Origin of the sequence: Pseudomonas sp. WS 5146 (assembly GCF_012985495.1) — a bacterium.
GTDB classification, from domain to species: Bacteria; Pseudomonadota; Gammaproteobacteria; order Pseudomonadales; family Pseudomonadaceae; genus Aquipseudomonas; species Aquipseudomonas edaphica.
The window spans coordinates 1-56292 of sequence record NZ_JAAQWL010000011.1 but is presented as its reverse complement, the minus strand read 5'-3'; the positions used below and the strand labels follow the sequence as shown (position 1 = coordinate 56292).

Sequence of the window (56292 nt, the reverse complement as noted above, 5' to 3'; positions counted from 1 at the left end):
AAAGAAAACACCCCAGGCTGCCGAGCGTTCAACGAGCGTGTCACCCAGTTGTTGAGCAAGGAACAGTTCAGTGATGTGGTGTTGGTAGCCCGCTGGAGCCTTTACGTTTATGGCCAGCGCTCCGGCGACACCGGCGCTTCCCTTCATGACCCGCAAACGGGCAAGTACGACCGCGCCGTCGCTGAACGGCTGTTTGCCGAGGGTGTGAGTGCGCTGGTGCAGCAACTGCGTGCCAGCGGGCACAGGGTGTGGCTGGTCAAGGAGGTACCGCTGCAGGCTTTCAACGTGCCTTACCGGCTCAGCCGCCTGGCGATGCTGGGACGCCCGACCGACCGCGAAGGCTTGCCCCTGGCCGAGCACGTCGAGCGCCAGGCCTATATCAGCAGCGTTTTTGAGCGCATCGCCGCGGCAGACCCCGGTGTGCAACTCATGGACCCCGCGCCCAAGCTGTGCGAGACGAATGGCTGGTGCCGGGTCGAGCGCGATGGCCAGTCGCTGTATACCGATGACAACCACCTCTCGGCCGTAGGCACGCGTTATGTGGAAGGGTTCCTTGAGCCCTTCTTCCACACCATGCGTAATGAGTCCGTTGAGTCGGGTGTGAGTCGCAATGACGTGCAATAAGCTGCCAGCGCTCTTAAGAGCAGGTAGGATGTACGCCTATTTTACGGGTGGCATGGTTAATGAAATTCAAGGATCTTCGGGATTTCGTGCAGCAACTTGAGCAGCGCGGAGAGTTGAAACGTATCCAGGTGCCGGTTTCCCCGGTGCTGGAAATGACTGAGATTTGCGACCGTACCTTGCGCAACAAGGGCCCGGCGCTGCTGTTCGAAAACCCGACCGGCTTTGATATTCCGGTGCTCGGCAACCTGTTCGGCACGCCCGACCGTGTTGCGTTTGGCATGGGCGCCGAGTCGGTCAGCGAGCTGCGCGAGATCGGCAAGTTGCTGGCCTTCCTCAAGGAGCCCGAGCCACCCAAGGGCCTCAAGGACGCCTGGTCGAAGCTGCCGATCTTTCGCAAGATCATTGCCATGGCGCCCAAAGTGGTCAAGGACGCGGTGTGCCAGGAAGTGGTCATCGAAGGCGATGACGTCGACCTGGCCATGCTGCCGGTGCAGACCTGCTGGCCGGGCGATGTCGGCCCGCTGATCACCTGGGGCCTGACCGTCACCAAAGGCCCGAACAAGGATCGCCAGAACCTGGGGATCTACCGTCAGCAAGTGATCGGCCGCAACAAGGTGATCATGCGCTGGCTGAGCCACCGTGGCGGCGCGCTGGACTTCCGTGAGTGGTGCGAAAAGCACCCAGGCAAGCCGTTCCCCGTGTCCGTGGCCCTGGGCGCCGACCCGGCGACCATCCTCGGCGCCGTGACGCCGGTGCCTGACAGCCTGTCCGAATATGCCTTCGCCGGCCTGCTGCGCGGCAACCGCACCGAGCTGGTGAAGTGCCGTGGCAATGACCTGCAAGTGCCGGCCACCGCCGAAATCATCCTCGAAGGCGTGATTCATCCGGGCGAAATGGCCGATGAAGGCCCTTACGGTGACCACACCGGTTACTACAACGAAGTCGACAGCTTCCCGGTGTTCACCGTCGAGCGCATCACCCACCGCATCAAACCGATCTACCACAGCACCTACACCGGCCGTCCGCCGGATGAGCCGGCCATCCTTGGTGTGGCGCTCAACGAAGTGTTCGTGCCGATCCTGCAAAAGCAGTTCCCGGAAATTACCGACTTCTACCTGCCGCCCGAGGGCTGCTCGTACCGCATGGCCATCGTGACCATGAAGAAGTCGTACCCAGGCCATGCCAAGCGGGTAATGCTCGGTGTGTGGTCGTTTTTGCGACAGTTCATGTACACCAAGTTCGTTATCGTCACTGACGACGACATCAATGCCCGGGACTGGAACGACGTGATCTGGGCCATCACCACGCGCATGGACCCCAAGCGCGACACGGTGATGATCGATAACACGCCGATCGACTACCTCGACTTTGCTTCGCCGGTATCGGGCCTGGGCTCGAAGATGGGCCTTGATGCCACCCACAAATGGCCGGGTGAGACCACCCGCGAGTGGGGTCGGGTGATCGTCAAGGATGACGCTGTGACCGCACGTGTTGATGCGATCTGGAAAGAATTGGGAATAGATTGATGCGTGTAACCCTGCAACCTTCCGGCGCCGTACTGGAGCTGGTCCCTGGTGAGCGAATCCTTGAAGGCGCGCGTCGCCTGGGCTACGAATGCCCACAGGCGTGTCGCAATGGCGTGTGCCATGTGTGCGCCGCGCTGCTGGTGGAAGGCCGGGTGCAGCAAGCCGGTGAGGTGCGCGACCATGGTGAGTTCTACACCTGCATCGCCGAGCCGTTGGAAGATTGCATTGTGTTGTGGGATGGCGTGCTGGCGCCGGGAGAGTTGCCGTTGCGCAAGTTGTCGTGCCAATTGAGTGAGTGCGTGGACGTCGGTGGCGATGTATGGCGCGTGCGCTTGCGTGCGCCGGCCGGGAAGGCGGTGCGTTACCACGCCGGGCAATACCTGATGATCGAGCGTGACAACGGCGATAAATCGGCGTTTTCCATGGCCTCGGCGCCCCATGCCGGGCGCGAGCTGGAACTGCATGTGTTGGTTCGCGAGGACAGTGCGCGCAATTTGATCGAGCAGTTGCAGCGTAACCAGATGGCCCGTGTTGAACTGCCGTTTGGTGATACTCACTTGGCCGAACTGCCGGACGGGCCGTTGGTGTTGATCGCTGCCGGCACCGGCATGGCGCAGATGCACAGCCTGATCGAACATTGCCGCGCCTCGGGCTTCAAGCACCCTGTGCACCTGTATTGGGGCGTGCGCCGCCCGGAAGACTTCTACGAAATCGAACACTGGGAGCAATGGCAGCAACTGCCCAACCTGTTCCTGCACAAAGTGGTCAGCGACCTGTGCGGTTGGGAAGGGCGCTGCGGGCTGCTGCATGAGGCCGTGTGTGAAGACATCAGCGACCTCAAGGCCGTGCACGTTTACGCCAGTGGTTCACCGGCGATGATCTACGGCACGCTGGACGCATTGGTCGACGCCGGCATGGATGCACACCAGATGCGCGCCGATGTGTTTGCCTACGCGCCACGCCCTTGAAGCCTTGAGCTGAACCAGTGTGGGAGCTGGCAAGCCAGCTCCCACATGGGTAGGCGGCGTTCCTAGAAACGCACGCCTGCCGTCAGCATCGCCGCATTGAACCCCAGTAACACCAACTCACTGGCCACCGGGCCGAAGTGAACCCCCACAGACGGAATGATCGCCGGTGCAACGCCATAACGGTTGAGCGGGATTTTGTCGCGGTACTTACCGCGATAGCCCTGTAGCGCGCCCGCGGTCACCTTCATATAAAACGGTGAGTCGCCAATATCGTAACGCTTGCCGGCGTAGACGTAATACGAGCGCTGGCTGAACGAGTTGCGAAACGTCGCCCCGCCATACACCAACCCCGACGCCTCGTTACGTTCCAGGTTGATCAAGTCCTGATTGTTGTTGTGCTTTGGGTCCGGCGAAAAATGCTTGGTGTAGACACTGGTCTGGGCGTACCAGAAACCTTTGTCGTCATTGGCGGCGGCCTCGGAAGCCAGAGCAGTGGTGGTTTGCAGCAAAAGCAGCAGACCGGAAAAAAGGTATTTCATGGTTCGACCTCGATAGTCGTTTGAAGAAGCGGCTAATGTGGGTCGCTAAACATCTGCAGTTTGGCGGCTTATGTTGGGCATGACCTGAACCAGCGCTGAAAACACGGCCGCCTATGCTTATGCAATTAAGGTATTTTAGATGTAGGAATAATCTCATTAAGCTATAAGGCAACGGACTACCGCCTTATCGTCAATAACCAGTAACTGACCGCTACCGCCCGCCAGCCGGACCGATCGTGTGAACTCAGAGCATTGAAGCTTTGATTTTTTGATTGCCGGGCTTGAATGGCAGGGGAGCGGTATGGGGAGTTACAAGAAACATGCGTACACAGCTATTTTGTCGGCCAATTTGCTGACTGCTGTGGGATTCAATCCGGTCTGGGCGGACGCAACAGCCGCCGATGCACCAAAACTCGACACCGTGATCGTCACCGGCACCCGTGCCCAAGAGCGCACCGCCAGTGCTTCGTTGTCGCCCATCGATGTCATTTCCGGTGACACATTGCGCAGCACCGGCTCCGATGAGCTGGGCGCGGTGTTGGCGCGTCTGATTCCTTCCATCAACTTCCCGCGCCCCAGTCTGGTGGACGGTGCCGAACTGGTACGCCCGGCGCAGTTGCGCGGTTTGTCGCCGGATCAGGTGTTAGTGCTGGTCAACGGTAAACGCCGCCACACCAGTGCTTTCGTCAACCTGGGCGGGGCCGTGGGGCGCGGTTCGGCGCCAGCGGATTTGAATGCGATCCCGCTGTCGGCGGTCGACCATATCGAAGTGCTGCGCGACGGCGCGTCGGCGCGCTATGGCTCGGACGCGATTGCCGGGGTGATCAACGTGATCCTCAAGCACGACGACCACGGCGGCTCTGTCTCGACCAAATTTGGCGAGTACAAGAAGGGTGACGGCATCCAGCGCAACGTCAGCGGCAACACCGGGTTTGCCTTGGGCGAAAACGGCTTTATCAACGTTTCGGGCGAAGGCACCGACAACGACTACACCAACCGCGCCGGTGACGATTTCCGCCCTGGCAGCGTGGGTTCCACCACCTATGGTCAGCGCGTGTTTCGTCAGGGCGAGCCGGCCACCAATGAAGGCAAATTCCAGTTCAACTCCGAATATTCCTTCAACGATGCAGCCGAGTTCTACACCTTCGGCGGTTACAGCAAGCGTCGTGGCGAAACGGCGGCGTTCTATCGGGCGAGCAACGCGTCCAACAACATCCCGGCGCTCAACCCCAATGGCTACCTGCCTTTGATCAAGGGCAATCTTGAAGACACGTCCTTGGTGGTCGGCCTGCGCGGCTTGCTGGCCTACGATTGGCATTACGACCTGTCGGCCAACTATGGCAAGAACCAGTACGAACTGGGCACCGAAACCATCAACACCTCACTCGGCCAGGCCACTCCGCGCAAATTTAACAACGGTACCTTGAGCAACGATCAGCGCCAGGTCAGCCTGGACCTGTCCCGTGAGTTCGACGTGGGCTTTTTGCCGTACCCGGTGTCGTTGGCTTTTGGCGGCGAATACCTGCGCCAGGGTTATCAAATTGAAGCGGGCGAGCCGGCGTCCTACTATCAGACCGGCAGTTCGGGCCTGGGTGGGTTCCGTGATGCCGACGCCGGTAGTACCTCGCGGCACAACTGGGCTCAGTACCTGGACCTGGAAACCAACTTCACCGAAAAACTCAGCGCCTCGGCCGCCGTGCGTCATGAGGACTACAGCGACTTCGGCTCCAACGTCAGCGGCTCGCTGTCGGCGCGTTATGACTTCACCCCGCACGTCGCCTTGCGTGGCAGCATTTCCAATGGTTTCCGTGCGCCATCCCTGGCCCAGCAGAACTTTGCCTACACCTCGTCACAGCTGATCGGCAACACCATCCAGGAAGCTGGCACCTTCCCGGCCAACAGCCAGGTCGCCCGCCTGTTGGGCGCCGAAGACCTGAAGGCCGAGAAGTCGCGCAATTACAGTCTTGGCCTGGTGCTGGAGCCGGCCGATGACCTGACGGTGACGCTCGATGTGTACCGCATCGACATCCGCGACCGCATCAGCTTGTCATCCAACCTCAATCTCAACCCGGCGACTATCGCCTACCTGCAAGCCAATGGCGTCGGCAACATCAACTACACCAGCGCCCGCTACTTCACCAACGCCACCGACACCAGCACCGACGGTGTCGACCTGGTGGCCAACTATCGTTACCCGTTCGATAACGGCATCCGCTGGAACAGCACCGTGGGCTACAACTACAACCACACCAAAGTCACCGACGTGAAGCCCAACCCGGCGATTCTGGACAGCCTGGGCGCCAACCTGGTGCGGGTAGACCGCCGTGAGCGCATTGGTTTGCTGGGCGATACCACGCCGCAGCACAAGCTCAGCCTGGGCAACGACTTCACCTACGGTCGTTGGGCGCTGCACAGCAACCTGGTGCGCTATGGGGAATTCACCAGCTACCAGGCCGACAAGGTCAACGACCAGACCTTCAAGGCCGCCTGGGTGCTGGACCTGTCGGCAGACTATAAGTTGAAGAACTGGACCTTCACGTTGGGCGGCGACAACATCACCGATAAATACCCGGAGAAGGTCAATGCCTACGCCAGCAGCGGCGGCAACCTCGCCTACAGCACTTTTTCGCCGTACGGTTACAGCGGCGCGTTTTATTACGGTAAAGTTGCTTACAACTGGTAACACGCAGGGGACCTAAGCGATCCGCCATGACCGTTATTGAAACCGATCTGTTGCAATTGGCTTACCCTCCGCGGCTCGATCTGGGGCCGCAATTGACTCACGAGCAATTAATGAGTTCGATGCAGGCCACCATGGCCAGGCATAAGGGCGGGCCGGTCTGGCTATTCGCTTATGGTTCGCTGATCTGGCGTCCCGAATGCTCGTCGACCCAGCGCATGCGCGCACGGGTTCACGGTTATCACCGGGGTTTGTACCTGTGGTCACATGAGCATCGAGGCACGCCGGAGTCGCCGGGGTTGGTGTTCGGCCTGGATCGCGGCGGTTCTTGCAGCGGGTTTGCCTACCGCTTGCCGGAAGACCAGCTTGAGGCCTCGCTTTATGCCTTGTGGCAGCGCGAGATGCCTTACCCGTCGTACCGACCGCACTGGCTCAGCTGCCGCCTGGAAGATGGCAGCCAAGTGCAGGCGCTGGGGTTTGTGTTGGAGCGGCACTTGCCCAGCTATGCTGGCAACCTGCCCGATATCGTGCTTAACCACGTGTTGGAAAGCGCTTGCGGGCGTTACGGCACCACTCGCGATTATGTCGAGCAGACCGTGAACGCCCTGCGTAGCCACGCCATGCCAGATAAAAACCTGGAGGCGCGGCTCAAGCGTTGTGCCAAAGACTGCGGCGGGAATTAACGCGCCGCGCTGACGCTGTTGGTGTGCCACAGCGTCGGGATCAGGAACGCGATCGCCAACAGGCATGCGCCCACCAGCAACACAAACCCACCGTCCCAGCCGAAATGGTCCACGGTGTAGCCCATGGCTGCACTCGCTGCCACCGAACCACCCAGGTAGCCGAACAAGCCCGTGAAACCAGCAGCGGTGCCCGCGGCTTTCTTCGGCGCCAGTTCCAGCGCCTGCAGGCCGATCAGCATCACCGGGCCGTAGATCAGGAAGCCGATGGAGAACAGCGCAATCATGTCGACCATTGGGTTGCCTGGCGGGTTGAGCCAGTAAACCAGGGTCGCCACGGTGACCAACGCCATGAACACGATGCCGGTCAGGCCACGGTTGCCACGGAAGATCTTGTCCGACATCCAGCCGCACAGCAGCGTGCCTGGAATGCCCGCCCACTCGTAGAAGAAGTACGCCCACGAGGTTTTATCCACGTCGAAGTGCTTGGCTTCTTTGAGGTAGGTCGGTGCCCAGTCCAGTACGCCGTAGCGCAGCAGGTAGACGAACACGTTGGCGAAGGCGATGTACCACAGCATTTTGTTGCGCAGCACGTACTTGACGAAGATTTCCTTGGCGCTGAACTCGTCTTCGTGGCTGGCGTTGTAGCCTTCCGGGTAGTCGTTCTTGTACTGCTCGATGGGCGGCAGGCCGACCGATTGCGGGGTGTCGCGCATGGTGATGAAGGCAAATGCCGCCACGGCCAATGCCACGGTCGCCGGCACATAGAACGCTGCGTGCCAGTCGTTGAACCACGCCATACCCAGCAGGAACAGCGGGCCGATCAGGCCGCCGCCGACGTTATGCGCCACGTTCCACACCGACACCACGCCGCCGCGTTCTTTCTGCGACCACCAGTGCACCATGGTGCGCCCACTCGGCGGCCAGCCCATGCCCTGGGCCCAGCCGTTGATGAACAGCAAAATGAACATCATGGTTACGCTGGACGTCGCCCAAGGTGCGAAACCGAAAATGAACATCACCCCGGCCGATATCAACAGGCCAAAGGGCAGGAAGTAGCGTGGGTTGGAGCGGTCGGACACCAGGCCCATCAAGAACTTGGACAAGCCGTAGGCAATCGCGATGGCTGACATTGCCAGGCCCAGCTCGCCACGGGTGTAACCCTCGTCGATCAGGTACGGCATGGCCAGCGAGAAGTTTTTGCGCAGCAGGTAGTAGCCCGCGTAACCGAAGAAAATACCGGCGAAGATCTGCCAGCGCAGCCGTCGATAGGTACTGTCTATTTTTTCTTCAGGCAGGGGCGCCTGGTGTGCGGCAGGACGAAAGAAAGCAAACATTCAAGAGCTCCAAATTTCTTGTTTTGACTGCGGATGCGAATGTTACAGTTTCGTTACCGAAAATAGCATCGCCTCTTATCTGCAAACACAGGAAATTGGAGCGATTGCATGTTCTCTTACGAACATGTCGCTAATAGATAAGTGTGGGTCGGTATCAGGTCTTAAGACCTAAAGAGATCAACTGTGGGAGCTGGCTTGCCTGCGATAGCGGTCTATCAATTGCAGCTGTGTGAGCTGACCCGCCGCCATCGCAGGCAAGCCAGCTCCCACATGAACCGCATTCAGCGGGTCTGGACGACAACCTTTCCCACAGCCCTGCGTTGCCCCAGGTCATTGATCGCCTGCGCAGCCTGCTCAAGCGGGTAAGTCTGCGACACCAACGGCTTCAACTTGCCCTCGCCATACCAGGTGAACAACTGCTGGAAGTTCGCCGCATTGTCCTGCGGCTGGCGCTGGGCGAACGAGCCCCAGAACACCCCGACTACCGACGCACCCTTGAGCAGCGCCAGGTTTACCGGCAGTTCGGGAATGCGCCCGCTGGCAAAGCCCACCACCAGCAGGCGTCCGTTCCAGGCAATGCCACGCACGGCCTGGTCAAACAGGTCGCCGCCGACGGGGTCGTAGATCACATCGACACCATTGCCGTCGGTCAGGCGCTTGATCTCGTCTTTGAGGCTGGCTTCGCTGTAGTTGATCAGCTCATCCGCACCGGCCGCCTTGGCCACGGCGAGTTTGTCGGCGCTGCTGGCGGCGGCAATCACCCGGGCGCCCATGGCTTTGCCGATTTCCACCGCCGCCAGGCCCACGCCGCCGGAAGCGCCGAGCACCAGCAGGGTTTCGCCAGGTTGCAGGTTGGCGCGTTGTTTCAGTGCATGCATCGAGGTGCCGTAGGTCATGCTGAAGGCGGCGGCAGTGGTGAAATCCATGCTCGGCGGGATCGGCAGCACGTTATAGCCCGGCACCGCGACCTGCTCGGCAAAGCTGCCCCAACCGGTCAGGGCCATGACCCGGTCGCCGACGTTGAGGTGGCTGACCTTTTCACCCACTTCGCTGACCACGCCGGCCGCTTCGCCACCCGGCGAGAACGGGAAGGGCGGCTTGAACTGGTACTTGCCCTCGATGATCAAGGTGTCCGGGAAATTCACCCCGGCCGCGTGCACGTCCAGCAGGATTTCGTTCTTCTTGATCGCGGGGCTGGCGATCTCTTCCAGCACCAGGGTTTCGGCGGGGCCGAAGGCTTTGCACAGCACAGCTTTCATCGGACTATTCCTTTTGGCGTCGTGGCCGATAAGTGTAGGAGGGTACGCCCGTGGGTCAACGAGCATGCCTGGCCCTGATAAGTCGCCATAAGCTTGTACTCAGCCTTGCTAGCGTTATGCTACCCGGCAACCGAATTCGAGGAATGAACTGTGAAAGCGTGGATCCTGTTGATGCTCGCCCTGACCTTGCCGTTGGCAGCCCAGGCCGAAGAAGCGAAAGAAGGCGAGGCGCCGAAGGTCAGCTATATCAGCCTGACCCCACCCTTTGTGGGCAATTACGGCCTGGATGGCACGGCAAAACTGCGGGTCTACAAGGCCGACATCGCCCTGCGCGTGACCGGGCCTGAAGCGGCTGCGGCTGTCAAAGCCAACGACCCGTTGATTCGTAACCAACTGGTGGCGCTGTTTACCCAGCAGACCAACGAAGCCATGAGCACGGTCGAAGGCAAAGAAAAGCTGCGCCAGGAAGCCCTGAAGCAAACCCAGCAAGTCATGAATGACGAGACCGGCAAGCCGGTGGTGGAAGACCTGTTGTTCAACAACTTGATCATCCAGTAAGTCGCTGCGCGACTATCGCGGGCAAGCCCGCTCCCACAGGTGAATGCATTCCAACGGTGGGAGCGGGCTTGCCCGCGATGGCGCCAGTACAGACGCTTCAGGAAGCCAGGCTTTTACGAAACCTGGCCAAGGCCACCGCAAAAAACACCAACCCAATCCCCACCAACGCCAGCAAATCCGGCCACACCACACCCACGCCCGCATCACGAAACAGTATGGCCGCACTCAAACTCACAAAGTGCGTCGACGGTGAGCCTTGCATCACCCATTGCAACCACTCGGGCATGCTGTCCAATGGCGTACTGCCGCCAGACAGAAGCAGCATCGGAATAATCACCGGAATCGCCAGCAAGCCAAACTGAGGCGTCGAACGCGCAAGGGTGGCGAGGAAGATCCCCAGTGCCGTACTCGCAAACAGGTACAGCGCCGTCACCAGCAAAAACAGGCTCAAAGACCCGGCCAGCGGCACACCGAGCAAGCCTTTGACTACCAGCTCCAGCGACAGCCACGTACACAGCACCACCACCAGCATATTGCTCCAGATTTTTGCCAGCATGATTTCCAGCGCGGTCAGCGGCAGCACCAGCAAATGGTCGAGCGTGCCGTGTTCACGCTCGCGCAGCAGCGCCGTGCCGGTGAGCACGATGGCCAGGATGGTGATGTTGTTGACGATCTGGATCACCGCCAAAAACCAGCCGCCTTCCAGGTTGGTGTTGAACAACGCCCGTGTGGTCAGCCGCGCAGGCGTCTTGCCAGCCGCGTCGGTTTGCCCGCTGTAGCTTTGCAACTCACGCTGGAAAATCCGGCCGATATAGCCTGCGCCCATAAATGCCTGGCTCATCGCTGTGGCATCGACGTTCACCTGCACACCCGGCTGGCGCCCGGCCAACAGGTCGGCCTGGAAGTTGGCTGGCACATTGATCACGAAGGTGTACTCGCCGCTGTCCATGACCTTGTCCAATTGGTCGTAGGCCAGTGGTGCAGGCGGTTGAAACTCGGGCGGCTGCAGCGCCTCGGCCATTTGCCGCGACAGCGCGCTGTGGTCCTCATCAACAAACGCCACGCTGGCGTTGTGCACACCAATGACCGAGCCAGCGGCGGGCATGTAGATCGCGACAGTGAAGGCGTAGAACAAAAACAGCAGCAATACGCTGTCGTGACGCAGGCTGGTCAATTCCTTGAAGCCCAGGCGCAGGATATGAGCGAGCTTGTGCATCAGGCCTCCTGCTTCTTGAGCATGATCAGGCTCAGCCCAGTGAACCCGACGAAAAACCCGAACAGCGCCAGGCATTGCGGCCACAACTGGCGCAGGTCCAGGGCCTTGGTGAAGGTGCCCACTGCGATATCCAGAAAGTGCCCGGCGGGGAATAACGTGCCCATCAGCGCGGCCGCGCCTTCCAGGGACGAGCGCGGTACGATAAGCCCGGAGAACTGGATGGTCGGCAGGCTGGTGATGATCATGGTGCCGAGGATCGCCGCGATCTGGGTACGGGTGAACGCGGAAATCAGCAGACCCATGCTCGTCGTTGCGAGTACATACAACAGGCCGCCTACCGCCAGCGCCACGCCGCTGCCCTTGAATGGCACGCCGAACAGCCAGCGGTTCATCGCCACCAGCAGTGCCAGGTTCACCAGGCTAACGGCCAGATACGGCGCCTGTTTGCCCAACAGGAACTCCAGGCGCGTCAGCGGCGTGGCGTAGAAGTTGGTGATCGACCCCAGCTCCTTTTCACGCACGATGCCCAACGCGGTGAGCATTGCCGGGATAAACGCCAGGATCAGCGCCATCACGCCAGGGCCGATGGCGTTCACGCTGACTACATCCTGGTTGTAGCGAAAGCGTGTTTCCAGCTTGGCGGCGGCTTGTGTGCTGCCGGGCAGGCTGCTCAGTTCGGCCAGTTGCTGGAGATTGCCTTGGTGCACCGCTTCGACGTAGTTACGGCTGGTTTCGGCGCGAAACGGCATGCCGCCATCGATCCACGCAGCCACGGTGGGTTGGCGGCCGGCGTACAGGTCGCGGCCAAAACCGGGTGGAATTTCCAGCGCCAGTTTGATTTCTGAACGTTGCAGGCGCCGGTGCAGTTCGTTGGCATCGCGGATGGGGGCTTGTTCGGCGAAGTAGCGCGAGCTGCGGAAGGCTTCCAGGTAGGCGCGACTTTGCGGAGTCTGGTCCTGGTCGTAGACGGCGAAGGCAAGGTTTTCCACGTCCAGGGAAATGCCGTAACCGAAGATCACCATCATGAACATCGCACCGAGCAGGGCGAAGGGCATGCGCACTTTGTCGCGCAACAGCTCTTTGCCTTCGCGACTGGCCACGGCCAGCAGGCGGGCGATGCTGAAGCCGCGTTTGCTGACGGTCGGCGTGCTGCTTTCGCTGACAGTTTTGTTCGGTGCGGCAGGTTCGGCTTCGCCTTGGGCCTGTTCCAGGCAGGTGACGAACGCAGCCTCCAATGTGTCGCCGTGGAATTGCTGCTGCAACGCGTCGGGGGTGTCGCAGGCCAGCACTTTGCCCGCGTGCATCAGCGAGATGCGGTCGCAGCGCTGGGCCTCGTTCATAAAGTGGGTGGACAGAAAGATCGTCACGCCTTGCTCGCGGGACAACTCAGCCAATAGCCGCCAGAAATCATCCCGCGCCGCGGGGTCGACGCCCGAGGTCGGCTCATCGAGAATCAGCACTTCCGGGCGATGCAGCACCGCCACCGCCAGTGACAAGCGCTGGCGCAGGCCCAGGGGCAACTCGCCGGAGGGTTGCTCGGCCACTTCACCGAGGTCGAAGCGCTGGATCAGCTCGTCGATACGCGGGCCGCTGTCGGCCTTGGGCAAGTCGAACAGTTGCGCATGCAGCACCAGGTTCTGGCGCACGCTGAGTTCGCCGTACAGCGAAAAGCTTTGCGACATAAAGCCCACGCGCTTGCGAGTGGCCAAATCCTTGGCATTCACCGGGTTACCCAGCAGCGTGGCGCTGCCTTCGGTGGCCGGCATCAGCCCGGTGAGAACTTTCATGGTGGTCGTCTTGCCGCAGCCGTTGGAGCCGAGGAAGCCAAATATCTCGCCGCGACCAATCGCAAAGCTGACCTTGTTCACCGCCGTAAAATCCCCAAAGCGCAGCGTCAGGTCGTGGGCTTCGATGGCGATGTCAGTGTTGCCACTTTCGCGCGGCGGGATCACCAGCGCCTGGTTGTCGTGGGCGCTGTCACCCTGGAAATGAGTAAAGGCTTCATCGAGTTTGCCGCTGGGTGTAACGGCTGCCAGCTCGCGGCTCAGGCCGTCGGCGATCAGCTTGCCGCGATCGAGCATCAGGCAATGTTCGAACTGCTCGGCCTCTTCCATGTAGGCGGTGGCTACCAGCAGCGTCAGCTGTGGGCGCTCGCTGCGCACGGTTTCGACCAGCTCCCAGAAACGCCGCCGCGACAGTGGGTCGACGCCCGTGGTGGGTTCGTCGAGGATCAACAAATCAGGGTCGTGGATCAGCGCGCAGCACAGGCCGAGCTTCTGCTTCATGCCGCCGGACAACTTCCCGGCCGGGCGCTCGGCGAAGCGTGCGAGGTCGGTGGCCAGCAGCAGGTTGTGCATGCGTTGCTCGCAATCGGCTTTGGACAAACCGAACAACGTGGCGAAGAAACGGATGTTCTCGCTGATGGACAACTCAGGGTAAAGGTTGCCGCCCAGGCCTTGGGGCATAAAGGCGATGCGCGGGTACAGGCTATTGCGATGGCGGCGATCTTCGATGGAGCCGCCGAGCACCTCAAGCTGGCCAGCCTGAAGTTTTTTGACCCCGGCGATCAGCCCCAGCAAACTTGACTTGCCCGCGCCATCCGGGCCGATCAACCCGCAACGGGTGCCCGCCGGCAGGCTGAAGGCAATGTCGATCAGCGCCTGTTGCTTGCCGTAACGGTGTTGGATGCCGGTGGCGTGCAGCGCCAGGTCGGTCATTGCAGGTTGGCCGGCCAGTCGATATCTGCCGTGCGCACATAACCCGCGCCAGGCATGCCCGGTTTGGCTTGTGGTACGGCGCTGGGTTGGGTCAGGCGCAGCTTGACGCGGAACACCAGTTTTTGGCGTTCGTCGCGGGTCTCAACCTCTTTTGGGGTGAATTGCGATTTGGCTGCAACAAAGCTGATTTTTGCCGGCAGCGGCTGCTGGGGCAGGGCGTCGAGCAGGATGCGTGCGTCGCTGCCAACGGTCAGGCGGCCGGTGACGGAGGCGGGCAGGTACAGGTTCATGTACTGATCATTCGGGTCAATCAGCAGTAACACTCTGCCGCCTGCGCCGAGCACTTCACCCGGTTCAGCCAGGCGCAATTGAATGATGCCGTCGATGGGCGCGCGCAGGCTGCTGTCGTCGATTTCGCTGGTGAGCTGGGCCACTTGGGCCTGCGCCGCGCCGATGGCCGCTTTCACTGCGTTGACTTGAGCCTGCGCTGCGATCACGGCCGCATTGCCGGTGTTCTGGCGTGCTTGCTGCTGGTCGATCAACTGGCTGCTGGCAAAGCCGCGCTTGTACAACTCCTGGGTGCGCTTGAGTTCCTGGTGGGCCAGCAATTGTTCGCTTTGGCGCAGTTGCACGTTGGCCTCGGCGGCGGCGAAGTTTTCCTTGGCGCGCAGCACTTCGGCTTCGGCCTGGGTGCGCTGGGCTTCAAGGGTGCGGGTGTCCATGCGTGCGAGCAATTGACCTTTGAGCACCTTGTCGCCTTCATCTACGCGCACTTCGGCCAGGCGCCCGGGGATCTTGGCGGCGATCTGCACTTCGGTGGATTCCAGGCGGCCATTGCCCATGCTCAGGCCTTCGGGCAGGCGGTCCTGAGTCGATCGCCAATAACCGAAGCCGCCGGCACCCAGCAACAAAGTGATGAGCGCAACGGCGAAAAGGCGCGACATAGTGTGATTCGTAGACATGACGGCATCCTGCGGCATTAGCATCCTAGTTTGACCGATACCGCCCGAAGGGTCTTGATACCGGTCAAATGAAGCGCAAGCCTAACCCGCTTGGCGTGCAGATGCATGCATCACAGGTGTGACCGCAGGGTTCTGCCTTTTCAGCGCAGGGCGAGTACCGCTGCCCATTGTTCGGCCGTCACCGGCATCACCGACAATCGACTGCCTTTTTGCACCAGCGGCAATTCGGCGAGGGCGGTTTGTTGTTTCAGGTAGCCAAGGCCCAGCACCTTTGCAAAGGTCTCGACGTGGGCCACGTTGAGTGCAGTCCACGGGTTTTTCTCAGGCGTGGCTTTGGCATCGAAGTAGTGGCTTTCGGGTTCCAGCGCAGTCGGGTCCGGATAGGCCGCCTCGACAATTTTGCCGATACCGGCAATGCCTGGCTCAGGGCAACTGGAGTGGTAGAAGAAAAACTCATCACCAACGGCCATGGCTCGCAAAAAGTTGCGTGCCTGATAGTTGCGCACCCCGTCCCAGCGCGTTTCACCGAGCTTTTCCAGGCCTTTGATGGAGAGTTCATCGGGCTCGGATTTCATCAGCCAGTAGGCCATTTTTGGGCTCCTGAAAAAGGCATTGGATAAGTTGTCAGGCAATTCCATGACAAACCGACAGTCGGTTGGCGTCAAGGTTTGCGTGTTGGGTCACGTTACCGCAGAATGCCCGCTTTTAAGCTTGACGCAGCTGCAACGGACTACTTTGGAACGTTGTTGTCATCGTGTACGAGGTGCCTGAAGGGGGGCAATCGATGCAACGTAAACCGGATTTACTATGGATTTTGGTTATTTTGTTTGGCCTGGGCGTCGTGACCACCGGATATGCCCAGAGCTTGTGGTCGAACAAGACCGATGCACCGGTTGAACTGGCTCAGCAGCAGCCACAACCGTTCAAGCGTTAACACTGCTTTTTAAGGCGTCGCTGGTTCCAGCGACGTTTCTGCGACATACCATTTTTTATCGGTGACCGTGCCAGCCAATGGCACATCCCAGCTTGCCTGTGCCAGGCGCTCGACCTTCTGACATTCATGGGCCAGGCCCAGCAGCGTGGGCTTGCGCCAGTTTTTGCGCCGAGCCAGGTAGGCCAGGCTGCGGTCATAAAACCCACCGCCCATGCCCAGTCGCCCACCCACATCATCGAAGCCCACCAGCGGCAACAGCACCAGGTCCAGCGCCCAAACTTGGCGCTGGCGGTTGGCATTTACGTGCGGCTCAAGGATGCGAAAGCGGTTGGGCAACAACTTATCTCCAGGCCGCACACGCTGGAACACCATCTTGGTGCGCGGCCAGGCACTGAGTACCGGCAGATAAGTGGCCTTGCCCCGGCGCTGCGCAGCGCGCAGCAGCAGACGCGGATCGATTTCACCGTCCGTGGGCAGATATAAAGAGATATGTTTGGCCCGGCGAAACAACGGGTGCTGTGCCAGTTGCCGATACAGGCCGTGAGCGGCCTTGCGCTGCTCGCTCGGCGTAAGCGCGCGGCGGGCTTTGCGCAACATGCGTCGAAGTTGCGGACGGGAAAGCGGCGCAGGTTCGGTCATGGATGTTCGGCTCATAAAACAATGCCAGTCCTGGGACTGGCATTGAGTTTGGGAATTCAGGCTCCCCGACAGAGCCGCTGTCGACTTAGCCCTTGAACCCGAAAGTTCAAGGTGGAAGATGCAGTAGGCTTTAAGGCTTTCCGTCTAGCGGACATGCACACCAGCCCAACGTGCAACTTCCAGGGTAGTGCGAATCGGCTCAGGGACATCGCCGACTGGCAAACACGCCAGGGAGTGGGGCGAGTATACCTTAAACAGACGCGTCAATCAGCCCTTGGGTGGCTCTGGCTCGGTAGAAAGTGCCAGATCCACGCGTTCGAGCAGGTCACGCACTTGCTCACGCGTCGAGCCGCTGGCCTGCACGTCAGGCCGTTCCTGCTTATGCAGCAGATCGTGGGTAATGTTCAGTGCGGCCATCACGGCGATACGGTCGGCGCCGATGACTTTGCCGCTGCTGCGGATTTCACGCATCTTGCCGTCCAGATAGCGGGCAGCACTCACCAGATTGCTGCGTTCTTCCTGGGGGCAGATGATCGAATATTCTTTGTCGAGGATCTGCACGGTAACGCTATTGCTTGAACTCATGAGTCTTGCTCCAGGGCCTTCAGGCGCGAAATCATCGATTCGACCTTACGCCGGGCGATTTCGTTTTTTTCAATGAGGTGAGCGCGTTCCTCGCGCCAGGTCTTTTCCTGAGCTAATAGGAGTCCGTTTTGACTCTTAAGTTGCTCGACCCGATCAATTAGCAGTTCGAGTCTGGCCATCAGCGCTTGCAGGTCGGTGTCTTCCATTGGGTTCCACTGGATTTGTCTGATGAATGGCAACTTCAGGATAAACGATCTGACGCCCTCGATAGTCTTGGTACGTCTGCCGGTGCTAGGATACAGCGCTTCATTCTAGACATTGCGCCGTCTGGCGCCTAGCTCACCATGCCTATTCAGAACTCCCCGTACGACGCTTTTTCCAAACTGCTGAGCTCCAGCGGTCATCCTTGCTCGCCTGCCGAACTGCACGGCGTGCTGTTGGGCCGCAGCTGCACGGGCGTTGGCTTCGATGCCGACAACTGGCTGGCCGATGTGGCCGAGCTGCTGGAAACCGAACCTACCGAGAACGTGCGTAACGCGCTGATCGGCCTGCAAGAGATGGTTAAAGGCGAGCTGACCGGTGATGACGTCACCGTCGTTCTGCTGCTGCCGACCGACGATGCACCGCTCACCGAACGCGCTGCAGCATTGGGCCAATGGTGCCAGGGTTTCCTGCACGGCTTCGGTGTGAATGCCGGCGGCCTGGAACTGAGCACTGATGCCAAAGAAGTGTTGCAAGACCTGGCGGCCATCTCCCAGGTGCAAGATGCCCTGGAAGAATCCGAAGACGGTGAAGGCGACTATATGGAGGTGATGGAATACCTGCGTGTCGCGCCGCTGCTGTTGTTCACCGAGACCAAAAAATCCGCTGAGCCCGCCGCACCCAAGCCGTCGCTGCACTAAGTAAGGAAGCCCATCTGCCCATGATCCATATCCCGAAAGCGGAATACACCCGTCGCCGCAAGGCGCTCATGGCGCAGATGGAACCCAACAGCATCGCGATCCTGCCGGCCGCCGCCGTGGCCATCCGCAACCGTGATGTCGAGCACGTCTACCGCCAGGACAGCGATTTCCAGTACCTGAGCGGCTTCCCTGAACCTGAAGCGGTGATCGTGCTGATGCCCGGTCGCCAGCATGGCGAGTACGTGCTGTTCTGCCGCGAGCGCAACGTCGAACGCGAACTGTGGGACGGCCTGCGCGCCGGCACCGAAGGCGCCATTCGCGACTTTGGTGCTGACGATGCGTTCCCCATCACCGATATCGACGACATCCTGCCCGGCCTGATCGAAGGCCGCGACCGGGTGTATTCGGCCATGGGCAGCAACGCCGAATTCGACCGGCATCTGATGGAGTGGATCAACGTGATCCGTTCCAAGGCGCACCTGGGCGCCCAGCCGCCGAACGAATTTGTTGCCCTGGATCATCTGCTTCACGACATGCGCCTGTATAAATCGGCGGCAGAAGTGAAGGTGATGCGCGAGGCCGCGCGAATTTCCTGTGCGGCCCACGTCAAGGCGATGCAGGCCAGCCGCGCCGGGCTGTATGAGTTCAGCCTCGAAGCCGAGCTGGATTACGAGTTCCGCAAGGGCGGCGCGAAGATGCCGGCCTATGGCTCCATCGTCGCCGCCGGGCGCAACAGCTGCATCCTGCACTACCAGCAGAATGACGCGCTGCTCAAGGACGGCGATCTGGTGTTGATCGACGCCGGTTGCGAGATCGACTGCTACGCCAGCGATATCACGCGCACGTGGCCGGTCAGCGGCAAGTTTTCGCCCGAACAAAAGGCGATCTATGAAATTGTGCTGGCCTCCCAGGAAGCCGCCTTCGCCCAGATTGCACCGAACAAACATTGGAACCAGGCCCACGAGGCGACCGTGCAGGTCATCACCGCCGGGCTGGTGAAGTTGGGGCTGTTGCAAGGTAACGTCGACGAGTTGATCGCCAGCGAAGCCTACCGTGCCTTTTATATGCACCGCGCCGGCCACTGGCTGGGCATGGATGTGCACGATGTGGGCGAATACAAAGTGGGCGGTGAATGGCGTGTGCTGGAAGTGGGCATGGCCTTGACCGTGGAGCCGGGGATTTATATTTCGCCGGACAATCAGAACGTGGCAAAGAAATGGCGTGGCATTGGCGTACGCATCGAGGATGACGTGGTAGTGACCAAGCAAGGCTGTGAAATTCTGACCGGTGGTGTGCCTAAAACTGTCGCTGAGATCGAAGCGCTGATGGCGGCTGCCCGATGAACCGGGTCAACCTGGCGATTATCGGTGGTGGCCTGGTGGGCGCCAGCCTGGCGTTGGCCTTGCAGGCCGGTGCCAAGGCACGGGGTTGGAAGATCGTGCTGATCGAGCCATTTGCCCCAGGCGACACTTACCAACCGAGCTACGATGCACGTTCTTCGGCGTTGTCTTACGGTGCCCGTCAGATCTATCAGCGCCTGGGTGTGTGGCAGGACATCTCCCGCCGCGCCGAGCCGATCAAGCAGATCCACGTGTCTGACCGTGGGCGTTTCTCGACTGCGCGCTTGTCCGCCATGGAGGAGGGCGTGCCGGCCCTCGGCTATGTGGTGGAAAACGCCTGGCTCGGACAGTGCCTGTGGCAAGGCCTGGACAAAGAGGTGGTGAGTTGGCGCTGCCCGGCGGAAGTCACGCGTATGGAGCCGCTGCCCGACGGCTATCGCCTGACCCTCAACGATGAAACCGTGCTGGAATGCGACCTTGCGGTATTGGCCGATGGTGGTCGCTCCGGTTTGCGCGAGCAGTTAGGTATTGGCGTGAAAACCCGCCCGTACAACCAGAGCGCGCTGATCGCCAACATCACCCCCAGCGAAGCCCACAACGGCGAGGCCTTCGAGCGCTTTACCGATGAAGGCCCGATGGCCCTGTTGCCGTTGCCGGACAACCGCTGCGCGCTGGTATGGACGCGCATCGGCATGGACGCCCAGCGTTTGGCCAACCTCGACGAGCGCAGTTTCTTGAGCGAACTGCAGGGCGTGTTCGGCTATCGCCTGGGCACCCTCAAGCAAGTCGGCGCACGGCACCTGTACCCGCTGACGCTGGTGGAGGCCGAAGAACAAGTGCGCTCGCACCTGGCGATCCTCGGCAATGCCGCCCACAGCCTGCACCCGATTGCCGGGCAGGGGTTCAACCTGTCCCTGCGCGATGCCAATGCCTTGGCCGAAGCCTTGTTGGCCGGGCCACAGGTGCCGGGAGACTTGGCGACCTTGCAGCGCTACCGCGAAAGCCAGCACCTGGACCAGAAGCTCACAGTGGGCTTCTCCGATCAAGTCACACGCCTGTTTGGCAGTGCCCAGCCGTTAGTGGCTTTGGGCCGCAACATGGGCCTGCTTGGCCTGGACCTGCTACCGCCGGCCAAACGCTGGTTCGCCCGTCAGGCCATGGGCTTGGGTACGCGCCCCGATGCGTAAGTGGTTGATCCAACGTTTGGGTAAAGCGCGGCTGTTGCGTTGGGTCATGACCCTTTATCCGCCTTATCTCGGGGCGGGGATAAGCGTGCAGCACATGAGCGCTGACTTTCGTCATGTCAAAGTGCGCATGGGCTTGGGCTGGTACAACCGTAATTACGTCGGCACGCAATTTGGCGGCAGCCTGTATTCGATGGTTGACCCGTTCTACATGTTGCTGTTGATGGAGAACCTGGGCCGCGACTACATCGTGTGGGACAAGGCCGCGAGCATCGACTTTGTGTCGCCGGGCAAAGGCCCGGTGTACGCCGAGTTCTCCATCGACGACGCCTTGCTGGACGAGATTCGCCGGCAAACCGAAGGTGGCGAGAAGTACCTGCCCCACCTCAAGGTCGAGATTCATGACGGCTCCGGCACCCTGGTGGCGCGGGTCGACAAAACCCTTTACGTGCGGCGCAAGCCGCCAGCAAAGCAGGCTTAAAGCATGGACATGCGCGCAGATGTGCTGATTGTCGGGGCCGGAATGGTCGGAAGCGCCCTGGCGCTCGCGTTGCAGGGCAGTGGCCTGCAGGTGCTGCTGCTCGACGGCAGCCCGCTGAGCGTCAAGCCATTTGACCGTGAGGCTGCCTTCGAGCCACGGGTGAGCGCCTTGTCGGCCGCGAGCCAGCGCATCCTTGAGCGCCTCGGCGTGTGGGACGGCATTGTGTCGCGGCGCGCCAGCCCTTATGGCGAGATGCAAGTGTGGGACGGCAGCGGCACCGGGCAGATCCACTTCTCGGCGGCCAGTGTGCACGCCGAAGTGCTTGGGCATATCGTCGAGAACCGCGTGGTTCAGGACGCGCTGCTCGACCGCCTGCATGACTGCGACCTGGGCCTGCTGGCCAACGCCCGCCTGGAACAGATGCGCCGCTCCGGCGATGACTGGCTGCTGACCCTTGCCGACGGCCGCACATTGCGTGCACCGCTGGTGGTCGCCGCCGATGGCGCCAACTCCGCCGTACGCCGCCTGACCGGCACTGCGACCCGCGAGTGGGATTACTTGCATAACGCCATCGTCACCAGCGTTCGCAGCAGCCAACCCCATCAGCGCACGGCGTGGCAGCGCTTTACCGACACTGGCCCGCTGGCGTTTCTGCCATTGGTGCGCGAGGGGCAGGAAGACTGGTGCTCGATCGTCTGGTCCACCACACCGGCCGAATCCGAGCGCCTGATGGCGCTGGACGACAAAAACTTCTGCCGTGAGCTGGAGCGCGCCTTTGAAGGGCGGCTCGGCACGGTGCTCAGCGCCGATCCACGTGTGTGCGTGCCATTGCGCCAACGACACGCCAAGCGTTATGTGGCAGAAGGCTTGGCGTTGATTGGCGACGCGGCCCACGTGATCCACCCGTTGGCGGGGCAGGGCGTAAACCTGGGTTTCCTCGATGCGGCGGTGCTGGCCGAGGTGCTGCTGGCAGCCACTGAACGTGGTGAGCGCCTGGCTGATGTGAAAGTATTGAGCCGCTACGAACGTCGGCGCATGCCGCATAACCTTGCGCTGATGGCGGCTATGGAAGGGTTTGAGCGCCTGTTCCAGGCCGACCAGTTGCCATTACGCTGGCTGCGCAACGCCGGGCTGAAAATGGTCGACCAGATGCCCGAAGCCAAGGCCATCTTCGTCCGCCAGGCCTTGGGCCTGACCGGCGACCTCCCGGAGCTGGCCAAACCCTGAGGGCGCCTGAGTACCCTTTGGGAGCCGGGCTTGCCCGCGATGGGGCCATTGGCCCCAGCACAAATCCCAGCCATGCAACATCTCGTAACGCCTCCACCAAGCGCTACCAAATGTGAGTCCTTATCATTTGCCCTCTTTTTGCAAATGAGAGACCGCACCCATGTTGGCACCCAAGCGCCTCCTGACTGCCCTGGCACTCACCCTTATCGGCAGCACCACCGTGCAGGCAGCCGACGAAGTCGTGGTCTACTCCTCGCGCATCGACGAACTGATCAAGCCGGTGTTCGATGCCTACACCAAAAAGACCGGCGTGCAGGTGAAGTTCATCACCGACAAGGAAGCCCCGCTGATGCAGCGCATCAATGCCGAAGGCGAGAACGCCACGGCTGACCTGTTGCTCACCGTGGACGCCGGCAACCTTTGGCAGGCTGAGCAAATGGGCATCCTGCAGCCGTTCACCTCGGCGGTGATCGACAAGAATATTCCGCTGCAATATCGCTCCTCTAACCACGCCTGGACCGGCTTGAGCCTGCGTGCACGGACCATCGCCTATTCCACCGACCGGGTAAAACCCGGTGACCTGACCACTTACGAAGCCCTGGCCGACAAGCAATGGGAAGGCCGCTTGTGCCTGCGCACGGCGAAGAAGGTCTACAACCAGTCGCTGACCGCCACCCTGATCGAAACCCATGGCGCGGCCAAAACCGAGGAAATCGTCAAAGGCTGGGTCAACAACCTGTCCACCGACGTGTTCTCCGACGACATCGCGGTGCTGGAGGCGATCAACGCCGGGCAATGCGACGTGGGCATCGTCAACACCTACTACTACGGCCGCCTGCACAAGCAGAAGCCGGATTTGGCGGTAAAACTGTTCTGGCCGAACCAGGGCGACCGTGGCGTGCACGTGAACCTGTCGGGCATTGGCCTGACTAAGCACGCGCCGCATCCGGAAGCGGCCAAGGCATTGGTTGAGTGGATGACCACGCCTGAGGCGCAGCAGATCTTTGCCGATGTGAACCAGGAGTTCCCGGCCAACCCGGCGGTGCCGCCATCAGCAGAAGTGGCGACCTGGGGCAAGTTTGTGGCTGACACCTTGCCGGTGGAAGTGGCAGGCAAGCGCCAGGCTGAGGCTATCCGCCTGATGGATCGCGCCGGCTGGAACTAACTACAATTTGCAGGCAAGCGCCGAACTAAATGTGGGAGCGGGCTTGTGTGGGAGCTGGCTTGCCTGCGATAGCATCACCCAGGTGTAACTGACACACCGAGGTGCTGCTATCGCAGGCAAGCCAGCTCCCACATTGCTTTGTGTTCACCTTGAATTTTTTACCAACCTGAGAGCTAGCCCTTGGCCCACCCCGCCCAACGCCGCTGGTACCTGCCGGTCTTCAGCGTCGCCGCCCTGGTGCTGTTGCCGCTGAGTGTGCTGTTGCTGTCCTGGCAAAGCATTGATGCGCAAATCTGGTCGCACCTGTGGGACACCCAGATGCCGCGCCTGATGGGCAATACCCTTACTTTGGTGCTGGGCGTCGGTGTGGGTGTGACCCTGCTGGGCGTGAGCCTGGCCTGGTTGACCAGCCTCTGCGAGTTTCCTGGGCGGCGCTGGCTCGATTGGGCCTTGATGCTGCCTTTTGCCATTCCCGCCTACGTACTGGCCTTTGTGTTTGTCGGCCTGCTGGATTTCGCTGGCCCGGTGCAAAGCCTGCTGCGTGATTGGTTCGGCACCGGCCTGCGGCTGCCGCGCGTGCGCTCCACCAGCGGCGTGATTATCGTGTTGGTGCTGGTGTTCTACCCCTACGTCTACCTGCTGGCGCGCACGGCGTTTATTGCCCAGGGCAAAGGGCTGATGGAGGCGGCACGTGTGCTCGGGCAATCGCCCTGGCAAGCGTTCTGGCGCGTCGCGCTGCCCATGGCACGGCCGGCGATTGGTGCCGGCGTGGCCCTGGCCTTGATGGAAACCCTGGCGGATTTCGGCGCGGTCTCGGTATTCAATTTCGACACCTTCACCACCGCCATCTACAAGACCTGGTACGGCTTTTTCAGTCTTTCCAGCGCTGCCCAACTGGCCAGCCTGTTGCTGCTGGTGGTGATGCTGGTGCTGTACGGCGAACGGCGAGCCCGCGGTGCCAGCCGCCCAAGCAACGAGCGGCCACGGGGCCAGGCGTTGTATCACTTGCGAGGGTTCAAGGCGGCAGCGGCCAGCACGTGGTGCGGGTTGGTGTTCGCCTGCGCCTTTGTCATCCCCATGCTGCAACTGGTCGCCTGGTTCTGGCAGCGCGGCCGCTTCGACCTGGATGAGCGCTACACCGGCCTGATCGTTCACACCCTTTACTTAGGCGGTATCGCGGCGCTGATCACGGTCAGCGTGGCGTTGATACTCGCCTTCGCCAACCGGCTGGCGCCGACACGGGCGATTCGCTCTGGTATCAGCCTGGCTAACGTCGGCTATGCCTTGCCGGGTTCGGTGCTGGCGGTGTCGATCATGTTGGCATTCAGCTACCTGGACCGAGAGCTGGTGGTACCGCTCTCGGGGTGGCTCGGCGGCGCGGGCAAACCCTTGCTGCTTGGCAGCCTGTCGGCACTGGTGCTGGCCTATCTGGTGCGCTTTCTGGCGGTGGCCTACGGGCCGTTGGAAAACAGCCTGGCGCGAATCCGCCCGTCGTTGCCCGAAGCGGCACGCAGTCTCGGGGTGAGCGGGCCACGACTGTTTTGCAAAGTGTATCTGCCGTTATTGCTGCCGGGCACGTTGAGCGCGGCGTTGCTGGTGTTCGTCGATGTGCTCAAGGAAATGCCCGCAACCTTGCTGATGCGCCCATTTGGCTGGGACACCCTGGCAGTTCGCATCTTTGAAATGACCAGTGAAGGAGAATGGGCGCGAGCCTCGTTGCCGGCGCTGACCCTTGTGCTGGTGGGGCTGCTGCCGGTCATCGGCTTGATCCGACGCTCTGCGCGGCAAATCGGTTAGGTGCCAGTCCTACGGCTTGCGGCTACAATGCGCGGCATTCGGTGCGCTTCGTCTTTCGGAGCGAGTCGCTGGGCGTGGCTGCAGGCCTTGTAATTCAAGGTGTTCAGCGCAAACAGCAGCTCCGCGCACCTTCGCCAAGCCCGGAAGGAGAAACCCATGGGACAGCGTACGCCTCTGTATGACCTGCATCTCGCCCTCGGCGCGAAAATGGTCGATTTTGGCGGTTGGGATATGCCTCTGCACTACGGCTCGCAAGTTGAAGAACACCATCAGGTGCGACGCGACTGCGGGGTGTTCGATGTATCTCATATGACCGTGATCGATGTCACCGGCCCTCAGGCCAAGGACTGGCTCCAGCACCTGCTGGCCAATGATGTCGATCGTTTGCATGGCTGCGGCCGTGCGCTCTACAGCGCCATGCTCAATGAGCAGGGCGGCGTGGTGGACGACATGATCGTCTACCGCACCGAAGCCGGTTACCGGTTGGTGGTCAACGCAGCCACCCGCGACCAGGATATGGCCTGGATGCAGGCGCAACTGGGCAACTATTCGGTGCAACTGCAGGAGCGGCCCGAGTTGGCCATGCTCGCCATTCAGGGTCCCCATGCCCGGCAGAAAATCGCCGAACTGGTCACCCAGTCGCGCAGCAACCTGATTCATCAACTCAAGCCCTTTGAAGGCCAGGCGGACGGTGACTGGTTTATCGCCCGTACCGGATATACCGGTGAAGACGGCCTGGAAATAGTCCTGCCTGCCGATCAGGCGCCAGGCTTTTTCAACGACCTGGTCGGCGCGGGTATTTCACCCATTGGTCTTGGCGCCCGCGATACCCTGCGCCTGGAAGCCGGCATGAACCTGTATGGTCAGGATATCCACCAGGATGTTTCGCCCTTGGCGGCTAACATGGCCTGGAGCATTGCCTGGGAACCTGCCGGTCGCAACTTCATTGGTCGCAGCGCGCTGCAAGCAGAGCTGGCGGCGGGTGTGCAGTACAAATTGGTCGGGCTGGTACTGGAGGAGCGTGGGGTTTTGCGCGCTCACCAAGTGGTTCGTATCGCCAATGTTGGCGAAGGAGAGATCACCAGTGGTAGTTTCTCTCCTACGCTGAGCAAATCCATTGCCCTGGCGCGCGTACCGACGGCCACCGCCGATCGGGCCGAAGTGGAAATCCGCGGCAAGTGGTACCCGGTTCGAGTGGTCAAACCGACCTTCGTACGCCATGGCAAAACCTTGATCTAACTATTTCCGGCAGGCCAAAGGCCGCTGACATTTCTTCTTGAGGACACAGATTATGAGCGATATCCCAGCTGACCTGCGTTTTGCCGAAAGTCACGAATGGGCCCGTCTGGAAGCCGACGGCACTGTGACCGTCGGGATTTCCGACCATGCACAGGAAGCGTTGGGTGATGTGGTGTTTGTTGAGCTGGCGGAAGTTGGCGCCCAGTTTGAAGCTGAAGGCCAGGCTGGCGTGGTTGAGTCGGTGAAGGCTGCTTCGGATATCTACGCCCCGATTGCTGGCGAAGTGATTGCCGTCAACGAGGAACTGAGTGGCAGCCCTGAGCTGTTGAACACCGACCCTTACGGCGCCTGGATCTTCAAGCTCAAGCCAAGCAACCCGGCCGATCTGGAAAAACTGCTGGATGCTGCGGGTTACAAAGCTGCCATCGGCGAGTAAACACGACACAAATCAATGTGGGAGCAGGCAAGCCAGCTCCCACAGTTGATTGTTGCAAGCCAACGCTTTTTTGTTTAACCCGCTTTCAATACCGCTTTAACCGCCGCAACCGACCGCTCTACGTCCGCCTCTGTCATCGCCGTGAACATCGGCAACGACACGATCAAACGCCCAACACGCTCCGACACCGGGAACATGCCTTCCTTGAAACCCTGTGCCCGATACAGGCTCAGCAGGTGGATCGGCGGGTAGTGATAGCCAATGCCGACGCCATGCGCCTGCATCTGTTCCATGAAGGTGGCGCGTGCCGGCTTGCCATCCTGACGCTCCGGCAATACCAGTTGGAACAGGTGCCAGTTGCTGTTTTCGAAGTCTGCCGGTGGCAGTTGTGCGCCGTATTGCGCTTCGAAATCACTGCCGAAGCATTTGAAGTAGTGGCGCGCCAGGTTCTGGCGATGGGCAGTGATCTTCTCGATATGAGCGAACTGGCCCAGGCCGATGGCTGCGGCAATGTCGGTCATGTTGAACTTGCCGCCCAACACATCTACGTCCAGGCCATCGAAACCCGTGCGGGTAACGCCCTGCAAGCGATATTTCTCGGCCAGGCGGGCTTCTTCGGCATTGTTCAATACCAGGCAACCGCCCTCGGAAGAGGTGATGTTCTTGTTGGCCTGGAAGCTGAAGGATACAAAGTCGCCGGTTGCGCCAATGCGTTCGCCATCCCAGCTGGAACCCAGTGCCTGGGCGGCGTCTTCGACGATACGCAGGTTGTACTTGTTGGCCAGTGCATACAGCATCGGCATGTCCAGGGGCAGGCCCGCCAGGTACACCGGAATGATCGCCTTGGTACGTGGGGTGATTGCAGCTTCTACTTGGGCCAGGTCGATATTGCGGGTTACCGGGTCGATATCGGCAAATACCGGCGTGGCACCGACTTCCAGGATCACGTTGGCAGTGGCGACCCAGGAGATCGGCGTGGTGATGACTTCGTCCCCTGGGCCAATCCCGGCGATGCGCAAAGCAATTTCCATGGTGCAGGTGCCGGAGTTGAACGTCCGCACCGGCCGGCCGCCAAAGTATTCCGACAGCTGTGCTTCGAACGCCTGCACTTTTGGCCCGCTGGTGATCCAGCCCGAGCGCAGTACATCGCCGACCGCCGAGATGGTGGCTTCATCAATGGTAGGTTTGGAAAACGGCAGAAAGGGCTGTTGGCTCATAACGACGAAGGCATCCGTTTCAGATAGGCGATGAGTAATAAACGTATCAGTACCGCATGGTTGCACGGTTCGACTGAATATAGCCTGTCACACGTGAATGAATCGTCATGTTACGAGCAAAAAAATGCCGCTCCCAAAGAGCGGCATTTTTTATGGGCGCTTTACTCGGTCACAGCGTTTTTCGCGAGGATAGCGTTGGCCAATTCCATATCGGTGGCCTTGAGGCCTGGGTTGTCAGCGCGGACTTTCTGCATGGCGGCTTCCAGGTATGGACCGCGGATGCCGCCGTCGCTGGCAACAAAGCTGCCTGCGTCGTCTTGGGCGGCAACCACCAGCTTGTGGTCCTTGAAGGTCAGGTACGTCGAGCCGGTAGTAGCGCCCGATGAAATGACATTACGCCAAAAGCTGTCGGCCATGGCTGAACCGACAGGAAGGGAAAGCACAGCGAGGGTTGCGACAGCATATTTGAAACGCATGATGGGTGACTCCGACTGGGTTATCTGAACAGTTTGATTGTAGTTAGCTCAGTCGAGTTCCATCACTGACTAAACAGTTTCGACCTGTAAAACCACGCCGTCCTGACCAATGACACGTACTTGAGCGCCTATCGGGGTATCCGGGCCAGTGGCCATCCACACGCCATCACCGACTTTTATCTTGCCCCGGCCATCGACGATGGCCTGGTGCACCACAAACGTGCGGCCAACCAGCTCCGAGCCACGCATGTTCAGCCCCGGCTGGTCGCTGACCTTGGCGCTGCTGCGTTGGCGTTTCCACCAATAGACGGCGGTCAAAATCGACAGCACGGCGAACAGCAGCAGTTGCCATTCCAACCCCAGCGGCGGCACCACGAACTTGATCACGCCTACAGCGGCAGCGGCGATGCCCATCCACAGCAGGTAACCGCCGGCGCCGAACACTTCAAGAATCAACAGCACCGTGCCCAGTGCCAGCCAATCCCAGAACGACAGATGCTGCAGGAATTCCCACATGGCAGTTGCCTCAGCCTTTCTTATTGTCGAAGGTTGCCTTGACGATTTCGCCGATGCCACCGACGGCGCCAATTACCTGGCTGGCTTCCAGCGGCATCAGGATGACTTTGCTGTTGTTGGCCGATGCCAGCTTGCCCAGGGCATCGATGTATTTTTGCGCGACGAAGTAGTTAACCGCCTGCACGTTGCCCGACGCGATGGCCTCGGAGACCACTTGTGTGGCACGGGCTTCGGCCTCGGCCTGACGCTCACGGGCTTCGGACTCCAGGAAAGCCGCCTGGCGACTGCCCTCGGCCTCAAGGATTTGCGCCTGTTTTTTACCTTCGGCCGTCAGGATCGCCGATGCCCGCAGGCCTTCGGCTTCCAGGATCTGCGCACGCTTGATCCGCTCGGCTTTCATCTGGCCGGACATGGCGGCCATCAGGTCGGCAGGCGGGCTGATGTCCTTGATCTCGATGCGGGTGATCTTGATGCCCCACGGCGCCGTGGCTTCATCCACGGTACGCAGCAGTTTTTCGTTGATGCCGTCACGCTGGCTCAGCATGGCATCCAGCTCCATGGAGCCAAGCACGGTGCGGATGTTGGTTTGCAGCAGGTTGCGGATGGCGTGCTCGAGGTTATTGACCTCGTAGGCGGCCTGGGCGGTGTTGACCACCTGGAAGAAGCACACGGCGTCGATCTGCACGGTGGCGTTGTCGGCGGTGATCACTTCCTGCGGTGGAATATCCAGCACGCTTTCCATCACGTTTATCTTGCGACCGATGCGGTCCATGATCGGAATAATGATGTTGAGGCCGGGCTTGAGTGTGTTGGTGTAGCGGCCGAAACGCTCGACAGTCCACTGGTAGCCCTGGGGCACCACTTTAAAGCCCATGAACAGGATGGCAACGGCCAAACCCACGAAAAGAAGCAGTACGGTTCCGATCTGCATAGCGATTCCCTATCTGATGGTGTCAGTGATGCGACGTGTGGCCGATTGTAACGGCCCAGTCACGGATAAGGACGGTTTCACGGGCCAACAATCAAATCATTTGTTTCTGAATCCCCAGGCGTTACCCGTAATACCTCTGCCAGGGTGGTCAGCCCGGCGTTCACTTTGTCGATACCAGCCATGCGCAGGCTGCGCATGCCTTGCTCCACTGAGGCCCGGCGTAGAGCCTGCACGTCGGCACCTGGGGTGATCAGCGCCTTGAACGCCTCGCTCATCGGCATGATTTCGTAGAGCCCGGCGCGGCCTCGATAACCACTTTCGCGGCATTCTGCACAGCCGACAGCTTCATGCGCGGTGCCCGGCGCGCCCACCGCGCGTTTGCAGTGAGGGCATAAAAGCCGCACCAAACGCTGCGCCATCACCCCTATAAGGGTAGCCTTGATCAAATAATGAGCAATGCCAAGCTCCTGCAACCGGCTGATGGCGCTGGGCGCATCATTGGTGTGCAGCGTCGACAGCACCAGATGCCCGGTCAATGCGGCCTGAATCGCCATTTCTGCGGTTTCCCGGTCACGGATCTCACCGATCATGATGATATCCGGGTCCTGGCGCAGCAGGGCGCGGACGCCGCTGGCGAAGGTCAGGTCGATGTTGTGTTGCACCTGCATCTGGTTGAAGGCCGGTTCAATCATTTCAATCGGGTCCTCTACCGTGCACAGGTTGACCTCGCGGGTTGCCAGTTGCTTGAGCGTGGCGTAGAGGGTGCTGGTCTTGCCGGAGCCGGTTGGCCCGGTGACGAGGATGATGCCGTTGGCCTGGCCGGTCATGGCGTGCCAGCGTTGTTGGTCGTCATCTGACAAACCAAGCTGGTCAAAATCTTTCAGCAGCACCTGTGGGTCGAAAATCCGCATCACCAGTTTTTCACCAAACGCTGTTGGCAAAGTCGAAAGGCGCAGTTCCACCTCTATGCCCGCCGGGCTTTTGGTCTTGACCCGGCCGTCCTGGGGTTTGCGTTTTTCCGCGACGTTCATCCGACCCAGGCTCTTGAGGCGGCTGACCACCGCCATCGTGACCTGAGGCGGAAACTGATACACATCGTGCAGCAGCCCGTCGATGCGAAAACGCACGCGGCCTTGGTCGCGACAGGGTTCGACATGGATATCACTGGCCCGCTGCCCAAAGGCGTACTGCAACAGCCAGTCGACGATAGTGACGATATGCGCGTCATTGGCATCCGGCTCCTGATCGCTGGCGCCGAGGCTGAGCAGTTCGACATTGCCGGCCACTGTCGCCTTTTGATCGGCGCCGCTGACGGATTTGGCCAAGCGGTAGAACTCGCCGATGCAGCGCTCAATAGCCTTGGGGTTGGCGACCACGCGCTTGATCGAGCGCTTGAGCACCTGTGCCAACCCGGATTCCCAGTCGCGGACATGGGGCTGGGCGCTGGCGACGGTGACGGTCTGCGCATCCACGGCCACCGCCAGGATCCCGTGGCGCTGCGCAAAGGCGTGGGACATCAATGGCACTACCGTTGCCACGTCTATCTTGAGCGGGTCGATACGCAGATAAGGCTGCCCGACCTGCGTGGCCAGCCATTGCGTCAAGGTTTCCAGGCACAGCCCGTGGGCTGCGATGGATGCCAGAGGGTGTTGCTGGGTAGCGGGCGCCGCCGCCAGTGAATGTGCCACCTCTGCGGTTATCAGCCCTTGCTCGACCAGCGTCGGCAGCAACTGATGCAGTTCCAGGCGGTGAGTGTGCAAGGCGGTAGGCATGGGCATTTCCTGGCAGGCGTCGGGTGTAAACCCAGGCTAGCCTGCCTCCGAACATCCACCTCCCGATGAGTATTGCCGGCTTTTACAGGCTGGCCGCCGTCATCGCTGCGGGCCGCAGAGAGTCAGCTCGCCACACTTCCAGCGAGCAGACGCTGATAAGGTTTCTAATCTTTTCACCGATCACCTGGGCGCGGTGCCAGCTCAAACCGTCCATGACGATATCAATGTTCAACAGGTCGTCTTCACGGCTCACATTGACCTGTTGCGGGGTCAGGAACTGCAAAGCGAAATAGTTGAGCACCCGGCACAGCACGTCCGGCTCGGCCTCGGCGACGATCTGATAATGCGCCTGGCAATGGGCGCTGTTGACAGCCCAGGCGTCGACGCGTGCGGGAGTGTGGGTGGTTTCGACGGCGTGCATGCTGACTCTCCAAATTCGACTGGAGAAATTTTTACATTCGCGGGCGGAGATTTCTTATCTAAGATGGGCTCTATCTGCGATTTATTGAATAGAACAATTCAGGATAAGCACATTCAAAGGTATTTTTATGCACAGTGAGTTGGACGCCTACGACCGCCGTATCCTGGCGCTGCTGCAAGAGGATGCTTCGCTGTCCAGTGCTCAGATCGCCGAACAGGTGGGCCTGTCCCAGTCGCCGTGCTGGCGGCGTATCCAGCGGCTCAAGGAGGAAGGGGTGATTCGCGGCCAGGTCACATTGCTGGACCGCAAGAAGATCGGCCTTAACACGCAGATTTTTGCCGAGGTCAAACTCAACGCCCACGGCCGTTCCAACTTCACCGAGTTCACCGAAGCGATTCGCGGGTTTCCGGAAGTGCTGGAGTGTTATGTGCTGATGGGTGCGGTGGATTTTCTGCTGCGCATCGTCACCTCGGACATCGAGGCGTATGAGCGGTTTTTCTTCGAGAAGCTGTCGATGGTGCCGGGGATTCAGGAGGTGAACTCGATCGTGGCTTTATCGGAGATCAAGTCCACCACCAGCCTGCCAGTCTTGCGTTGATAAGGCCTGCCTCATCGCGGCATAGGTATCTACACAACCGGTTAGTGGCCAGTGGGCTGTTGTGGCGAGCAGGCTTGTCCTGCGTTGGGCCGCGAAGCAGCCCCAAACCCAGACACTGAATTCTTTCAGGAAAATTGCAGTGCCTTTACTGGGGCCGCTTCGCGGCCCAACGCAGGACAAGCCTGCTCGCCACAGGAGAAATCGGCTGCCTTCAGAAGTTGTGTAGATACCTATGCTCATCGCGGGCAAGCCCGGCTCCCACATTGGAATGCATTCTCCTGTGGGAGCGGGCTTGCCCGCGATAGCGATCTTACAGGCGCAGCAGGGTCTTCCAGGCCCGGTTCTGATACACCGCAATCGCCTGATGCATGCGCGCATCCAGCGATTCATCGGTGATCGGCTGGTTGGCCAGCAGCGCCAACTTGTTCAGTTCGCCGTACAAACGGTCCAGTTCCGGGATGTCCACCACGTTACGTGCGTGGTGCAGCCAGGCCTGGATGCGCTCGATGCGCGGCAGTTGCTCGGCCAGGTCTTCCGGTTGCTGCTGATAGCGCGGCAGTTGCAGGGCGACGGCGTCGTCAGCCAGCAGGCGTGGCAGCCAGTTGGTGATTTGCGCGGCGCCCTGGCGGTTGCCACGCACATTGCGGTCGGTGGTCCAGGCGCGGGCCAGCAGCCAGCGCGAGGTGTTCAGCGAGAACAGGCCCCAACGCACGTCTTCAAGTTCTTCGGCAAACTGTTCCGGCGCGGCCTTGCGGATGTCTTCATCGTCGTCACCGGCCTGCACCAGTGGGCGCCAGTCTTCCAGCAACGCGTCCAGCGCACTGCGCAGTTCGCTGGTGGATTGACGCGGCGCGGCCTGGCCGAGGCTGCCGATCAGGGCGCGCAGCTCACCGAGGTTTTCGACCCAGTCCTGCAGCAGACGCCAATGACCGTTGAAACGGTATTGCTCAGCCAGACGCTGGCTGCTGCCCAACAGGTGCCACATGATTGCGGCGAAGGCGTCGTCCAACGGCATTTCGGCGTGGATCTGCGGGGCCGGCAGGCTCAGCGAGTAGCTGCTGGCGTCGTACAGGCGGTAGCCGCGCTCGGCCTTGCTGATATCGCACGGCATCAGCGCCAGGGTCGCGGCCAGTTCGGCGGCCAGTTCCAGCAGGGCAGCCGGTTCGCCTTCGCGCAGTTCCAGTTCCAGCTCGCAGATTTCTTCTTTCTGCTTGCCGACCACCACATGGCCCAGGTCCAGGGCGGCTTCGATCACCACCTTGGCCTTGCCACGGCCCCAAGCGATTTCGGCGCGCTCACGCACGAAATCGGTGGTGAAGATTGGCTTGAGGGTCTTTTTGTCCAGCTCGGCCAATTGCTCGGGCCAGCACTCGCCGTCGAGTTTCTTCACATCGAGCTTGGCTTTGGGCAGGTCCCAGTTGTATTCATTGCGTTCCGACAAGCCGGCGACGCTTTGGCCGCGGGTCTTGAGGGTCTGGATGATGTCGTCACCGTCCTTGCGCAGGCGCAGGGCGACTTTGGCCTGGGCCAGGTCGCGTTCAGGGGTGTCGAAGTACTGGTTCATCAACTCACGGCGTTCCCAGCCACTTTTGTTGCGTTTTTTCAGTAGCGGGTGCTCACGTAGCGCGGCGAGGGTTTCGCGGCTGACGCGGAGCTTGATTTCGGTTTCTTTCTGCATGGCCGGAAAATCCAGGATCGGGAGCGCAGCCGGGGAAATGTGTGGCTGCCAAGGTCGTGCAGTGTACAGGACTGAGCCCGGCAACGTGCCGCAACGGTTTATTGTGTCGTGCAGATGGTTCTATAGTGGGGCTCATCCGGGAAGTTGAGAGGCCGCGCATGCCGTTACCGTCCATGAAACAGCAATTCGCCGCGCTGATTGCCGCGCCGTCGGTCAGTTGCACCCAAGCGTCTCTCGACCAGACCAACCGCCCGGTCATCGACCTGCTCGCCAGTTGGCTGGGCGACCTGGGTTTTGCCATCGATATCCAGCAAGTCAGCCCCGGCAAGTTCAACTTGCTCGCCAGTTTCGGCAGTGGCCCCGGCGGGCTGGTGCTGGCCGGGCATAGCGATACCGTGCCGTATGACGCCGCGCTGTGGAAGACCGATCCGCTTAAGCTGACGGAAGTCGACGGCCGCTGGGTAGGCTTGGGCAGCTGCGACATGAAGGGTTTTTTTGCCCTGGCCATCGAAGCCGTGCTGCCCTTGCTGGATCAGCCGTTCAAGCAACCTTTGCTGATCCTCGCCACCTGCGATGAAGAAAGCTCGATGTCCGGTGCTCGTGCACTGGCCGAGGCCGGGCGCCCGTTGGGCCGTGCGGCGGTTATTGGTGAGCCGACGGGGCTCAAGCCGATCCGCCTGCACAAAGGCGTGATGATGGAGCGCATCGATATTCTGGGCCAAAGCGGCCATTCGTCGGACCCAAGCCTGGGTCATAGCGCCCTTGAAGCCATGCACGACGCTATTGGCGAACTGCGTGGCCTGCGCCTGGCCTGGCAGCGTGAGTACCGCAACCCGCAATTCAGCGTGCCGCAACCGACCATGAACTTTGGTTGCATCCACGGCGGCGACAACCCCAATCGCATCTGCGGCCAATGCTCGCTGGAATTCGACCTGCGGCCGTTGCCGGGGATGGACCCGCAGGTACTGCGCGCCGCCATTCGTCAGAAGCTCGAACCCTTGGCGGAGCGTCATAAAGTCAAGATCGACTACGCACCGTTGTTCCCCGAAGTGCCGCCGTTCGAGCAGGCCGAAGATGCCGAGCTGGTGCGGGTGGCGGAACGATTGACCGGTCATCGTGCGCAAGCAGTAGCGTTCGGCACCGAAGCGCCTTATCTTCAGCGCCTTGGTTGTGAAACCCTGGTGCTCGGCCCTGGCGATATCGCCTGTGCTCACCAACCGGGCGAGTACCTCGAAATGTCACGCTTGACGCCTACAGTGCGTCTATTGCGGGAACTGATCGAGCATTACTGCCTGAAACCTGCATAAATTAACCCCTGCCTATTCGTACATAGAAGGAGAGCGAGCGTGTCGCCAAGCCTGTTCCGACGATAACCATCAGCCCGCTGTGCGCTTTCACGATTCATCCTTTTTTGGCTGCTTTTTATTACAGGCCCAGGTTTTATGCCCGAATACGTCAATTGGCTTCGTCACGCTTCGCCTTACATCAACGCCCACCGCGACTGCACCTTTGTGGTCATGCTGCCCGGCGATGGCGTGGATCACCCTAACTTCGGCAATATCGTCCACGACCTGGTGCTGCTCCACAGCCTGGGTGTGCGGCTGGTGCTGGTGCACGGTTCGCGCCCGCAGATTGAAACCCGCCTTGAAGCACGCGGCCTCACCCCGGCTTACCACGAAGGTTTGCGCATCACTGATGCGGCGACCCTGGAATGTGTGATCGACGCGGTCGGGCATCTGCGCATTGCTATCGAGGCGCGGCTGTCCATGGACATGGCCTCGTCGCCGATGCAGGGCTCGCGCTTGCGCGTGGCCAGCGGCAACCTCGTCACCGCACGGCCGATCGGCGTGCTCGAAGGGGTGGACTACCACCACACCGGCGAAGTGCGCCGGGTCGACCGCAAAGGCATCAATCGCCTGCTGGACGAGCGGTCCATCGTGCTGCTGTCGCCATTGGGTTATTCGCCCACCGGCGAGATCTTCAACCTGGCCTGCGAAGACGTCGCCACCCGCGCCGCCATCGACCTGGGCGCCGACAAGCTGCTGCTGTTTGGCGCCGACCTTGGTTTGCTCGATGAGCATGGTCGCCTGGTGCGTGAGTTGCGCCCGCAACAAGTGCCGGCGCACCTGCAGCGGCTGGGTAACAACTATCAGGCTGAGTTGCTGGATGCCGCCGCCGAGGCTTGCCGTGGCGGAGTAGGGCGCAGCCATATCGTCAGTTATGCCGAAGACGGCGCGTTGCTCACCGAGCTGTTCACCCGCGACGGTGGCGGCACGTTGGTGGCCCAGGAGCAATTCGAACTGGTGCGTGAAGCGGCGATTGAAGACGTCGGTGGCTTGCTCGACCTGATCAGCCCGCTGGAAGAGCAGGGCATTCTGGTGCGGCGTTCGCGTGAGGTGTTGGAGCGTGAGATCGAGCAGTTCAGCGTGGTCGAGCGCGAAGGCATGATCATCGCTTGTGCGGCGTTGTATCAGATCGCCGATTCGGATGCCGGTGAGCTGGCGTGCCTGGCAGTGAACCCGGAGTACCGTCACGGCGCACGCGGTGATGTATTGCTGGAGCGCATCGAAACCCGCGCGCGGGCCCAGGGTTTGAAGACTTTGTTTGTCCTCACCACGCGCACCGCCCACTGGTTCCGCGAGCGCGGGTTTGTGCCGAGCAGCGTGGACCGCCTGCCGTCGGCACGGGCCTCGCTGTACAACTATCAGCGTAATTCGAAGATTTTCGAGAAGGCCCTCTAGCTAAGAGCAAGGGCTGGCTTATGTGGGAGCTGGCTTGCCTGCGATGCGGGCACCTCGGTCTGTCAGGTAAACCGAGGTGATGCAATCGCAGGCAAGCCAGCTCCCACAGGGGACTGCATTTATTCTTTGATGAATTTATCGGTCACAAAGGCCGAGTAATCCGGCAGCACCGTTTCGACCTTCCCCTGTTCCTTCAAAAACTTCGCCGTCTCCCCAATCGCCTTCGCGGTGCCGCCTTTAAGCAGTGCCTCGGTCTGCTGTGCCTGGGCATCCGGGAAGGTGGTGCCGGCCAACAGTTCAGGAATATCGGCGGCATTCGCACCTGTCAATTTGGCGATTTTTTGCACAGGTTCGGAATCGACGGTCCAGCGGTCTTTATGGGCCGCATAGTCAGCAAACGAATCCAGCGTGACCTTGGCAAACTTGGCCACTACGTCAGGATGTTTTTGCGCGAAATCCTTGCGCGCCACCCACACTTCGAACGTCGGCGCGCCCCACTGACCCACCTGGGCCGCGTCGGTCAGGGTTTTTCCGGTCTTGCGGATCTCCCCCAGCGCCGGTGACCACACGAATGCGCCGTCGATATCGCCACGTTTCCACGCGGCGGCGATTTCTGCCGGTTGCAGGTTCACCACTTTGACTTTTTGAGTGTCCAGGCCCCAGTGCTTCAGCGCACCGAGCAGGCTGTAATGGGAGGTCGAGACGAACGGGGTGGCGATGGTTTTACCCACCAGGTCTGCGGGTTTGTCGATGCCACTACCGTTGCGTACCACCAGGGCTTCAGAAGTGTTGATCTGCGCCGATACGATAAACGCCACGATCGGTAGATTACGTGACGCCGCTGCTGCAAGGGGGCTGGAACCGAGATTGCCGATTTGCACATCGCCGGAGGCGATAGCGGTGACCACTTCAGGGCCGCTGTTGAAACGGCGCCAGGCGATGTTCTCGCCGATGGCCTTTTCATAGAGGCCGTCAGCCTGGGGGACTTTGCTGGGGTCGATGCCGGTTTGATAGCCGATGGTCAAATCGGCGGCTTTGACACCAAAAGAAAGTATTAGTGACACAAAAACTGTAACAAATTGACGGGAGGATGTGCGTTTGGCCATGATGGCGTCGCCTTTTTGATCGTGGGTGACGTATGCAACAGTACGATCACACTAATCGATCTAAAAAAAGGCTGGTAAATACCCTTTAGGAATTAGCTTATGGAGCGGTTGATCTATGCTGATCGACTCACTGCCTGCTGAGGCTTATTCCTGAATCGTATGAAAAAGAATGAAACAATTCTTTTTGGGTGTATGAAAAACTCATTACCCTGCAGGGACCAAATCAACTGCGGTTAGACGAAGGTAGTAGACACACAAGGTTACGATTGACTTGGTAGTCACTATCTGGCGCTAATCGCGCATCTGTGGATCGAGGGCGTCAGACCCGAGACCAAAGAAATACAAAAATTAGAAATGAGAGGAGCGGTACATGAAGAAGTCCACCTTGGCGTTGGCTGTGACCCTGGGCGCAATCGCTCAGCAAGCAGGCGCTGCCGGTTTCATCGAAGACAGTAAGGCCACACTGGGCCTGCGTAACTTCTACATCAACACGGATAACCGTGATGGTGCTGCAGACCCGTCCAGGAACGAAGAATGGGGCCAAGGCTTCGATCTGCGATTCATTTCGGGCTATACCCAAGGCACGGTTCAGTTCGGCGTTGATGCAATCGGCCTGTACGGCGTGCGCCTCGATTCTGGCCGCGGCACCAGCGGTAACATCACCGGTACTTCGTCCGGCGGTACTGTGTTCCCAAGCGACGGCAATCGCGCGGTCAACGATTTCGCCAGCCTCGGTGTGACCGGTAAGGTGAAGATCTCCCAAACCGAACTGAAACTGGGTACGTTGCAGCCTAAGCTGCCAGTTATCGTGACCAACGATGGTCGTATGCTGCCGCAGACCTTCCAGGGTGGCCAGATCACTACCAACGACATCAAGGATTTGACCCTGGTTGCCGGTCAGATTGAGCATGCCAAAGGCCGTAACTCCAGCAACAACGAAGGTTTGTCGCTGGGTGGTGCCAACGGTGGCTCGAACTACACCGCAGGCAAGTTCGTCAACAAGTTCTACTATGCCGGTGGTGACTACAAGCTCACCAAAGATCTGACCGCACAGTACTACTACGGCAACCTGGAAGACTTCTACAAGCAGCACTTCCTGGGTCTGACCCATAACTGGTCGATCGGCCCGGGCGTATTGAAGTCTGACCTGCGTTATTTCAACAGTTCTGACGACGGCCTGAACGGTAATACGGCTGCCTACTACACCAGCGGTAACTACAACGGTTTCCGTGCCGGTAAGGGTAAAGTCGACAACAACCTGTACAGCGGCCTTTTCCTGTACTCCGTGGCCGGCCACACCTTTGGTGGCGGTTACCAAGTCAGCAATGGCAGCAGCGACTTCCCTTGGCTGAACCAAGGTGACGGCTCGTCGGCTTACATCACTACCGACATGCAGATCCAGAAGTTCGCCCGTGCTGGCGAGCGTACCTGGCAAGCTCGTTACGCTTATGACTTCGCCAAGGTTGGCGTACCTGGCCTGACGGCTGGCGTTGTGTACCTCAAAGGTAGCAACATCGACACCATCGCGAACACTAACGCACGTACTGAAACCACTGGCCAGTCCGAGTGGGAACGCGACATCACCGTTGCCTACGTGATTCCAGAAGGCCCGCTGAAAAACCTCGGCGTTGCCTGGAAAAACGCGATGTGGCGTACCGACCTGGCGAACACCCGTTCCCAGGACGAAAACCGTCTGATCGTCAGCTACTCGCTGCCACTGTTCTAGTAGTGTGAAGCTGTTGTAAGACTGTAAACCTTGCCCGGCGCAACGCCGGGCAAGGTGTCTTGCTTTTCAAGTCGGGCTCAACCCCCGCAAGCCCTTCCTGAAACCCCTCTTTGTACAGCGTCTCAAGGCCTTCTCGAACCTTGTGATGGATGTTGATCCTCGCCCGTTCCCAAGTCCAATGAACAGATTTTTAATATTCCTTTATCGTCTAGATAAATCGATATTTATTCTTTTTAAATAATTCCTAACCCATGCACAGTGGGCTCCATAAGCACTCACCAGGAGCCACACCATGAGCCTAAGACTGGGCGACATCGCCCCCGACTTTGAACAGGATTCCAGCGCCGGCAAGATTCGTTTCCACGAATGGCTGGGCGATAGCTGGGGCGTGTTGTTTTCCCATCCCGCGGACTTCACTCCGGTGTGCACCACGGAGCTGGGCTTTACCGCCAAGCTCAAGGACGAATTCGCGCAGCGTGGCGTCAAGGCCATTGCCCTGTCGGTCGACCCGGTGGACTCGCACCACAAGTGGATCGAAGACATCAACGAAACCCAGAACACCGTCGTCAACTTCCCGATCCTGGCCGATGCCGATCGCAAGGTGTCGGACCTCTACGACCTGATCCACCCGAATGCCAGTGACACGCTCACCGTGCGTTCCTTGTTCGTGATCGACCCGAACAAGAAGATTCGCCTGACCATCACTTACCCGGCCAGCACCGGCCGTAACTTCCACGAAATCCTGCGGGTCATCGACTCGTTGCAGCTGACCGACAACCACAAGGTCGCCACGCCCGCCAACTGGCAGGACGGCGATGAAGTGGTGATTGTGCCGTCGCTCAAGGACGAGGAAGAGATCAAGCAGCGCTTTCCGAAGGGCTACCGTGCGGTGAAGCCGTACTTGCGGCTAACCCCACAGCCTAACCGTTAACGCAGAACTAAATGTGGGAGCGGGCTTGCTCGCGAAAGCGGTGTGTCATTCAAAGATGCATCAACTGAAAGTCAGCATTCGCGAGCAAGCCCGCTCCCACATTTGTCGGTATTTCCAGTCTCACATAGCAGGGGTTTTCAGGCCGTTTCGACGGCCTTTTTTTTCGCCTTGAGATTAATCGACGGCATATGCATTTATAGAATAAACAAATGAAAAAATAAGATTTTAAGATATATAAATATGCTGATAGGGTCTGTTCCATCTTGGCGACATCGCCACCCAGCGAACCGCCGACACTTGCCCAAGGAATACCTGCATGCTGGTCGTAACACTTGGAGGCAGCCCCAGCCAGCGTTCGCGCTCCGGGGTCTTGCTGGAAAAAACCCGTCAGTGGCTGCAAGACAAAGGCGTGGAAGTGGTGAGTTATCAGATACGGGACTTCCCCGCCGAAGACTTGCTGCACGCCCGCTTCGACAGCCCCAAAGTCATCGACCTGTTGCAGCAAATCGCCAATGCCGACGGCCTGGTCATCGCCACGCCGGTGTACAAGGCCTCGTTTTCCGGCGCGCTGAAAACCGTACTCGACCTGCTGCCCGAGCGCGCCCTGGCCCACAAGATCGTGTTGCCAATGGCCACCGGCGGCAGCATTGCCCACATGCTGGCGGTGGACTACGCCTTGAAGCCGGTGCTGTCGGCCCTCAAGGCCCAGGAACTGCTCCACGGCATCTTTGCCGAAGACAGCCAGATCGCTTACGCCGAAGGCAGTGCCCAGGCGCAACTGGTGCCGGTGCTTGAGCAGCGACTGCACGAGGCCCTCGAGACGCTGTATGGCGCCATGGCCCGTCGCCCCAAACCGCTGGACCCCAATGTGTTGAATGAACGTTTGTTGAGTGCTCGCTGGAGCATTTAAGCCGTACCGGATTTTGTAGTACTCACCTTACTCAGCCGCCAACGGCCAAGCAGGTGCAGCCAACCCCCTCATCGCATTATTTGGAGAGAGCGCCATGCGCACTGTCATCTTGCGTCGTGGTCTGGTCGCACTGTTTGCTGCGGCTGTGTCCTTCGGCGCCATTGTTCAAGCCCAGGCCGCCGAGACGTTGCGGATCGGTTATCAGAAGTACGGCACGCTGGTGCTGCTCAAAGCCAAGGGCTCGCTGGAAAAACGCCTGGCCGCCCAGGGCGTGCAAGTGCAATGGACCGAATTCCCCGGTGGCCCGCAGTTGCTCGAAGGCCTGAACGTCGGTGCGATCGACTTTGGTGTCACCGGCGAAACGCCGCCCGTGTTCGCCCAGGCGGCGGGTGCAGATTTGCTCTACGTCGCCTATGAGCCACCCGCGCCGACCAGTGAAGCGATCCTGGTGCCCAAGGATTCGACGATCAAATCGGTGGCCGAGCTCAAGGGCAAGAAAATCGTGCTCAACAAAGGCTCCAACGTGCACTACCTGTTGGTACGTGCCCTGGAAGATGCCGGCCTCAAATACACCGACGTGCACACCATCTTCCTGCCACCCGCCGATGCCCGCGCCGCGTTCGAGCGTGGCAGCGTCGATGCCTGGGTGATCTGGGACCCGTACCAGGCAGCCGCCGAGAAACAACTGCAAGCGCGCACCCTGCGTGACGGCACCGGCATTGCCGACAACCACCAGTTCTACCTGGCCACCAAGCCCTACGCCACGCAGCACCCGGACGTGATCAAGGCGCTGGTGGAAGAAGTGCGCGCAGTGGGCGAATGGTCCAAGGCCAACCCTCAGGAAGTAACCGAACAAGTCGCGCCACTGCTCGGCTTGCCGGCGGACATCACCCTGACCTCGGTCAAGCGCCAAGGCTACGGCGCGCTGTTCCTGACCCCGGAAGTGGTCGCCGCCCAGCAGAAAATCGCCGACACCTTCTACCAGCTCAAATTGATCCCCAAACCCTTGAGCATCAAGGACGTGATCTGGACTCCATCCGCCGCCGTCGCCACAGCGCCGTAATCCGACTTCTTCAGGAGACAACTCCATGAGCCTCAATATTTTCTGGTTCCTGCCTACCCACGGCGACGGCCATTACCTTGGCACCGCCGAAGGCGCCCGCGCCGTCGATCACGGTTATCTGCAGCAAGTGGCCCAGGCGGCTGACCGCCTGGGGTTCGGCGGGGTGCTGATTCCTACCGGCCGCTCCTGTGAAGACTCGTGGCTGGTCGCCGCCTCGCTGATCCCGGTAACCCAGCGACTGAAATTCCTTGTCGCGCTGCGCCCCGGCATCATCTCCCCGACGGTGGCGGCGCGTCAGGCCGCGACCCTGGACCGGTTGTCCGGCGGGCGGGCTTTGTTCAACCTGGTCACCGGCGGTGATCCGGAAGAGCTGGCTGGCGATGGCTTGTTCCTCAGCCATGAAGAGCGTTACCAGGCTTCGGTGGAGTTCACCCGCATCTGGCGCCGCGTGCTCGAAGGCGAAACCGTGGATTACGACGGCGAACACATCAGTGTCAAAGGCGCCAAATTGCTTTACCCGCCGATCCAGCAGCCACGTCCGCCGCTGTACTTCGGTGGCTCGTCTGAAGCCGCCCAGGACCTGGCAGCCGAACAGGTGGAAATGGTGTTGACCTGGGGCGAACCACCGGCCGCCGTCGCGGAAAAGATCGAGCAGGTGCGGGCCAAGGCAGCAAAACTTGGGCGCACCGTGCGCTTCGGTATTCGCCTGCATGTCATCGTGCGCGAAACCAACGATGACGCGTGGAAAGCCGCCGACAAACTGATTTCCCATCTGGATGACGAAACCATCGCCCGCGCCCAGGCGTCCCTGGCGCGTTTCGATTCCGTTGGTCAGCAGCGCATGGCCGCCTTGCACGGCGGTAACCGCGACAACCTCGAAGTCAGCCCCAACCTGTGGGCCGGTGTCGGCCTGGTGCGTGGCGGTGCGGGCACTGCACTGGTGGGTGATGGCCCAACCGTTGCGGCGCGGGTCAAGGAATACGCCGCGCTGGGCATCGACACTTTTATCTTCTCCGGTTACCCACACCTGGAAGAGTCGTATCGGGTTGCCGAGCTGTTGTTCCCGCACCTGGATATCGAGCGTCCCGAGCTGCCAAAAAGCGCCGGTTACGTCAGCCCGTTCGGCGAAATGGTCGCCAACGACATCCTTCCCAAAGCTGCGTCGCAGAGCTGAGGCGCCATTATGGATTTTGAAAAATTAAGTCATCGTGTTGCGCCCTGGGTGCTGCCGATTTTACTGCTGGCGGTGTGGCAGTTGTCGGTGTCGGCGGGCTGGTTGTCGACGCGCATTCTGCCGGCGCCCAGCGCCGTGATCGAAGCGGGCGTCAACCTGGTACGCAGCGGCGAAATCTGGACGCACCTGGCCATCAGCGGCTGGCGTGCCGGGCTGGGCTTTGTGATCGGTGGCAGCATCGGTTTGGCCCTGGGCTTTATCACCGGCCTGTCGAAGTGGGGCGAGCGCCTGCTGGACAGCTCGGTGCAGATGATCCGCAACGTGCCGCACCTGGCGTTGATTCCGCTGGTGATTTTGTGGTTCGGCATTGACGAGACCGCGAAGATTTTCCTGGTCGCCCTCGGCACGCTGTTCCCGATTTACCTGAATACCTACCACGGCATCCGCAACGTCGACCCGGCGCTGGTGGAGATGTCGCGCAGCTACGGTTTGTCCGGTTTCAGCCTGTTCTGGCAAGTGATCCTGCCGGGCGCGTTGCCTTCGATTCTGGTGGGCGTGCGCTTCGCCCTGGGCTTTATGTGGCTGACGCTGATCGTGGCGGAAACCATCTCGGCCAGTTCCGGCATCGGTTACCTGGCGATGAACGCCCGCGAATTCCTGCAAACCGACGTGGTGGTACTGGCGATTGTGCTCTACGCCATCCTCGGCAAACTCGCCGACCTCGCGGCGCGTGGCCTGGAGCGTGTGTGGCTGCGCTGGCATCCGGCTTACCAAGTAAATAAAGGAGGTGCGGCATGACCGCTCAACAACCTCCGCGCCTGCTCAAGGGCATCCCGCTGGCGGTGCGCAAATTGCGCAAGGCCTTTGGTGCGCGGGAAGTACTCAAAGAGATTGATCTGCACATTCCGGCCGGTCAGTTCGTGGCCGTGGTCGGCCGCAGCGGCTGCGGCAAAAGTACCTTGCTGCGTCTGCTCGCAGGCCTGGATAAAGCCAGTGGCGGCGAGCTGCTGGCCGGCTCCGCGCCGTTGAGCGAGGCGATTGAAGACACGCGGTTGATGTTCCAGGAAGCGCGTTTGCTGCCGTGGAAAAAAATCATCGACAACGTGGGCCTGGGCCTTAAAGGCAACTGGCGTCCCAAGGCATTGGAAGCGTTGGAGGCAGTGGGTTTGGCCGAGCGCGCCAATGAGTGGCCGGCGGCCTTGTCCGGTGGCCAGAAGCAACGCGTGGCCCTGGCTCGCGCGTTGATTCACCAGCCGCGCCTGTTGCTGCTCGATGAGCCGTTGGGGGCGCTGGACGCCCTGACCCGCATCGAGATGCAGCAACTGATCGAAAATCTTTGGCAGAAGCACGGCTTCACCGTGTTGCTGGTCACCCATGATGTCAGCGAAGCCGTGGCGATTGCTGACCGCGTGATTCTGATTGAAGACGGCGAAATCGGCCTCGACCTGATCGTCGACCTGCCACGCCCGCGTGCCCGTGGCTCACATCGCCTGGCCGCGCTGGAAGCTGAAGTGCTTAACCGGGTGCTGTCGCTGCCAGGCTCACCGCCGGAACCTGAACCTGTTTCACCGCTGCCTACGCAATTGCGTTGGGCTCAATAACTCATAGAGGAAAACCATCATGACTATCAAAGCCATCAACGTACGTAACCAGTTCAAAGGCACCATCAAGGAAATCGTCGAAGGCGACGTGCTGTCGGAAATCGACGTGCAGACCGCGTCCGGCATCGTGACTTCGGTGATCACGACTCGCTCGGTCAAAGAGCTGGAACTGGTGATTGGCAGCGAAGTGATTGCCTTTGTGAAGTCCACCGAGGTGTCGATCGCCAAGTTGTGATCACTCCACTGATCGTTCCCACGCTCCGCGTGGTAATGCATCCCGTGACGCTCTGCGTCACCGCAATGCAGGCGGGACGCGGAGCGTCCCAGGCGGCATTCCCACGCAGAGCGTGGGAGCGATCAGCGCTTGGGCAAATACGCCGGCAAATAAAGCCCCACATACGCATCAAACACCCGCATCCCTTCCTCGGCCATGCGCGGCGTAATCTGCCCATGCTGATGCACCGATCGCGCGTACACGCGGTCGCTCAACTCCAGCGCCAGCGCGAACACGTCCACGTCGGTGGGCAAGGTCGGCACTTCGAAGTGGCGGTTGAACACGTCAAGCATTAAATCCCCCAGCTCCAAATCATGCTGACGGTCCGCCTGGGTCACTTCGGCAAGCCCGTGCTGCGCCAGGATCAACTGGCGTGCGGCCGCGTCGTTGCTGTAGATGCTGAGCATGCGTTGCTCGACGATAGAGGACAGGTCGCGCCACACCTTGAGTGAATCATGCTCGATGGGGGCCTGGATCGCCGCGCGGAAAGCGGCATGGACATCGGCGGTCAATGCCTCCAGCAGCGCCGGCACGCTGGCGAAAAAGTGATACACCGACGACGGTGGGATCTGCGCCCGTTCGGCCACGCTGTAGATCGACAAGCTCGCCACGCCTTCGCTCGCCAGCAAGGTGCGGGCGGCGTCGAGGATCGCATCGATCCGGGCCTGGCTGCGGGCGCGGGGTTTGCGAGTGGCGGCGGGGCGGGTGGGCATGGAAGTCTCCTACAAGGCAGAGCGCATTGTATGAGCAGGAGGGTGTGTTGTCTGCCAGGGCGTCATCGCAGGCAAGCCAGCTCCCACACTTTGATCTGTGAACGCATTCAAGTGTGGGAGCTGGCTTGCCTGCGATGAATACAACGCGGTCTACCGGAATAAACTCAAAAAAATGCCGCAGGCCATAAAGCCTGCGGCATTTTTTAAAGCAGCAACGGCTTACACCGTATGCAGATACCAGTTGTACTCAAGGTCGGAGATGGAGTGTTCAAACTCTTCCAGCTCACTTTCCTTACAGGCGACGAAGATATCGATGTATTTAGGATCGATGTACTTGGCCATCACCTCGCTGTCGTCCAACTCACGCAATGCATCGCGCAGGTTGTTCGGCAGGCTCTGTTCGTTCTGCTCGTAGCTGTTGCCTTCCACTGGAGCGCCAGGCTCGATCTTGTTGGTAAGACCGTGGTGCACGCCCGCCAAGACCGAAGCCATCAGCAGGTACGGGTTGGCGTCGGCACCGGCCACGCGGTGTTCGATACGCACGGCATCGGACGAGCCGGTGGGTACGCGAATGGCCACAGTGCGGTTATCCAGGCCCCAGCACGGCGAGTTCGGCACGTAGAACTGTGCGCCGAAACGACGGTAGGAGTTGACGTTGGGGCACAGGAACGCCATTTGGGCGGGCAGGGTCTCGAGCACACCGCCGATCGCGTGACGCAATGCGGCGTTCTGCTCGGGATCCTCGCTGGCAAAAATATTCTTGCCGTCCTTGTCCAAAATGGAGATGTGTACGTGCAAACCGTTGCCTGCCTGGCCTGGGTAAGGCTTGGCCATGAAGGTGGTGTCCATCTCATGGTCGTAGGCGATGTTCTTGATCAGGCGCTTGAGCAGTACCGCGTAGTCGCAGGCCTTGATCGGGTCGGCGACGTGGTGCAGGTTCACTTCGAACTGCGCCGGGGCACTTTCCTTGACGATGGCGTCAGCCGGGATGCCTTGCTCTTTGGCACCTTCCAGAATGTCCTGGAGGCAGTCGACGTATTCGTCGAGGTCGTCGATCAGGTACACCTGTGTCGAGTGCGGGCGTTTGCCGGAGATCGGCGAGCGGGGCGGTTGTGGGCGGCCGTTCACGTTCTCCTGGTCGATCAGGTAGAACTCAAGCTCGAAGGCGGCGCAGATGGTCAGACCGAGGTCGTCAAATTTGCTTACAACTTGGCGGAGCACTTCGCGAGGATCGGCGAAGAAAGGTTCACCTTCAAGTTCGTGCATGGTCATCAGCAGTTGCGCGGTTGGGCGCTTTTGCCAGGGTTCATTGCACAGGGTGTCGGGGATTGGATAACAGATTCGGTCAGCATCACCGATGTCCAGACCCAGGCCGGTGCTTTCCACCGTCGAGCCGTTGATATCCAGGGCAAATAAAGAGGCAGGCAGGTTAATGCCCTTCTCGTAAACCTTGTGGAGGCTGGTGCGTTCGATGCGCTTACCGCGCACCACACCATTCATATCCGCAATTAGAAGGTCTACGTACAGAACCTCAGGATGATCCTTAAGGAACGCGTTCGCTTCGTTAAGCTGAACGGCACGCGGGGGTACCGACATGATGCAACACCTTTGTTGTTAAAAATATCAATCATTGATCTTTTCTGGTTTCAGTCAACCCGAACGGCATGCCGAAGTCAAGCGAGGCCTTTTTTGCCCTAAAAAAGCGCCTTGAGGCCTTTTTTGGGGCTTTTTGGGGCGGTTTTTTGGGTTTGAAGGGCTTGGGACTAGCAGGCTAAAGCGGGCCGTGTTGTATTTTTTACGGGGGTGTTGTGTAAAAAAATGAACAAGGCTAAGCTCGATTCAAACCCATAACAGCAATAATACCGGGGTGCTTCATGTCTCGCCTGCCGTTAATCGGCGTCACCGCCTGCTCCAAACAGGTCGGTTTGCATGCTTATCACATCAGTGGCGACAAATACGTCCGTGCAGTCGCAGTCGCTGCCAAGGGCTTGCCATTGATCATTCCATCCTTGGGTGATCTGCTCGACCCGGCCAATATTCTTGACGGCCTGGATGGCATTCTCTTTACCGGCTCCCCGTCCAATATCGAACCCTTTCACTACGATGGTCCGGCCAGCGCGCCCGGGACTGCTCATGATTCTGCACGCGACCAGACCACCTTGCCGTTGCTGCGCGCCGCGATTGCGGCCGGCGTGCCGGTGCTGGGCATCTGCCGTGGCTTTCAGGAAATGAACGTGGCGTTCGGCGGCAGCCTGCACCAGAAGGTTCATGAAGTGCCGGGCATGATGGATCACCGCGAAGACGAGACCCAGCCGCTGGAAGTCCAGTACGGCCCGGCGCACGCCGTGGCGATTACCCCCAATGGGGTATTGGCAGGCCTGGGTTTGCCGCCGACGATCCAGGTCAACTCGATTCATAGCCAGGGCGTTGATCGCCTGGCGCCGGGTATGCAGGTCGAAGCGACCGCACCCGATGGGTTGATCGAAGCTTTTTCTTACACGTCGGGCAAGGCTTTTGCTTTAGGAGTGCAATGGCACCCCGAATGGCAGGTAAGCTCTAACCCGCACTACCTCGCGATCTTCCAGGCCTTTGGCTCGGCTTGTCGAAAGCGGGCGATGCAACGCGACGCGGATGCTGCGTCAACCAACGCCTGACCTTTAATGGATGTCAGGAAACACAGCCCAGAGGCATTTATGAGTAACAACCTCGACCAGCTCACCGATTGGTTGAAAGACCACAAGATCACAGAAGTCGAATGCATGATTGGCGACCTCACGGGCATCACCCGGGGCAAGATCTCGCCGACCAACAAGTTCATCGCCGAAAAAGGCATGCGCCTGCCCGAGAGCGTTCTGTTGCAGACCGTGACCGGCGACTATGTCGAAGACGACATCTATTACGAATTGCTCGACCCGGCCGACATCGACATGATCTGCCGCCCCGACCAGAACGCGGTATTCCTGGTGCCTTGGGCCATCGAGCCCACCGCCCAGGTGATCCACGACACCTACGACAAACAAGGCAACCCCATCGAGCTGTCGCCGCGCAACGTGCTCAAGAAGGTACTCAAGCTCTATTCCGACCGGGGCTGGCAGCCGATCGTGGCGCCGGAGATGGAGTTCTACCTGACCAAGCGCTGCGAAGACCCGGACTTCCCGTTGCAACCGCCGATTGGCCGTTCCGGTCGCCCGGAGACGGGCCGCCAGTCCTTCTCTATAGAAGCCGCCAACGAATTCGACCCGTTGTTCGAAGACGTCTACGACTGGTGCGAACTGCAGGAGCTGGACCTCGACACGCTGATTCACGAGGACGGCACGGCGCAGATGGAAATCAACTTCCGTCACGGCGATGCTTTGTCCCTGGCCGACCAGATCCTGGTGTTCAAGCGCACCATGCGTGAAGCCGCGCTCAAGCACAACGTGGCCGCCACCTTTATGGCCAAGCCGATGACCGGCGAGCCGGGCAGCGCGATGCACCTGCACCAGAGCATCATCGACATCGCTACCGGCAAGAACGTCTTCTCTAATGAAGACGGGACCATGAGCCAGCTGTTCCTGAACCACATTGGCGGCCTGCAGAAATTCATCCCTGAATTGCTGCCGCTGTTTGCCCCCAACGTGAACTCGTTCCGCCGCTTCCTGCCCGACACCTCGGCGCCGGTTAACGTGGAGTGGGGCGAAGAGAACCGCACCGTCGGCCTGCGTGTACCGGATGCCGGCCCGCAGAACCGCCGTGTCGAAAACCGCCTGCCAGGCGCCGATGCCAACCCGTACCTGGCGATTGCCGCCAGCTTGCTGTGTGGCTACATCGGCATGGTCGAAGGCCATAACCCCAGCGCACCTGTAGTGGGTCGTGGTTACGAGCGCCGCAACCTGCGCCTGCCGTTGACCATCGAAGACGCCCTGGAGCGCATGGAAAACAGCAAGACCATCGAGAAGTACCTGGGGCAGAAATTCATCACAGGCTACGTCGCGGTCAAGCGGGCCGAGCATGAAAACTTCAAGCGCGTGATCAGTTCGTGGGAGCGGGAATTCCTGCTCTTCGCCGTCTGATGCGCCGGGCGCGCGGGGCAACCCGCGCGCCCTTCACCGAAAAAGTCTAGGAGACCGGTATGTCCAGCAACAACCCGCAAACCCGTGAATGGCAAGCCTTGAGCAATGATCACCACCTGGCGCCGTTCAGCGACTTCAAGCAATTGAAAGAGAAAGGCCCACGGATCATCACCAAAGCCCACGGCGTTTACCTGTGGGACAGCGAAGGCAACAAGATCCTCGACGGCATGGCCGGCCTGTGGTGCGTGGCGATCGGTTACGGTCGCGATGAACTGGCTGACGCCGCCGCCAAGCAGATGAAAGAACTGCCGTACTACAACCTGTTCTTCCAGACCGCGCACCCGCCGGTGCTGGAGTTGGCCAAAGTCATTGCCGATGTCGCGCCTGCCGGCATGAACCACGTGTTCTTTACCGGTTCCGGCTCCGAAGGCAACGACACCATGCTGCGCATGGTCCGCCACTACTGGGCGGTCAAGGGCCAGCCGAACAAGAAAACCATCATCAGCCGCAAGAATGGCTACCACGGTTCCACCGTGGCCGGCGCGAGCCTGGGCGGCATGACCTATATGCATGAACAGGGCGACCTGCCGATTCCGGGCATCACCCACATCGCCCAGCCGTACTGGTATGGCGACGGCGGCGACATGAGCCCGGAAGAGTTCGGGATCTGGGCTGCCAATCAGTTGGAAGAAAAGATTCTGGAACTGGGCGTGGACAACGTCGGTGCCTTTATTGCCGAGCCGATCCAGGGTGCCGGTGGCGTGATCGTGCCGCCTGAGACCTACTGGCCGCGCATCAAGGAAATCCTCGCCAAGTACGACATCCTGTTCGTCGCCGACGAAGTGATCTGCGGTTTTGGCCGCACCGGTGAGTGGTTTGGCAGTGATTTCTACGACCTCAAGCCGCACATGATGACCATCGCCAAAGGCCTGACCTCGGGTTACATCCCCATGGGCGGCCTGATCGTGCACGACGACGTGGTTGCCGTGCTCAACGAAGGCGGCGATTTCAACCACGGCTTCACCTATTCCGGTCACCCGGTGGCCGCCGCCGTGGCCCTGGAAAACATCCGCATCATGCGCGATGAAAAAATCATTAAGCGTGTGCACGAAGAAGCGGCACCGTATTTGCAGAAACGTCTGAGGGAACTGGCTGATCACCCGCTGGTGGGTGAAGTGCGCGGTGTGGGCATGCTCGGGGCGATTGAGCTGGTGCAGGACAAGGCCACGCGCAAACGTTACGAAGGCCGTGGTGTGGGCATGATCTGCCGCACGTTCTGCTTCGAGAATGGCCTGATCATGCGCGCCGTGGGCGACACCATGATCATTTCGCCGCCGCTGGTGATCAGCAACGCGGAAATCGACGAGCTGGTGACCAAGGCTCGCCACTGCCTGGACCTGACTTTGGCGGCATTGCAGGGCTAAGTGCTAGGCTCAGAACGCAGCGGCTTTCGGGCGCTGCATTCTGAGCAGCTATAAATGAGGCTTTGGTTGAAAGCCGGCCTCGGAACTTGCCAGACTGTCGCCCTGTTTTGTTGCCCTTTAGACGGGCCGCTTAACACTGTAAGAACGTGGCCCAAAAAAGAAAAATTGGAGCATCACCAAATGAAGGCATTAGGTTTGAAGAACGCTGGCAAGACCCTCCTCGCCTTGTCCCTGTTGGGCGCAATGGCGGGCGCGGCCCAGGCAGACGATAAAGTCCTGCATGTGTACAACTGGTCCGACTACATTGCACCGGACACCATCGCCAACTTTGAAAAAGAGTCCGGCATCAAGGTGGTGTACGACGTTTTTGACAGCAACGAGACCCTCGAAGCCAAGTTGCTGGCAGGCAAGTCCGGTTACGACATCGTCGTGCCGTCGAACAACTTCCTCGCCAAGCAGATCAAGGCCGGTGTCTATCAGGAGCTGGACAAGTCCAAGCTGACTAACTACGACAACCTGAATAAATCCCTGCTCAAAGCCGTGTCGATCAGCGACCCGGACAACAAGCACGCCTTCCCGTACATGTGGGGCTCGATCGGCATCGGCTACAACCCGGAGAAGGTCAAGGCTGCACTGGGTATCGACAAGATCGACTCGTGGGACGTGCTGCTCAAGCCTGAAAACATCGCCAAGCTGAAAAGCTGTGGTGTGAGCTTCCTTGATTCGCCAACCGAAATGCTCCCGGTGGCACTGCACTACCTGGGCCTGCCGACCGACACCCAGAAGAAAGCTGACCTCAAGCAAGCTGAAGACCTGTTCCTCAAGCTGCGTCCATCGATCGGCTACTTCCACTCGTCCAAGTACATCTCGGACCTGGCCAACGGCAACATCTGCGTAGCCGTGGGTTACTCGGGTGACATCCAGCAGGCCAAGTCCCGCGCGGCTGAAGCCGGTGGCAAGGTCAAAGTGGCCTACGACATTCCGAAAGAAGGCGCCGGCAGCTTCTTCGACATGGTCGCCATCCCTAAAGATGCCGAAAACGTCGACGCCGCCTACAAGTTCATGAACTACCTGCTCAAGCCGGAAGTCATGGCCTCGATCACCAACAGCGTGCGTTTCCCGAACGGTAACGAGAAGGCTACCGCACTGGTCGACAAAGACATCACCAGCGACCCGGGCATCTACCCGCCAGCCGATGTGCAGGCCAAGCTCTACGCCATTGCTGACTTGCCGGCTGCAACCCAGCGTGAAATGACACGCAGCTGGACCAAGATCAAATCGGGTAAATAAACGTTGAAACCTGTGGGAGCGGGCTTGCCCGCTCCTGCACAAACCCGTTCACAAAAATTAAATGACAGAAAGTTTTGCCGGATCGGTTTATCGAGGGTAAGTTGCGCGCCGGTTTTGTTGCCGGGCAACAACTTTAAGGCCCAACTATTTAAGAGGACCTCCACTTGCCAATTTCTTTATTTCGCAAAGCCATGCTGGTGGGTGCAGGTATCACGCTGGCTGTGAGCGTGCAGGCCGCACCGACGGTGCATATTTATAACTGGTCGGACTACATTGGCCCGGACACCCTGGCCAACTTTGAAAAGGCGACAGGCATCAAGCCCGTGTATGACGTGTTTGATTCCAACGAAACCCTGGAAGGCAAGTTGCTCGCCGGTCGTACCGGTTACGACGTGGTGGTGCCGTCCAACCATTTTCTCGGCAAGCAGATCAAGGCTGGCGCGTTCCAGAAGCTCGATAAGTCATTGCTGACAAACTATGCCAACCTCGACCCGGCGCTGCTGAAGCGCCTGGAAAAGAACGATCCAGGTAACCAGTATTCCGTGCCGTACCTGTGGGGTACCAACGGCATTGGCTACAACGTCGATAAAGTCAAAGAAGTGCTGGGCGTCGACCATATCGACTCCTGGGCCGTGCTGTTCGAGCCGGAGAACATGAAGAAGCTCGCCACCTGTGGCGTTTCGTTCATGGACTCGGCCGATGAAATGCTGCCGGCGGTGCTCAACTACATGGGCCTGAACCCCAACAGCACCAACCCTGAAGACTACAAGAAGGCCGAAGAGAAGCTGCTCAAAGTGCGGCCCTACGTGACCTATTTCCATTCTTCCAAATACATCTCGGACCTGGCCAACGGCAACATTTGCGTGGCAGCCGGTTTCTCCGGTGATGTGTTCCAGGCCAAGGCCCGTGCGGCCGAGGCTGGCAAAGGCGTGAACATCGCCTACACGATTCCCAAAGAAGGCGGCAATTTGTGGTTTGACGTCCTGGCGATTCCCAAGGACGCCACCAACGTCAAAGAGGCCCACGCCTTCATCAACTATTTACTGCAACCTGAGGTGATCGCTCAGGTCAGTGATCAAGTCGGTTACGCCAACCCTAACCCAGGCGCGGACAAACTGATGGAGCAATCGATACGCACTGACGCAGCGGTTTACCCACCGCAGGCGGTTCTCGACCGGACGTTCGTCAACTTCGAGCTACCCCCGAAAGTGCAACGTTTAATGACCCGTAGCTGGACCAAGGTCAAGACGGGCAAGTAAAGCTCAAACTATCCAAGGTTTTGCCCGTCTTGGGCGAACCTCAAATTTTGTTGGGAGTTTCGTAAATGGCAGTTGCCTCCGGCGCCTATAAGAAAGCCCTCGAGGGCGACCAGACACCGAAAAAGGTGTTGGTCAAAATCGACCGGGTCACGAAGAAGTTCGACGAGACGATTGCCGTGGACGATGTGTCCCTGGAAATCAAAAAAGGCGAGATCTTCGCCTTGCTCGGCGGCTCGGGTTCGGGCAAATCCACCCTGCTGCGCATGCTCGCAGGCTTCGAGCGCCCAACGGAAGGTCGCATCTACCTCGACGGTGTGGACATCACCGACATGCCGCCCTACGAGCGGCCGATCAACATGATGTTCCAGTCCTACGCCTTGTTCCCACACATGACCGTGGCGCAGAACATCGCCTTCGGCCTGCAACAGGACAAGATCCCCAAGGCTGAAGTCGACGCCCGCGTGGCCGAGATGCTCAAGCTGGTGCAGATGAGCCAGTACGCCAAGCGCAAGCCGCACCAACTGTCCGGTGGCCAGCGCCAGCGTGTGGCGTTGGCACGTTCCCTGGCCAAGCGCCCGAAACTGCTGCTGCTCGATGAGCCGATGGGCGCATTGGACAAAAAGCTGCGTTCGCAGATGCAGCTGGAACTGGTGGAAATCATCGAGCGCGTGGGCGTGACCTGCGTGATGGTGACCCACGACCAGGAAGAGGCCATGACCATGGCCGAGCGCATCGCGATCATGCATCTGGGCTGGATCGCGCAGATCGGCAGCCCGATCGACATCTACGAAACCCCAACCAGCCGCCTGGTGTGCGAGTTCATCGGCAACGTGAACATTTTCGACACCCAAGTGGTGGACGACGCCGAAGGCCACGCGGTGCTCAAGTGCCCGGACCTGGACCGCGACATCTACGTGGGCTACGGCATCGCCACCTCGGTGGAAGACAAGTCGGTGACCTACGCGATCCGCCCGGAAAAGCTGCTGGTCACCACCGAAATGCCGACCTGCGAGCACAACTGGTCCAGCGGCAAGGTGCACGACATCGCCTACCTGGGCGGCCATTCGGTGTTCTACGTGGAACTGCCAAGCGGCAAGCTGGTGCAGTCCTTCGTGGCCAACGCCGAACGCCGTGGCCAGCGCCCAACCTGGGGTGACCAGGTGTACGTGTGGTGGGAAGACGACAGCGGCGTGGTACTTCGCTCATGAACATGAAGAAGTTCAAACGCCAGCTGCAACGAATAACACCCGGTGGCCGGCATGTGGTCATCGGGATCCCTTTCCTCTGGCTGTTCCTGTTTTTTGCGCTGCCGTTCTTCATCGTCCTGAAGATCAGCTTTGCCGAAGCCGACGTGGCGATCCCGCCTTACACCGAGATCTACACCTTCGTTGAGCAAAAGCTGCAATTGGTGCTCAACCTGGGCA

53 protein-coding genes, 1 other RNA gene and 1 pseudogene (1 of these 55 only partly in view) are annotated in these 56292 nt (G+C 60.0%); 34 read left to right on the top strand and 21 right to left on the bottom strand.

Translation table 11 applies throughout. The annotated features are described in order from the left end of the window. The 3 genes in view from HBO41_RS24150 to HBO41_RS24140 are tightly spaced (at most 59 nt apart) and all read left to right on the top strand, a layout consistent with a single transcriptional unit that may run on beyond the window. On the top strand, positions 1-624 hold the 3' end of the coding sequence (locus HBO41_RS24150) for an acyltransferase family protein (protein WP_169988005.1). The gene continues 1380 nt to the left of window position 1, outside the view; the window shows 624 of its 2004 coding nt (coding positions 1381-2004); the start codon falls outside the window, past its left edge; the stop codon is at positions 622-624. Positions 625-683: 59 nt separating this feature from the next. After that, a complete protein-coding gene (gene ubiD / locus HBO41_RS24145) occupies positions 684-2150 on the top strand; it encodes a 4-hydroxy-3-polyprenylbenzoate decarboxylase (RefSeq protein WP_017135254.1) in 1467 nt (488 codons plus the stop codon). Beyond that, positions 2150-3118, top strand: a complete 969-nt coding sequence (locus HBO41_RS24140; RefSeq protein WP_169988003.1) for a CDP-6-deoxy-delta-3,4-glucoseen reductase — start codon at positions 2150-2152, stop codon at positions 3116-3118. Before ubiD ends, HBO41_RS24140 begins: the two co-directional genes overlap by 1 nt. Before the next feature lie 62 nt (positions 3119-3180). On the opposite strand, the gene HBO41_RS24135 is transcribed toward HBO41_RS24140, so the two are convergent. Next, positions 3181-3657 (bottom strand): hypothetical protein, encoded by a 477-nt coding sequence (locus HBO41_RS24135; RefSeq protein ID WP_017135256.1) that lies wholly within the window; start codon positions 3655-3657, stop codon positions 3181-3183. A gap of 301 nt (positions 3658-3958) precedes the next feature. Here HBO41_RS24135 and HBO41_RS24130 point away from each other — a divergent pair, with 301 nt between their 5' ends. Further along, the gene (locus tag HBO41_RS24130) at positions 3959-6340 is read left to right on the top strand and encodes a TonB-dependent siderophore receptor (protein WP_169988001.1); all 2382 of its coding nucleotides are present in this window, start codon (positions 3959-3961) and stop codon (positions 6338-6340) included. A 26-nt stretch (positions 6341-6366) separates the two neighbouring features. Further along, entirely contained in the window at positions 6367-7020 is a 654-nt protein-coding gene (locus HBO41_RS24125) for a gamma-glutamylcyclotransferase (RefSeq protein ID WP_017135258.1), read from the top strand. Here HBO41_RS24125 and glpT read toward each other — a convergent pair. Together glpT and HBO41_RS24115 are read right to left on the bottom strand one after the other, a co-directional pair. Continuing rightward, positions 7017-8354, bottom strand: a complete 1338-nt coding sequence (gene glpT, locus HBO41_RS24120) for a glycerol-3-phosphate transporter (protein WP_017135259.1) — start codon at positions 8352-8354, stop codon at positions 7017-7019. The genes HBO41_RS24125 and glpT overlap by 4 nt on opposite strands. Before the next feature lie 281 nt (positions 8355-8635). Then, entirely contained in the window at positions 8636-9613 is a 978-nt protein-coding gene (locus HBO41_RS24115) for an NADPH:quinone oxidoreductase family protein (protein ID WP_017135260.1), read from the bottom strand. A gap of 150 nt (positions 9614-9763) precedes the next feature. On the opposite strand from HBO41_RS24115, the gene HBO41_RS24110 reads away from it, so the two are divergent. Further along, on the top strand, positions 9764-10171 hold the full coding sequence (locus HBO41_RS24110; protein WP_017135261.1) for a flagellar basal body-associated protein FliL: 408 nt from the start codon (positions 9764-9766) through the stop codon (positions 10169-10171). 97 nt (positions 10172-10268) lie between these two features. On the opposite strand, the gene HBO41_RS24105 is transcribed toward HBO41_RS24110, so the two are convergent. The 4 genes from HBO41_RS24105 to HBO41_RS24090 all read right to left on the bottom strand — a co-directional run bounded on the left by HBO41_RS24105 (position 10269) and on the right by HBO41_RS24090 (position 15656). Continuing rightward, entirely contained in the window at positions 10269-11387 is a 1119-nt protein-coding gene (locus tag HBO41_RS24105) for an ABC transporter permease (protein ID WP_169987999.1), read from the bottom strand. After that, on the bottom strand, positions 11387-14104 hold the full coding sequence (rbbA, locus tag HBO41_RS24100) for a ribosome-associated ATPase/putative transporter RbbA (protein WP_169987997.1): 2718 nt from the start codon (positions 14102-14104) through the stop codon (positions 11387-11389). Before rbbA ends, HBO41_RS24105 begins: the two co-directional genes overlap by 1 nt. Beyond that, complete coding sequence (locus tag HBO41_RS24095) at positions 14101-15066, bottom strand: HlyD family secretion protein (protein ID WP_099550436.1); 966 nt, start codon at positions 15064-15066, stop codon at positions 14101-14103. The genes rbbA and HBO41_RS24095 overlap by 4 nt, the downstream gene beginning before the upstream one ends. Positions 15067-15206: 140 nt before the next feature. Beyond that, complete coding sequence (locus HBO41_RS24090; RefSeq protein WP_099550293.1) at positions 15207-15656, bottom strand: EVE domain-containing protein; 450 nt, start codon at positions 15654-15656, stop codon at positions 15207-15209. Positions 15657-15850: 194 nt separating this feature from the next. Here HBO41_RS24090 and HBO41_RS24085 point away from each other — a divergent pair, with 194 nt between their 5' ends. After that, a complete protein-coding gene (locus tag HBO41_RS24085; RefSeq protein ID WP_010207387.1) occupies positions 15851-16000 on the top strand; it encodes a hypothetical protein in 150 nt (49 codons plus the stop codon). Positions 16001-16009: 9 nt separating this feature from the next. Here HBO41_RS24085 and HBO41_RS24080 read toward each other — a convergent pair whose 3' ends face one another. The 4 genes from HBO41_RS24080 to HBO41_RS24065 form a co-directional block, all read right to left on the bottom strand. Next, the gene (locus tag HBO41_RS24080; protein WP_099550294.1) at positions 16010-16639 is read right to left on the bottom strand and encodes a 5-formyltetrahydrofolate cyclo-ligase; all 630 of its coding nucleotides are present in this window, start codon (positions 16637-16639) and stop codon (positions 16010-16012) included. Between the two features lie 58 nt (positions 16640-16697). Further along, positions 16698-16876: non-coding RNA, 6S RNA (gene ssrS, locus HBO41_RS24075), on the bottom strand. A 30-nt stretch (positions 16877-16906) separates the two neighbouring features. Next, positions 16907-17224 (bottom strand): cell division protein ZapA, encoded by a 318-nt coding sequence (locus HBO41_RS24070; protein WP_017135267.1) that lies wholly within the window; start codon positions 17222-17224, stop codon positions 16907-16909. Further along, positions 17221-17430 carry a TIGR02449 family protein gene (locus tag HBO41_RS24065; RefSeq protein ID WP_003177365.1) on the bottom strand — a complete coding sequence of 70 codons (210 nt, stop codon included), beginning with the start codon at positions 17428-17430 and terminating at the stop codon, positions 17221-17223. Before HBO41_RS24065 ends, HBO41_RS24070 begins: the two co-directional genes overlap by 4 nt. Before the next feature lie 138 nt (positions 17431-17568). Between HBO41_RS24065 and HBO41_RS24060 the strand changes: the two genes are divergently transcribed. The 9 genes from HBO41_RS24060 (at position 17569) to gcvH (ending at position 26995) form a co-directional block, all read left to right on the top strand. Next, positions 17569-18126, top strand: coding sequence for a YecA family protein (locus tag HBO41_RS24060; RefSeq protein WP_017135268.1), 558 nt, complete (start codon positions 17569-17571; stop codon positions 18124-18126). A gap of 20 nt (positions 18127-18146) precedes the next feature. After that, complete coding sequence (gene pepP, locus HBO41_RS24055; RefSeq protein WP_017135269.1) at positions 18147-19469, top strand: Xaa-Pro aminopeptidase; 1323 nt, start codon at positions 18147-18149, stop codon at positions 19467-19469. Further along, on the top strand, positions 19466-20653 hold the full coding sequence (gene ubiH / locus HBO41_RS24050; protein WP_138450721.1) for a 2-octaprenyl-6-methoxyphenyl hydroxylase: 1188 nt from the start codon (positions 19466-19468) through the stop codon (positions 20651-20653). The genes pepP and ubiH overlap by 4 nt, the downstream gene beginning before the upstream one ends. Next, positions 20646-21131, top strand: coding sequence for a DUF4442 domain-containing protein (locus tag HBO41_RS24045; RefSeq protein WP_017135271.1), 486 nt, complete (start codon positions 20646-20648; stop codon positions 21129-21131). The genes ubiH and HBO41_RS24045 overlap by 8 nt, the downstream gene beginning before the upstream one ends. A 9-nt stretch (positions 21132-21140) precedes the next feature. Next, entirely contained in the window at positions 21141-22358 is a 1218-nt protein-coding gene (locus HBO41_RS24040) for a 2-octaprenyl-3-methyl-6-methoxy-1,4-benzoquinol hydroxylase (RefSeq protein ID WP_169988102.1), read from the top strand. Between the two features lie 160 nt (positions 22359-22518). Further along, positions 22519-23523, top strand: coding sequence for an extracellular solute-binding protein (locus HBO41_RS24035; protein WP_169987995.1), 1005 nt, complete (start codon positions 22519-22521; stop codon positions 23521-23523). 180 nt (positions 23524-23703) lie between these two features. After that, positions 23704-25320 (top strand): iron ABC transporter permease, encoded by a 1617-nt coding sequence (locus tag HBO41_RS24030; RefSeq protein ID WP_017135274.1) that lies wholly within the window; start codon positions 23704-23706, stop codon positions 25318-25320. Between the two features lie 156 nt (positions 25321-25476). Further along, positions 25477-26559, top strand: a complete 1083-nt coding sequence (gene gcvT, locus HBO41_RS24025; protein WP_017135275.1) for a glycine cleavage system aminomethyltransferase GcvT — start codon at positions 25477-25479, stop codon at positions 26557-26559. Between the two features lie 52 nt (positions 26560-26611). Next, positions 26612-26995, top strand: coding sequence for a glycine cleavage system protein GcvH (gene gcvH / locus HBO41_RS24020; protein WP_017135276.1), 384 nt, complete (start codon positions 26612-26614; stop codon positions 26993-26995). A 74-nt stretch (positions 26996-27069) separates the two neighbouring features. Here gcvH and HBO41_RS24015 read toward each other — a convergent pair whose 3' ends face one another. From HBO41_RS24015 to HBO41_RS23990, 6 genes are all read right to left on the bottom strand, one after another. Then, on the bottom strand, positions 27070-28212 hold the full coding sequence (locus HBO41_RS24015) for a DegT/DnrJ/EryC1/StrS aminotransferase family protein (protein WP_056860748.1): 1143 nt from the start codon (positions 28210-28212) through the stop codon (positions 27070-27072). 161 nt (positions 28213-28373) lie between these two features. Continuing rightward, positions 28374-28688 carry a DUF2388 domain-containing protein gene (locus tag HBO41_RS24010; protein WP_017135278.1) on the bottom strand — a complete coding sequence of 105 codons (315 nt, stop codon included), beginning with the start codon at positions 28686-28688 and terminating at the stop codon, positions 28374-28376. A gap of 69 nt (positions 28689-28757) precedes the next feature. Further along, positions 28758-29204 carry an NfeD family protein gene (locus tag HBO41_RS24005; protein WP_017135279.1) on the bottom strand — a complete coding sequence of 149 codons (447 nt, stop codon included), beginning with the start codon at positions 29202-29204 and terminating at the stop codon, positions 28758-28760. 10 nt (positions 29205-29214) lie between these two features. Further along, positions 29215-30135, bottom strand: a complete 921-nt coding sequence (locus HBO41_RS24000) for an SPFH domain-containing protein (RefSeq protein ID WP_017135280.1) — start codon at positions 30133-30135, stop codon at positions 29215-29217. Positions 30136-30212: 77 nt separating this feature from the next. After that, positions 30213-31907 (bottom strand): GspE/PulE family protein, encoded by a 1695-nt coding sequence (locus tag HBO41_RS23995; protein ID WP_169987993.1) that lies wholly within the window; start codon positions 31905-31907, stop codon positions 30213-30215. A gap of 82 nt (positions 31908-31989) precedes the next feature. Continuing rightward, positions 31990-32328 carry a hypothetical protein gene (locus tag HBO41_RS23990; RefSeq protein WP_017135282.1) on the bottom strand — a complete coding sequence of 113 codons (339 nt, stop codon included), beginning with the start codon at positions 32326-32328 and terminating at the stop codon, positions 31990-31992. 127 nt (positions 32329-32455) lie between these two features. Here HBO41_RS23990 and HBO41_RS23985 point away from each other — a divergent pair, with 127 nt between their 5' ends. Further along, complete coding sequence (locus HBO41_RS23985; RefSeq protein WP_003195279.1) at positions 32456-32926, top strand: Lrp/AsnC family transcriptional regulator; 471 nt, start codon at positions 32456-32458, stop codon at positions 32924-32926. Between the two features lie 310 nt (positions 32927-33236). On the opposite strand, the gene HBO41_RS23980 is transcribed toward HBO41_RS23985, so the two are convergent. Next, positions 33237-34604: an inorganic triphosphatase gene (locus HBO41_RS23980; protein WP_138453563.1), complete on the bottom strand. Its 1368-nt coding sequence runs from the start codon at positions 34602-34604 to the stop codon at positions 33237-33239. A gap of 158 nt (positions 34605-34762) precedes the next feature. Between HBO41_RS23980 and argE the strand changes: the two genes are divergently transcribed. Both argE and argA read left to right on the top strand, forming a co-directional pair. Then, complete coding sequence (gene argE, locus HBO41_RS23975) at positions 34763-35911, top strand: acetylornithine deacetylase (protein WP_017139546.1); 1149 nt, start codon at positions 34763-34765, stop codon at positions 35909-35911. A gap of 135 nt (positions 35912-36046) precedes the next feature. Beyond that, positions 36047-37345, top strand: coding sequence for an amino-acid N-acetyltransferase (gene argA / locus HBO41_RS23970; protein ID WP_017139545.1), 1299 nt, complete (start codon positions 36047-36049; stop codon positions 37343-37345). Positions 37346-37464: 119 nt separating this feature from the next. On the opposite strand, the gene tauA is transcribed toward argA, so the two are convergent. After that, positions 37465-38451, bottom strand: coding sequence for a taurine ABC transporter substrate-binding protein (gene tauA / locus HBO41_RS23965; RefSeq protein ID WP_169987991.1), 987 nt, complete (start codon positions 38449-38451; stop codon positions 37465-37467). A gap of 370 nt (positions 38452-38821) precedes the next feature. On the opposite strand from tauA, the gene HBO41_RS23960 reads away from it, so the two are divergent. The 8 genes from HBO41_RS23960 (at position 38822) to HBO41_RS23925 (ending at position 46091) form a co-directional block, all read left to right on the top strand. After that, positions 38822-40177, top strand: a complete 1356-nt coding sequence (locus HBO41_RS23960) for an OprD family porin (RefSeq protein WP_017139543.1) — start codon at positions 38822-38824, stop codon at positions 40175-40177. A gap of 292 nt (positions 40178-40469) precedes the next feature. Then, positions 40470-41108 (top strand): peroxiredoxin, encoded by a 639-nt coding sequence (locus tag HBO41_RS23955; RefSeq protein WP_017139542.1) that lies wholly within the window; start codon positions 40470-40472, stop codon positions 41106-41108. Positions 41109-41424: 316 nt separating this feature from the next. After that, entirely contained in the window at positions 41425-42018 is a 594-nt protein-coding gene (ssuE, locus tag HBO41_RS23950; protein ID WP_056860738.1) for an NADPH-dependent FMN reductase, read from the top strand. Between the two features lie 94 nt (positions 42019-42112). Continuing rightward, entirely contained in the window at positions 42113-43081 is a 969-nt protein-coding gene (locus tag HBO41_RS23945; RefSeq protein WP_138454184.1) for a sulfonate ABC transporter substrate-binding protein, read from the top strand. A 25-nt stretch (positions 43082-43106) separates the two neighbouring features. Next, positions 43107-44255, top strand: coding sequence for an FMNH2-dependent alkanesulfonate monooxygenase (gene ssuD, locus HBO41_RS23940; protein ID WP_099550303.1), 1149 nt, complete (start codon positions 43107-43109; stop codon positions 44253-44255). Between the two features lie 9 nt (positions 44256-44264). Further along, the gene (ssuC, locus tag HBO41_RS23935; protein WP_017139538.1) at positions 44265-45053 is read left to right on the top strand and encodes an aliphatic sulfonate ABC transporter permease SsuC; all 789 of its coding nucleotides are present in this window, start codon (positions 44265-44267) and stop codon (positions 45051-45053) included. Continuing rightward, the gene (gene ssuB / locus HBO41_RS23930; protein ID WP_017139537.1) at positions 45050-45856 is read left to right on the top strand and encodes an aliphatic sulfonates ABC transporter ATP-binding protein; all 807 of its coding nucleotides are present in this window, start codon (positions 45050-45052) and stop codon (positions 45854-45856) included. The genes ssuC and ssuB overlap by 4 nt, the downstream gene beginning before the upstream one ends. A 19-nt stretch (positions 45857-45875) precedes the next feature. After that, a complete protein-coding gene (locus HBO41_RS23925) occupies positions 45876-46091 on the top strand; it encodes a molybdopterin-binding protein (protein WP_003213899.1) in 216 nt (71 codons plus the stop codon). A gap of 122 nt (positions 46092-46213) precedes the next feature. On the opposite strand, the gene HBO41_RS23920 is transcribed toward HBO41_RS23925, so the two are convergent. Together HBO41_RS23920 and HBO41_RS23915 are read right to left on the bottom strand one after the other, a co-directional pair. After that, entirely contained in the window at positions 46214-46843 is a 630-nt protein-coding gene (locus HBO41_RS23920) for a TetR/AcrR family transcriptional regulator (protein WP_169987989.1), read from the bottom strand. Positions 46844-47062: 219 nt separating this feature from the next. After that, entirely contained in the window at positions 47063-48439 is a 1377-nt protein-coding gene (locus HBO41_RS23915) for a glutamine synthetase family protein (protein ID WP_003213894.1), read from the bottom strand. Between the two features lie 278 nt (positions 48440-48717). Between HBO41_RS23915 and HBO41_RS23910 the strand changes: the two genes are divergently transcribed. From HBO41_RS23910 to HBO41_RS23880, 7 genes and pseudogenes are all read left to right on the top strand, one after another. Then, positions 48718-49497: a gamma-glutamyl-gamma-aminobutyrate hydrolase family protein gene (locus tag HBO41_RS23910; protein ID WP_017139535.1), complete on the top strand. Its 780-nt coding sequence runs from the start codon at positions 48718-48720 to the stop codon at positions 49495-49497. Positions 49498-49536: 39 nt separating this feature from the next. Continuing rightward, on the top strand, positions 49537-50895 hold the full coding sequence (locus HBO41_RS23905; protein WP_017139534.1) for a glutamine synthetase family protein: 1359 nt from the start codon (positions 49537-49539) through the stop codon (positions 50893-50895). A 59-nt stretch (positions 50896-50954) separates the two neighbouring features. Beyond that, complete coding sequence (locus HBO41_RS23900) at positions 50955-52319, top strand: aspartate aminotransferase family protein (protein ID WP_017139533.1); 1365 nt, start codon at positions 50955-50957, stop codon at positions 52317-52319. Positions 52320-52514: 195 nt separating this feature from the next. Then, the gene (locus HBO41_RS23895; RefSeq protein ID WP_058421218.1) at positions 52515-53609 is read left to right on the top strand and encodes a polyamine ABC transporter substrate-binding protein; all 1095 of its coding nucleotides are present in this window, start codon (positions 52515-52517) and stop codon (positions 53607-53609) included. Between the two features lie 164 nt (positions 53610-53773). Continuing rightward, a complete protein-coding gene (locus HBO41_RS23890; RefSeq protein WP_017139531.1) occupies positions 53774-54868 on the top strand; it encodes a polyamine ABC transporter substrate-binding protein in 1095 nt (364 codons plus the stop codon). Positions 54869-54933: 65 nt separating this feature from the next. Continuing rightward, positions 54934-56076 carry an ABC transporter ATP-binding protein gene (locus HBO41_RS23885; protein WP_003195240.1) on the top strand — a complete coding sequence of 381 codons (1143 nt, stop codon included), beginning with the start codon at positions 54934-54936 and terminating at the stop codon, positions 56074-56076. Continuing rightward, positions 56073-56292 (top strand): annotated as a pseudogene (locus HBO41_RS23880) (putrescine ABC transporter permease PotH); the annotation flags it as partial. The gene HBO41_RS23885 and the pseudogene HBO41_RS23880, both read left to right, overlap by 4 nt.

Excerpts from the sequence above, each read along its gene's own strand:
- HBO41_RS24060 (WP_017135268.1), top strand. The coding sequence starts at position 17,569 with ATGCCTATTCAGAACTCCCCGTACGACGCTTTTTCCAAACTGCTGAGC.
- ubiD (WP_017135254.1), top strand. The coding sequence starts at position 684 with ATGAAATTCAAGGATCTTCGGGATTTCGTGCAGCAACTTGAGCAGCGC.
- HBO41_RS23990 (WP_017135282.1), bottom strand. The coding sequence starts at position 32,328 with ATGCACGCCGTCGAAACCACCCACACTCCCGCACGCGTCGACGCCTGG.
- HBO41_RS24070 (WP_017135267.1), bottom strand. The coding sequence starts at position 17,224 with ATGAGTTCAAGCAATAGCGTTACCGTGCAGATCCTCGACAAAGAATAT.
- HBO41_RS24105 (WP_169987999.1), bottom strand. The coding sequence starts at position 11,387 with ATGCACAAGCTCGCTCATATCCTGCGCCTGGGCTTCAAGGAATTGACC.
- ssuE (WP_056860738.1), top strand. The coding sequence starts at position 41,425 with ATGCTGGTCGTAACACTTGGAGGCAGCCCCAGCCAGCGTTCGCGCTCC.
- HBO41_RS23925 (WP_003213899.1), top strand. The coding sequence starts at position 45,876 with ATGACTATCAAAGCCATCAACGTACGTAACCAGTTCAAAGGCACCATC.
- HBO41_RS23885 (WP_003195240.1), top strand. The coding sequence starts at position 54,934 with ATGGCAGTTGCCTCCGGCGCCTATAAGAAAGCCCTCGAGGGCGACCAG.
- HBO41_RS24135 (WP_017135256.1), bottom strand. The coding sequence starts at position 3,657 with ATGAAATACCTTTTTTCCGGTCTGCTGCTTTTGCTGCAAACCACCACT.
- HBO41_RS24000 (WP_017135280.1), bottom strand. The coding sequence starts at position 30,135 with ATGCAGATCGGAACCGTACTGCTTCTTTTCGTGGGTTTGGCCGTTGCC.
- HBO41_RS24125 (WP_017135258.1), top strand. The coding sequence starts at position 6,367 with ATGACCGTTATTGAAACCGATCTGTTGCAATTGGCTTACCCTCCGCGG.
- ssuC (WP_017139538.1), top strand. The coding sequence starts at position 44,265 with ATGGATTTTGAAAAATTAAGTCATCGTGTTGCGCCCTGGGTGCTGCCG.
- HBO41_RS24010 (WP_017135278.1), bottom strand. The coding sequence starts at position 28,688 with ATGCGTTTCAAATATGCTGTCGCAACCCTCGCTGTGCTTTCCCTTCCT.
- HBO41_RS23945 (WP_138454184.1), top strand. The coding sequence starts at position 42,113 with ATGCGCACTGTCATCTTGCGTCGTGGTCTGGTCGCACTGTTTGCTGCG.
- HBO41_RS24015 (WP_056860748.1), bottom strand. The coding sequence starts at position 28,212 with ATGAGCCAACAGCCCTTTCTGCCGTTTTCCAAACCTACCATTGATGAA.
- ubiH (WP_138450721.1), top strand. The coding sequence starts at position 19,466 with ATGAACCGGGTCAACCTGGCGATTATCGGTGGTGGCCTGGTGGGCGCC.
- HBO41_RS24090 (WP_099550293.1), bottom strand. The coding sequence starts at position 15,656 with ATGGCCTACTGGCTGATGAAATCCGAGCCCGATGAACTCTCCATCAAA.
- HBO41_RS23995 (WP_169987993.1), bottom strand. The coding sequence starts at position 31,907 with ATGCCTACCGCCTTGCACACTCACCGCCTGGAACTGCATCAGTTGCTG.
- HBO41_RS24065 (WP_003177365.1), bottom strand. The coding sequence starts at position 17,430 with ATGGAAGACACCGACCTGCAAGCGCTGATGGCCAGACTCGAACTGCTA.
- HBO41_RS24035 (WP_169987995.1), top strand. The coding sequence starts at position 22,519 with ATGTTGGCACCCAAGCGCCTCCTGACTGCCCTGGCACTCACCCTTATC.
- HBO41_RS24040 (WP_169988102.1), top strand. The coding sequence starts at position 21,141 with ATGCGCGCAGATGTGCTGATTGTCGGGGCCGGAATGGTCGGAAGCGCC.
- HBO41_RS24115 (WP_017135260.1), bottom strand. The coding sequence starts at position 9,613 with ATGAAAGCTGTGCTGTGCAAAGCCTTCGGCCCCGCCGAAACCCTGGTG.
- glpT (WP_017135259.1), bottom strand. The coding sequence starts at position 8,354 with ATGTTTGCTTTCTTTCGTCCTGCCGCACACCAGGCGCCCCTGCCTGAA.
- tauA (WP_169987991.1), bottom strand. The coding sequence starts at position 38,451 with ATGGCCAAACGCACATCCTCCCGTCAATTTGTTACAGTTTTTGTGTCA.
- HBO41_RS23905 (WP_017139534.1), top strand. The coding sequence starts at position 49,537 with ATGAGTAACAACCTCGACCAGCTCACCGATTGGTTGAAAGACCACAAG.
- HBO41_RS24005 (WP_017135279.1), bottom strand. The coding sequence starts at position 29,204 with ATGTGGGAATTCCTGCAGCATCTGTCGTTCTGGGATTGGCTGGCACTG.
- ssuD (WP_099550303.1), top strand. The coding sequence starts at position 43,107 with ATGAGCCTCAATATTTTCTGGTTCCTGCCTACCCACGGCGACGGCCAT.
- HBO41_RS23985 (WP_003195279.1), top strand. The coding sequence starts at position 32,456 with ATGCACAGTGAGTTGGACGCCTACGACCGCCGTATCCTGGCGCTGCTG.
- HBO41_RS24080 (WP_099550294.1), bottom strand. The coding sequence starts at position 16,639 with ATGACCGAACCTGCGCCGCTTTCCCGTCCGCAACTTCGACGCATGTTG.
- HBO41_RS24085 (WP_010207387.1), top strand. The coding sequence starts at position 15,851 with ATGCAACGTAAACCGGATTTACTATGGATTTTGGTTATTTTGTTTGGC.
- HBO41_RS23900 (WP_017139533.1), top strand. The coding sequence starts at position 50,955 with ATGTCCAGCAACAACCCGCAAACCCGTGAATGGCAAGCCTTGAGCAAT.
- HBO41_RS24140 (WP_169988003.1), top strand. The coding sequence starts at position 2,150 with ATGCGTGTAACCCTGCAACCTTCCGGCGCCGTACTGGAGCTGGTCCCT.
- HBO41_RS23955 (WP_017139542.1), top strand. The coding sequence starts at position 40,470 with ATGAGCCTAAGACTGGGCGACATCGCCCCCGACTTTGAACAGGATTCC.
- rbbA (WP_169987997.1), bottom strand. The coding sequence starts at position 14,104 with ATGACCGACCTGGCGCTGCACGCCACCGGCATCCAACACCGTTACGGC.
- HBO41_RS24130 (WP_169988001.1), top strand. The coding sequence starts at position 3,959 with ATGGGGAGTTACAAGAAACATGCGTACACAGCTATTTTGTCGGCCAAT.
- HBO41_RS23980 (WP_138453563.1), bottom strand. The coding sequence starts at position 34,604 with ATGCAGAAAGAAACCGAAATCAAGCTCCGCGTCAGCCGCGAAACCCTC.
- HBO41_RS23915 (WP_003213894.1), bottom strand. The coding sequence starts at position 48,439 with ATGTCGGTACCCCCGCGTGCCGTTCAGCTTAACGAAGCGAACGCGTTC.
- gcvT (WP_017135275.1), top strand. The coding sequence starts at position 25,477 with ATGGGACAGCGTACGCCTCTGTATGACCTGCATCTCGCCCTCGGCGCG.
- HBO41_RS23920 (WP_169987989.1), bottom strand. The coding sequence starts at position 46,843 with ATGCCCACCCGCCCCGCCGCCACTCGCAAACCCCGCGCCCGCAGCCAG.
- gcvH (WP_017135276.1), top strand. The coding sequence starts at position 26,612 with ATGAGCGATATCCCAGCTGACCTGCGTTTTGCCGAAAGTCACGAATGG.
- HBO41_RS23910 (WP_017139535.1), top strand. The coding sequence starts at position 48,718 with ATGTCTCGCCTGCCGTTAATCGGCGTCACCGCCTGCTCCAAACAGGTC.
- ssuB (WP_017139537.1), top strand. The coding sequence starts at position 45,050 with ATGACCGCTCAACAACCTCCGCGCCTGCTCAAGGGCATCCCGCTGGCG.
- HBO41_RS24095 (WP_099550436.1), bottom strand. The coding sequence starts at position 15,066 with ATGTCTACGAATCACACTATGTCGCGCCTTTTCGCCGTTGCGCTCATC.
- pepP (WP_017135269.1), top strand. The coding sequence starts at position 18,147 with ATGATCCATATCCCGAAAGCGGAATACACCCGTCGCCGCAAGGCGCTC.
- argA (WP_017139545.1), top strand. The coding sequence starts at position 36,047 with ATGCCCGAATACGTCAATTGGCTTCGTCACGCTTCGCCTTACATCAAC.
- HBO41_RS23960 (WP_017139543.1), top strand. The coding sequence starts at position 38,822 with ATGAAGAAGTCCACCTTGGCGTTGGCTGTGACCCTGGGCGCAATCGCT.
- argE (WP_017139546.1), top strand. The coding sequence starts at position 34,763 with ATGCCGTTACCGTCCATGAAACAGCAATTCGCCGCGCTGATTGCCGCG.
- HBO41_RS24045 (WP_017135271.1), top strand. The coding sequence starts at position 20,646 with ATGCGTAAGTGGTTGATCCAACGTTTGGGTAAAGCGCGGCTGTTGCGT.